The sequence below is a fragment of the Pseudomonas sp. PDM31 genome (genome assembly GCF_019218965.1).
Classification (GTDB): domain Bacteria; phylum Pseudomonadota; class Gammaproteobacteria; order Pseudomonadales; family Pseudomonadaceae; genus Aquipseudomonas.
Window position 1 is genome coordinate 115343 of the sequence record NZ_JAHUWS010000012.1, and the last position, 57671, is coordinate 173013.

The 57671-nt window shown below is 58.0% G+C and carries 51 protein-coding genes, 3 tRNA genes and 1 pseudogene (2 of these 55 running past the window's edge); 48 read left to right on the plus strand and 7 right to left on the minus strand.

Translation table 11 applies throughout. The features are described from left to right. Nucleotides 1–625 carry the 3' portion of an FCD domain-containing protein gene (locus KW839_RS22210; RefSeq protein WP_060541181.1) on the plus strand. Its footprint begins 143 nt before the window's first position, so the window shows 625 of its 768 coding nt (coding positions 144–768); its start codon lies beyond the left edge, outside the window; the stop codon is at nt 623–625. A 51-nt stretch (nt 626–676) separates the two neighbouring features. On the opposite strand, the gene smpB is transcribed toward KW839_RS22210, so the two are convergent. After that, on the minus strand, nt 677–1159 hold the full coding sequence (gene smpB / locus KW839_RS22215) for an SsrA-binding protein SmpB (protein ID WP_007915208.1): 483 nt from the start codon (nt 1157–1159) through the stop codon (nt 677–679). A 118-nt stretch (nt 1160–1277) separates the two neighbouring features. Between smpB and KW839_RS22220 the strand changes: the two genes are divergently transcribed. The 3 genes from KW839_RS22220 to KW839_RS22230 are packed head-to-tail and all read left to right on the plus strand — an operon-like array spanning nt 1278 to nt 3430. Next, complete coding sequence (locus tag KW839_RS22220; protein ID WP_218425526.1) at nt 1278–2681, plus strand: sodium-dependent transporter; 1404 nt, start codon at nt 1278–1280, stop codon at nt 2679–2681. A gap of 7 nt (nt 2682–2688) precedes the next feature. Beyond that, nucleotides 2689–3123 (plus strand): type II toxin-antitoxin system RatA family toxin, encoded by a 435-nt coding sequence (locus KW839_RS22225; RefSeq protein WP_060541183.1) that lies wholly within the window; start codon nt 2689–2691, stop codon nt 3121–3123. After that, entirely contained in the window at nt 3116–3430 is a 315-nt protein-coding gene (locus KW839_RS22230; protein WP_060541184.1) for an RnfH family protein, read from the plus strand. Before KW839_RS22225 ends, KW839_RS22230 begins: the two co-directional genes overlap by 8 nt. 61 nt (nt 3431–3491) lie before the next feature. Here the strand turns inward: KW839_RS22230 and KW839_RS22235 are convergent, their stop codons facing one another. Further along, on the minus strand, nt 3492–4019 hold the full coding sequence (locus KW839_RS22235) for an outer membrane protein assembly factor BamE (RefSeq protein WP_060541185.1): 528 nt from the start codon (nt 4017–4019) through the stop codon (nt 3492–3494). A gap of 97 nt (nt 4020–4116) precedes the next feature. Here KW839_RS22235 and fur point away from each other — a divergent pair, with 97 nt between their 5' ends. Next, nucleotides 4117–4521, plus strand: coding sequence for a ferric iron uptake transcriptional regulator (gene fur, locus KW839_RS22240; protein ID WP_060541186.1), 405 nt, complete (start codon nt 4117–4119; stop codon nt 4519–4521). A 75-nt stretch (nt 4522–4596) separates the two neighbouring features. Here fur and recN read toward each other — a convergent pair whose 3' ends face one another. Continuing rightward, the gene (recN, locus tag KW839_RS22245) at nt 4597–6270 is read right to left on the minus strand and encodes a DNA repair protein RecN (RefSeq protein WP_060541187.1); all 1674 of its coding nucleotides are present in this window, start codon (nt 6268–6270) and stop codon (nt 4597–4599) included. 241 nt (nt 6271–6511) lie between these two features. Between recN and grpE the strand changes: the two genes are divergently transcribed. From grpE to KW839_RS27750, 8 genes and pseudogenes are all read left to right on the plus strand, one after another. Next, nucleotides 6512–7078: a nucleotide exchange factor GrpE gene (gene grpE, locus KW839_RS22250; RefSeq protein ID WP_060541188.1), complete on the plus strand. Its 567-nt coding sequence runs from the start codon at nt 6512–6514 to the stop codon at nt 7076–7078. 102 nt (nt 7079–7180) lie between these two features. Further along, complete coding sequence (gene dnaK / locus KW839_RS22255; RefSeq protein ID WP_060541189.1) at nt 7181–9097, plus strand: molecular chaperone DnaK; 1917 nt, start codon at nt 7181–7183, stop codon at nt 9095–9097. A gap of 297 nt (nt 9098–9394) precedes the next feature. After that, nucleotides 9395–10519 carry a molecular chaperone DnaJ gene (gene dnaJ / locus KW839_RS22260; protein ID WP_218425528.1) on the plus strand — a complete coding sequence of 375 codons (1125 nt, stop codon included), beginning with the start codon at nt 9395–9397 and terminating at the stop codon, nt 10517–10519. A 10-nt stretch (nt 10520–10529) separates the two neighbouring features. After that, the gene (gene dapB, locus KW839_RS22265; RefSeq protein WP_060541191.1) at nt 10530–11333 is read left to right on the plus strand and encodes a 4-hydroxy-tetrahydrodipicolinate reductase; all 804 of its coding nucleotides are present in this window, start codon (nt 10530–10532) and stop codon (nt 11331–11333) included. Between the two features lie 259 nt (nt 11334–11592). Next, on the plus strand, nt 11593–12729 hold the full coding sequence (carA, locus tag KW839_RS22270; protein ID WP_060541192.1) for a glutamine-hydrolyzing carbamoyl-phosphate synthase small subunit: 1137 nt from the start codon (nt 11593–11595) through the stop codon (nt 12727–12729). Between the two features lie 118 nt (nt 12730–12847). Next, nucleotides 12848–16069 carry a carbamoyl-phosphate synthase large subunit gene (gene carB, locus KW839_RS22275; RefSeq protein ID WP_060541193.1) on the plus strand — a complete coding sequence of 1074 codons (3222 nt, stop codon included), beginning with the start codon at nt 12848–12850 and terminating at the stop codon, nt 16067–16069. A gap of 2 nt (nt 16070–16071) precedes the next feature. Next, entirely contained in the window at nt 16072–16548 is a 477-nt protein-coding gene (greA, locus tag KW839_RS22280) for a transcription elongation factor GreA (protein ID WP_046038757.1), read from the plus strand. 28 nt (nt 16549–16576) lie between these two features. Further along, nucleotides 16577–16791 (plus strand): annotated as a pseudogene (locus KW839_RS27750) (hypothetical protein). Nucleotides 16792–16800: 9 nt separating this feature from the next. Here the strand turns inward: KW839_RS27750 and KW839_RS22285 are convergent. Next, entirely contained in the window at nt 16801–17109 is a 309-nt protein-coding gene (locus tag KW839_RS22285) for a YhbY family RNA-binding protein (RefSeq protein ID WP_060541194.1), read from the minus strand. A 101-nt stretch (nt 17110–17210) separates the two neighbouring features. On the opposite strand from KW839_RS22285, the gene rlmE reads away from it, so the two are divergent. From rlmE to KW839_RS22430, 29 genes are all read left to right on the plus strand, one after another. Then, entirely contained in the window at nt 17211–17840 is a 630-nt protein-coding gene (rlmE, locus tag KW839_RS22290) for a 23S rRNA (uridine(2552)-2'-O)-methyltransferase RlmE (RefSeq protein WP_060541195.1), read from the plus strand. A gap of 202 nt (nt 17841–18042) precedes the next feature. Further along, nucleotides 18043–19953, plus strand: coding sequence for an ATP-dependent zinc metalloprotease FtsH (gene ftsH / locus KW839_RS22295; RefSeq protein ID WP_060541196.1), 1911 nt, complete (start codon nt 18043–18045; stop codon nt 19951–19953). 8 nt (nt 19954–19961) lie between these two features. Beyond that, nucleotides 19962–20813 carry a dihydropteroate synthase gene (gene folP / locus KW839_RS22300; protein WP_218425529.1) on the plus strand — a complete coding sequence of 284 codons (852 nt, stop codon included), beginning with the start codon at nt 19962–19964 and terminating at the stop codon, nt 20811–20813. A 16-nt stretch (nt 20814–20829) separates the two neighbouring features. Then, nucleotides 20830–22167: a phosphoglucosamine mutase gene (gene glmM / locus KW839_RS22305; RefSeq protein ID WP_218425530.1), complete on the plus strand. Its 1338-nt coding sequence runs from the start codon at nt 20830–20832 to the stop codon at nt 22165–22167. Nucleotides 22168–22233: 66 nt separating this feature from the next. Then, a complete protein-coding gene (gene tpiA / locus KW839_RS22310; protein WP_218425531.1) occupies nt 22234–22989 on the plus strand; it encodes a triose-phosphate isomerase in 756 nt (251 codons plus the stop codon). Between the two features lie 4 nt (nt 22990–22993). Then, complete coding sequence (gene secG, locus KW839_RS22315; RefSeq protein ID WP_060541200.1) at nt 22994–23377, plus strand: preprotein translocase subunit SecG; 384 nt, start codon at nt 22994–22996, stop codon at nt 23375–23377. Between the two features lie 22 nt (nt 23378–23399). Further along, nucleotides 23400–23485: transfer RNA gene (locus KW839_RS22320), tRNA-Leu, on the plus strand. A 97-nt stretch (nt 23486–23582) separates the two neighbouring features. Next, nucleotides 23583–23659 (plus strand) — tRNA-Met (locus KW839_RS22325). 138 nt (nt 23660–23797) lie between these two features. After that, entirely contained in the window at nt 23798–24256 is a 459-nt protein-coding gene (gene rimP, locus KW839_RS22330; RefSeq protein ID WP_038843818.1) for a ribosome maturation factor RimP, read from the plus strand. A gap of 59 nt (nt 24257–24315) precedes the next feature. Continuing rightward, complete coding sequence (gene nusA, locus KW839_RS22335) at nt 24316–25797, plus strand: transcription termination factor NusA (RefSeq protein WP_060541201.1); 1482 nt, start codon at nt 24316–24318, stop codon at nt 25795–25797. A 27-nt stretch (nt 25798–25824) separates the two neighbouring features. Then, a complete protein-coding gene (gene infB, locus KW839_RS22340) occupies nt 25825–28356 on the plus strand; it encodes a translation initiation factor IF-2 (protein WP_060541202.1) in 2532 nt (843 codons plus the stop codon). 159 nt (nt 28357–28515) lie between these two features. Further along, nucleotides 28516–28917, plus strand: a complete 402-nt coding sequence (gene rbfA, locus KW839_RS22345; protein WP_060541203.1) for a 30S ribosome-binding factor RbfA — start codon at nt 28516–28518, stop codon at nt 28915–28917. A 3-nt stretch (nt 28918–28920) separates the two neighbouring features. After that, nucleotides 28921–29838: a tRNA pseudouridine(55) synthase TruB gene (truB, locus tag KW839_RS22350; protein ID WP_060541204.1), complete on the plus strand. Its 918-nt coding sequence runs from the start codon at nt 28921–28923 to the stop codon at nt 29836–29838. Between the two features lie 142 nt (nt 29839–29980). Then, nucleotides 29981–30250 carry a 30S ribosomal protein S15 gene (rpsO, locus tag KW839_RS22355; RefSeq protein ID WP_011332409.1) on the plus strand — a complete coding sequence of 90 codons (270 nt, stop codon included), beginning with the start codon at nt 29981–29983 and terminating at the stop codon, nt 30248–30250. Nucleotides 30251–30443: 193 nt separating this feature from the next. Continuing rightward, a complete protein-coding gene (gene pnp / locus KW839_RS22360) occupies nt 30444–32549 on the plus strand; it encodes a polyribonucleotide nucleotidyltransferase (protein WP_007915263.1) in 2106 nt (701 codons plus the stop codon). Between the two features lie 138 nt (nt 32550–32687). Beyond that, nucleotides 32688–32763 (plus strand) — tRNA-Thr (locus KW839_RS22365). Nucleotides 32764–32923: 160 nt separating this feature from the next. Next, nucleotides 32924–34237, plus strand: a complete 1314-nt coding sequence (locus KW839_RS22370) for an integrase arm-type DNA-binding domain-containing protein (protein WP_218425532.1) — start codon at nt 32924–32926, stop codon at nt 34235–34237. A 71-nt stretch (nt 34238–34308) separates the two neighbouring features. Beyond that, nucleotides 34309–34734: a hypothetical protein gene (locus KW839_RS22375; RefSeq protein WP_218425533.1), complete on the plus strand. Its 426-nt coding sequence runs from the start codon at nt 34309–34311 to the stop codon at nt 34732–34734. A 79-nt stretch (nt 34735–34813) separates the two neighbouring features. Further along, the gene (locus KW839_RS22380) at nt 34814–35086 is read left to right on the plus strand and encodes an AlpA family transcriptional regulator (protein ID WP_218425534.1); all 273 of its coding nucleotides are present in this window, start codon (nt 34814–34816) and stop codon (nt 35084–35086) included. Nucleotides 35087–35154: 68 nt separating this feature from the next. Further along, nucleotides 35155–35535, plus strand: coding sequence for a hypothetical protein (locus KW839_RS22385; RefSeq protein WP_218425535.1), 381 nt, complete (start codon nt 35155–35157; stop codon nt 35533–35535). Nucleotides 35536–35545: 10 nt separating this feature from the next. Next, nucleotides 35546–36433 (plus strand): toprim domain-containing protein, encoded by an 888-nt coding sequence (locus KW839_RS22390; RefSeq protein ID WP_218425536.1) that lies wholly within the window; start codon nt 35546–35548, stop codon nt 36431–36433. Further along, nucleotides 36430–38277 (plus strand): DUF927 domain-containing protein, encoded by a 1848-nt coding sequence (locus KW839_RS22395; RefSeq protein ID WP_218425537.1) that lies wholly within the window; start codon nt 36430–36432, stop codon nt 38275–38277. Before KW839_RS22390 ends, KW839_RS22395 begins: the two co-directional genes overlap by 4 nt. Nucleotides 38278–38775: 498 nt before the next feature. Next, nucleotides 38776–39321, plus strand: a complete 546-nt coding sequence (locus tag KW839_RS22400) for a hypothetical protein (RefSeq protein WP_218425538.1) — start codon at nt 38776–38778, stop codon at nt 39319–39321. A gap of 351 nt (nt 39322–39672) precedes the next feature. Beyond that, nucleotides 39673–40011 carry a hypothetical protein gene (locus KW839_RS22405; RefSeq protein WP_218425539.1) on the plus strand — a complete coding sequence of 113 codons (339 nt, stop codon included), beginning with the start codon at nt 39673–39675 and terminating at the stop codon, nt 40009–40011. Between the two features lie 957 nt (nt 40012–40968). Beyond that, nucleotides 40969–41820, plus strand: a complete 852-nt coding sequence (locus KW839_RS22410; RefSeq protein WP_218425540.1) for a hypothetical protein — start codon at nt 40969–40971, stop codon at nt 41818–41820. Further along, entirely contained in the window at nt 41799–42434 is a 636-nt protein-coding gene (locus tag KW839_RS22415; RefSeq protein WP_218425541.1) for a hypothetical protein, read from the plus strand. The genes KW839_RS22410 and KW839_RS22415 overlap by 22 nt, the downstream gene beginning before the upstream one ends. Nucleotides 42435–42618: 184 nt before the next feature. Then, nucleotides 42619–43152, plus strand: coding sequence for a hypothetical protein (locus tag KW839_RS22420; RefSeq protein ID WP_218425542.1), 534 nt, complete (start codon nt 42619–42621; stop codon nt 43150–43152). 481 nt (nt 43153–43633) lie between these two features. Then, entirely contained in the window at nt 43634–46303 is a 2670-nt protein-coding gene (locus tag KW839_RS22425; protein ID WP_218425543.1) for an EAL domain-containing protein, read from the plus strand. A gap of 317 nt (nt 46304–46620) precedes the next feature. Beyond that, nucleotides 46621–46926, plus strand: a complete 306-nt coding sequence (locus KW839_RS22430) for a DUF6388 family protein (RefSeq protein WP_060541206.1) — start codon at nt 46621–46623, stop codon at nt 46924–46926. A gap of 122 nt (nt 46927–47048) precedes the next feature. Here the strand turns inward: KW839_RS22430 and nadC are convergent, their stop codons facing one another. Continuing rightward, a complete protein-coding gene (gene nadC / locus KW839_RS22435) occupies nt 47049–47897 on the minus strand; it encodes a carboxylating nicotinate-nucleotide diphosphorylase (RefSeq protein WP_060541207.1) in 849 nt (282 codons plus the stop codon). A gap of 237 nt (nt 47898–48134) precedes the next feature. On the opposite strand from nadC, the gene ampD reads away from it, so the two are divergent. The 3 genes from ampD to KW839_RS28175 all read left to right on the plus strand — a co-directional run bounded on the left by ampD (nt 48135) and on the right by KW839_RS28175 (nt 51732). Next, complete coding sequence (ampD, locus tag KW839_RS22440) at nt 48135–48695, plus strand: 1,6-anhydro-N-acetylmuramyl-L-alanine amidase AmpD (RefSeq protein ID WP_060541208.1); 561 nt, start codon at nt 48135–48137, stop codon at nt 48693–48695. Further along, entirely contained in the window at nt 48692–49528 is an 837-nt protein-coding gene (gene ampE / locus KW839_RS22445) for a regulatory signaling modulator protein AmpE (RefSeq protein WP_218425544.1), read from the plus strand. Before ampD ends, ampE begins: the two co-directional genes overlap by 4 nt. A 1499-nt stretch (nt 49529–51027) precedes the next feature. Next, nucleotides 51028–51732: a methyl-accepting chemotaxis protein gene (locus tag KW839_RS28175; protein WP_371318100.1), complete on the plus strand. Its 705-nt coding sequence runs from the start codon at nt 51028–51030 to the stop codon at nt 51730–51732. Between the two features lie 36 nt (nt 51733–51768). On the opposite strand, the gene KW839_RS22455 is transcribed toward KW839_RS28175, so the two are convergent. Then, nucleotides 51769–52545: a TatD family hydrolase gene (locus KW839_RS22455; protein WP_218425546.1), complete on the minus strand. Its 777-nt coding sequence runs from the start codon at nt 52543–52545 to the stop codon at nt 51769–51771. 3 nt (nt 52546–52548) lie between these two features. Then, on the minus strand, nt 52549–53544 hold the full coding sequence (cra, locus tag KW839_RS22460) for a catabolite repressor/activator (RefSeq protein WP_218425547.1): 996 nt from the start codon (nt 53542–53544) through the stop codon (nt 52549–52551). A 289-nt stretch (nt 53545–53833) separates the two neighbouring features. On the opposite strand from cra, the gene ptsP reads away from it, so the two are divergent. The 3 genes in view from ptsP to KW839_RS22475 are tightly spaced (at most 11 nt apart) and all read left to right on the plus strand, a layout consistent with a single transcriptional unit that may run on beyond the window. After that, a complete protein-coding gene (gene ptsP, locus KW839_RS22465) occupies nt 53834–56695 on the plus strand; it encodes a phosphoenolpyruvate--protein phosphotransferase (protein ID WP_218425548.1) in 2862 nt (953 codons plus the stop codon). Then, nucleotides 56695–57636 (plus strand): 1-phosphofructokinase, encoded by a 942-nt coding sequence (pfkB, locus tag KW839_RS22470; RefSeq protein WP_218425549.1) that lies wholly within the window; start codon nt 56695–56697, stop codon nt 57634–57636. Before ptsP ends, pfkB begins: the two co-directional genes overlap by 1 nt. 11 nt (nt 57637–57647) lie before the next feature. Beyond that, nucleotides 57648–57671, plus strand: the start of a protein-coding gene (locus KW839_RS22475; protein WP_218425550.1) for a PTS fructose-like transporter subunit IIB. Its footprint extends 1716 nt past the window's final position; only the first 24 of its 1740 coding nucleotides appear in the window; its start codon is at nt 57648–57650; its stop codon lies beyond the right edge, outside the window.

Sequence of the window (57671 nt, forward strand, 5' to 3'; positions counted from 1 at the left end):
CCCTTCGCTGCGCGAAGCCATCCAGAAACTGACGGCCAAGGGTTTGTTGGTCAGTCGTCAGGGCGGCGGCAATTATGTGGTGGAGTCCCTGGGTACGACCTTCAGTGATCCATTGCTGCAACTACTGGAAAGTAATCCCGAGGCTCAGCGCGATCTGCTGGAGTTTCGTCATACGCTGGAAGCGTCCTGTGCCTATTACGCGGCGTTGCGTGCCACCGACGTCGACCGCGAACGGCTCACCGCCGCATTCAATCAATTACAGGACTGCTACTCCCGCCACGATGAAGTGAGTCGTGCCGAAGAGGGCGCGGCGGATGCCAGTTTTCATCTGGCAATCGCCGAAGCCAGCCACAACGCAGTGCTGCTGCACACCATTCGCGGGTTGTTCGATCTGCTCAAGCGCAACGTGGTGACGAACATCGGCGGCATGTACAAGCAGCGTACTGAAACCCGCGACATGCTGATCACGCAGCATCGGGAGTTGTACCAGGCGATTATCGAAGGGCGGGCTGAGCAGGCGCGGGAAGTCTCCAGCCGACACATTCTGTATGTACAGGAAGTGCTGGAAGAAGTGCGTCAGGAAGTGCAGCGCATGGCTCGGGCGGAGCGACGCAAGGGGATGTGACCTTTAGTGATCGTTCCCACGCAGAGCGTGGGGACGATCAGGGCAGGAGGGTCAGTCTTCCTTGCCCTTGTTGCGCACAGCACGCTGCAACTCACGACCGGCGTCGCGTTCGCGTTCGGTATCGCGCTTGTCGTATTCCTTCTTGCCCTTGCCCAGAGCGATCTCGCACTTGACCATGTGCTTGCTCCAGTACCAGGACAGGCATACGCAGGCGTAACCCTTTTGCTGCACGGCGGCCGCCAGCTTTTCCAGCTCGCGCCGGTTGAGCAGCAATTTTCGCGTGCGCACCGGGTCAGCGATGACGTGGGTACTGGCCGTCATCAGAGGCGTAATGTGACTGCCAAGCAGCCAGGCTTCGCCATCCTTGAGCAGTACGTAACTGTCAACGAGCTGCAGCTTGCTTGCCCGCAAACTTTTTACTTCCCAGCCGGCCAGGACCAGACCAGCCTCGAACTTGTGTTCGATGAAGTAATCGTGTCGCGCTTTTTTATTTTGCGCGATGGTCCCTGTTGGGTGTTTCTTCTGTTTAGCCATAGGGGCGGCATTATAGGGAGTTACAACAGAGTCGGCTACGGTGTTGCTACGTGCTTGAGCAGGTTGATTGAATCCCGGACAATGCGCCCTCTTTTTTGAACGCTTGGGCGTGTTAACGATGTCGACAGACAAGGTTTCTGTCCACGGCAGTTGGGCTAGCCGCTGGGTCTTCATACTCGCCGCGACCGGTTCGGCCGTGGGCCTGGGCAGTATCTGGAAATTCCCCTACATGGTCGGCGTCTATGGCGGCGGCGCTTTTGTGCTGATGTTCCTGGCCTGTATCGCACTCATCGGTGTGCCCGTGATGCTGGCGGAAACCCTGATCGGCCGGCGTGCCCGGCAGAGTCCGGCCAACGCCTTGAAGATGCTGGCGGTCGAGGCGGGGCATTCGGGCAAATGGTCCTGGGGCGCATTTGCCGGGATGATCACGGCATTGTTGATCCTGTCTTTCTACAGCGTGGTGGGCGGCTGGTCGCTGGACTACATCATCGACATGGGGCGCGGCGATTTCCAGGGCGTGACGGCGGATCAGGTCGGTGCCTACTTTGGCAATGTCATCGCGGATCCGTGGCGCCTGACACTTTGGCACACGATTTTCATGCTGCTGTCCGCCGTGGTGATCGCCAGAGGCGTGGTTGCCGGCCTTGAGCGCAGCTTGCGGATCATGATGCCGTTGTTGTTCGTGATGATCCTGGTGCTGCTGGGCTATAGCATGACCACCGGGCATTTCATGGAAGGCGTGCACTTCATGTTCGACTTCCACCCGGAAAAGGTGCTCGACGGCCTGCTGCCGGCGATGGGGCACGCATTCTTCTCCCTGAGCGTGGGCGTCGGTTCGATCATGATCTATGGCGCCTATATGCCGAAGAATTCGTCGATTTCCGGCACTGTCGTCGGCGTGGCCTTGCTTGATACCTTCGTATCCCTGGTGGCCGGCCTGGCATTGTTTCCGATTGTGTTCGCTGCGGGCCTGAACCCGAGCGAAGGCCCGGGCCTGATGTTCGTCAGCCTGCCGTTCGCCTTCGGTAATGTAGCCTTCGGCCAATTGATGGGTGTCGTGTTCTTCCTGCTGGTGGCGGTGGCGGCCTGGAGTTCAGCCATTTCCTTGCTGGAGCCCATGGTGGCCTACCTGGTGGAGCGCACTAAAGTAAGCAGGGCGTGGGTCACTTTCTGGCTGGCATTCAGTTGTTGGTTTGTCGGTCTGGGTACCGTGTTTTCCTTCAATATCTGGAAGGAAGCGAAGTTCTTCGTGAACGAAGGCGGGATGTTCCATCTCTATCAGTGGGGAGCAACCGGTGGTCTGGACTTCTTTGGCGTGATCGATTTCTTCACCTCGCGACTCATGTTGCCCCTTGGCGGTTTGTGTTTCGTGGTGTTTGCAGGCTGGATAATGGGGCGCGAAGCGGTGCGCGACGAATTGTCGATCCGCAACCCGGCATTGTTCAGCTTGTCCTTGTTTTTGATGCGCTATGTGGCGCCAATCGGCATTCTCGTAGTGTTTGCCGCCCAGCTGTGGAAGTGACGCTGACATGACGACACACATTCAACGTTCGGCCCTGCTGCCTTATCCGGCGCAAGCGCTGTATGACCTGGTCAATGACGTAGCGCGATACCCGGAGTTTCTGCCGTGGTGCTCGTCGGCGGAAGTCCTGGAAAGCTCCCCCGAGCATATGCGGGCCAGCGTCGGCGTGGCCAAGGGCGGACTCAGCCAGCATTTCGTTACACGTAACACCCTGGTGCCCGGGCAATCGATCGAGATGCATCTTGAGGAAGGCCCATTTACCCAGTTGCATGGCATCTGGGTGTTCAAGGCGCTGACCGACAAAGCCTGCAAAATCAGCCTGGACCTCTCGTTCGATTACGCCGGGCCGATCGTTCGCGCTACGTTGGGGCCGTTGTTCAATCAGGCGGCGAACACGCTGATGGATGCGTTCTGTCAGCGTGCCAAGCAAATACATGGTTGAGGCTGTGATCGAGATCGAAGTGGTGTATGCCGCCGTGGAGCGCCAGGTGCTTGTGTCGGTAGCGGTGCCGGTGGGAACGACCGTGCGGGCTGCTGTACTCGGGTCCGGGGTTGGCAAGGAGTTCCCCGAGTTGAACCTGGCTGATTGCCCTGTGGGTATCTTCGGTAAAGTTATCGTCGATCCCGACAGTCGGCTGGTAGAGGCCGGGGATCGCATCGAAATTTATCGGCCCTTGCTGGCCGATCCGAAAGAAGTGCGACGGCTGCGCGCCGCGAAGGCTGCCGAGGCCAAAGCCCGAAATCAGTGATTTGCCGAAATGCAGGCAATAAAAAAACCCGGACATGCCGGGTTTTTTATTGCGTCGCAAATTATTGCGGCGAAGTGTCCAGCGGTTCTGGCGTCGGGACTGGAACGGTTTCTACGCCGTCGACGTCCTTCTGGATCTGATCCAGTAACGAGCCTGGCTTGACCGGTTTTTCCGGTTTCGGCTGCTCGACGTTTTCTACTGGCGCAGCGACTGGTGTGCCGCTGTCCTTGCCGAGAATGGCCTCGTCACGGCTCACCCCTGGCATGAAATCACCAGAAAGGCTGACAAGCTGGTCATTTGGGTTGAAAATAACGCTAATGCGTTCTTGTTGGCGTTCACCGCCACCCGGTTGCAGGCTATACAGATAATCCCAGCGATCGGCATGGAACGTGTCGGTCAGCAGAGGGTTACCCATGATAAACCGTACTTGCTTTCGGGTCATTCCCGGGCGTAACTGGTCTATCATGTCCTGCGTGACGACATTGCCCTGCTGGATGTCGATTTTGTAAACCCCGGGGAATGAACAACCGGCGAGTGCGAGCAGTCCCACAAAGGTGAAACTGGTTAGCAAGAGCTTGGTGTTTTGCATCGGTGGGCGACTTCCACTATCTTGGCTGGGACAACGTAAACGCCGATCATACCCGCATTAAGAGAAGCTGCGAAGCAGCATCGCGAGAAAGCTGACCATGGTTGAAAATAGCGAACTACGCAAAGCCGGCCTCAAAGTGACCCTGCCACGGGTCAAGATTCTGCAAATGCTCGACTCTACCGAGCAGCGCCACATGAGTGCCGAGGACGTCTACAAGGCGTTGATGGAAGCTGGAGAGGACGTAGGTCTGGCCACTGTGTACCGTGTACTGACCCAGTTCGAAGCGGCTGGCCTCGTGGTCCGTCACAACTTCGACGGTGGCCATGCGGTATTCGAATTGGCCGACGGTGGCCACCACGACCATATGGTCAACGTGGAAACCGGTGAGGTTGTGGAATTCATCAGCCCGGAAATCGAAAAGCTCCAGAAGGCAATTGCCGAAGAGCACGGTGTCGATCTGGTGGATCACAATCTGGTGCTGTACGTGCGCAAGAAAAAGTAAGCATGTCGCGCGAACCCAAGGTTCGCGAAACGAACGAAGGCGACCCCAGGGTCGCCTTCGTGCTTTCTGTGCATCTCAAATTTTTGCCGTTACGACCATTTTTTTCGCGTGCGCCAGGGATTCCTTGGTGAGGTCGATACCGCCCAGCATGCGCGCCACTTCTTCGACGCGGTCGTTTTTGCTCAGTTTGGAGACGGCTGTGCGCGTGGCATCCTCGCCCCGTACCTTGTGCACAAATAAATGTTGATGACCTTGCGCCGCCACTTGTGGCAAGTGCGTGACGGTCAGCACCTGGCCCCGTTCTCCGAGTCTACGCAGTAACTGGCCGACGATTTCGGCAGTCGGGCCGCCGATGCCGACGTCCACTTCATCGAATACCAGGGTCGGTACGCGGGATGTCTGCGCGGTGATCACCTGGATCGCCAGGCTGATCCGCGACAGTTCACCACCCGACGCCACCTTGGCCAGGGCTTTCAATGGTTGCCCGGGGTTGGCGCTGACCAGCAGTTCCACCTGTTCCAGGCCGTTGGGCAAAAGCTCATTGCTGCTGTTGGGGCGCAACTCGATGGTGAAGCGGCCACCGGGCATGCCCAGGCGCTGGATTTCCTGTTCCACGGCGCTGGCCAGGCTGCTTGAGGCCTGATGACGCAAGTCGCTCAGTTCCCGGGCCTTTTCCTGATAGTGACGCGCATAGGAGGACAGTTCATCGCTCAGACGCTCGATGGATTCGTCGTTGGCATTCAGGGTTTCGATTTCATCCAGCAGCTTTTGCTGCATCTCGGCGACTTCAGTCGGCTGGATGCGGTGCTTGCGTGCAAGGGTGTAGATCGCATCGAGGCGCTCTTCGAGGTATTGAAGGCGTGACGGATCGGCGTCGAAGTTGTCGAGGAAGCGGTTCAGTTCGCCGACGGCTTCTTCTACTTGGATCTGCGCGCTGGTCAGCAGGCTGCTGGCTTCACCCAGTGCGCCGATAGAGCTATTGATGCTCGACAGGCGGTTGAGGCTGGCGGTGAGGGCATTGAGGACGTTGCCGGAGTCGCTTTCGCTGCATTGTTCGACCACCTGTCGGCAGATCCCGAGCAGGGTTTCGGCATTGGTCAGGTTTTTGTGTTCCTGTTCCAGCTGTTCCAGTTCGTTATCACCCAGGCCAAGGTTTTCCAGCTCTTCGAGCTGGTAGCTGAGCAGTTGATGTCGTGCACGCTGCTCGTCACCGGAGTTGGAGAGGCGCTCCAGTTCCTGGCGGGTCTGGCGCCAGCGTTGGGCGGCCAGCTGTACCTGGCGGGCCAGGTCCGTGGCGCCGGCGTACTCGTCGAGCAGTCGGCGGTGGGTGTCCGTCTTGAGCAGTGATTGGTGTTCATGCTGGCTGTGGATGTCGATCAACAGCTCGCCCAGGGCCTTCAGGTCGCCAAGCGGGCAGGGCGTGCCATTGATGTAGCCCCGTGAGCGCCCTTCGGAGGTGATCACCCGGCGCAAAATGCACGGGCCGTCGTTTTCGAGGTCGCGCTCGGCCAGCCATGCGGCGGCTTCCGGGATGTCGGCCAGATCGAAAGTCGCCAGGATGTCGGCCTTGTCGGCGCCGGGGCGGACTACGCCATTATCGGCGCGATCACCCAGGGTCAGGCCCAGTGCATCGAGCATGATCGACTTGCCCGCGCCGGTTTCCCCGGTGATCACGCTCATCCCGCGATCGAGTTCGAGGTCGAGATGTTCAACGATGGCGTAGTTGTGTACGGACAGGTGCACCAGCATAAGGGCCGCTCCCAGGCATAAGGTCTGGTTATTTATACAGTGTTTTGTTTCGCGCTGACAATGCCCCTCTTTAGCTCGATTTGCTTGAGCCGACGAAACCGTTATCGCTGCCTGGCATGACAATGCAGTTGTTTTTTGTGGGGTTAATCTTTTGTCCCCCCTTGAAGCCGGATTTCGCGGCCCCATATAGCTGGGCAGAAGCGCGAGTTAAGCTCGCGGACGATATTGAAAGGAGAAATCTATGGCTGACGAACAGACAGTGGATACGCAAAACCCAGACGCCAACCAGGCGCCCGAGGCTTCGGGTGAGAACCTGGCGGCTCGTGTACAAGTGCTCGAAGAGCAACTGGCAGGCGCTCAGGATCAGGCTTTGCGTGTAGCCGCCGATCTGCAGAACGTCCGCCGTCGCGCCGAGCAGGATGTGGAGAAGGCTCACAAGTTCGCGCTGGAAAAATTCGCCGGTGACCTGCTGCCGATCGTCGACAGCCTGGAGCGCGGCCTGGAATTGTCCAGCCCGGACGACGAAAGCATCCGTCCGATGCGCGAAGGCATCGAGCTGACCCTGAAAATGTTCCACGACACCCTCAAGCGTTATCAGCTTGAAGCGATCGATCCGCATGGCGAACCGTTCAACGCCGTTCAGCATCAGGCTATGGCCATGCAGGAAAGCGCCGATGTGGAGCCGAACAGCGTGCTGAAGGTGTTCCAGAAGGGCTATCAGCTCAATGGCCGCCTGCTGCGCCCGGCGATGGTCGTGGTCAGCAAGGCGCCTGCGCCGGTTTCGCCTTCTATTGATGAGCAGGCTTGAAATCCGCCGCAAGGCCCCCATTTATAAGTCAAGCGTTTAAGTGCTACCGCAGTTAGCCACCACTGCTGCGGCAACCAAATCCAAAGTTTCGGGAGAGTGAACATGGGCAAAATTATCGGTATCGACCTGGGGACTACCAACTCCTGCGTCTCCGTGCTGGAAAACGGCAAGGCCAAAGTTATTGAAAACGCTGAAGGCGCGCGTACCACGCCGTCGATCATCGCTTACGCCAACGATGGCGAAATCCTGGTTGGCCAGTCGGCCAAGCGTCAGGCTGTGACCAATCCGCATAACACCCTGTACGCAGTAAAGCGTCTGATCGGTCGTCGTTTTGACGAAGAAGTTGTGCAGAAAGACATCCAGATGGTCCCTTATAAAATCGCCAAGGCTGATAACGGCGATGCTTGGGTTGAAGTGAACGGCCAGAAAATGGCGCCGCCACAAATCTCGGCTGAAATTCTGAAGAAGATGAAGAAGACCGCCGAAGATTATCTCGGCGAGGAAGTCACCGAAGCAGTGATCACTGTTCCGGCTTACTTCAACGACAGCCAGCGTCAGGCGACCAAAGACGCCGGCCGCATCGCGGGTCTGGACGTAAAACGTATTATCAACGAACCAACCGCAGCTGCTCTGGCTTACGGTATGGACAAGGCCAAGGGCGATCACACCGTGATCGTTTATGACCTGGGCGGCGGTACTTTCGACGTTTCCGTGATCGAGATCGCTGAAGTGGATGGCGAGCACCAGTTCGAAGTACTGGCTACCAACGGTGACACGTTCCTGGGCGGTGAAGACTTTGACATTCGTCTGATCGACTACCTCGTCGACGAATTCAAGAAAGAAAGCGGCATGAACCTCAAGGGCGACCCGCTGGCCATGCAGCGCCTGAAAGAAGCCGCTGAAAAAGCCAAGATCGAACTGTCCTCGAGCCAGTCGACCGACGTGAACCTGCCGTACATCACTGCAGACGCCACCGGTCCGAAGCACCTGAACGTGAAGATCTCCCGCGCCAAGCTCGAAGCGTTGGTGGAAGACCTGGTTCAGCGCACCATCGAACCTTGCCGCATCGCCATGAAAGATGCCGGTATCGACGTTGGCGCGATCAACGACGTGATCCTGGTGGGCGGTCAGACCCGTATGCCACTGGTTCAGAAGCTGGTAACCGAGTTCTTCGGTAAAGAAGCTCGTAAAGACGTCAACCCGGACGAAGCGGTTGCCATGGGTGCTGCCATCCAGGGTGCGGTGCTGGCCGGTGACGTGAAAGACGTTCTGCTGCTCGACGTCAGCCCGCTGACCCTGGGTATCGAAACCATGGGTGGCGTGATGACCGCGCTGATCGAGAAAAACACCACGATTCCTACCAAGAAATCGCAAGTGTTCTCGACTGCCGACGACAACCAGGGCGCCGTGACCATTCACGTACTGCAAGGCGAGCGTAAGCAAGCCGCACAGAACAAGTCTCTGGGCAAGTTCGACCTGGCGGACATTCCACCAGCTCCACGTGGCGTGCCGCAGATCGAAGTGACCTTCGACATCGACGCCAACGGCATCCTGCACGTTGGTGCGAAGGACAAGGCTACCGGCAAGACTCAGTCGATCGTGATCAAGGCCAACTCCGGTCTGTCCGACGAAGAAATCGAGCGCATGGTGCGTGATGCCGAGGCTAACGCCGAGGAAGACCGCAAGTTCGAAGAACTGGCTGCAGCCCGTAACCAGGGTGACGCGCTGGTTCACTCGACTCGCAAAATGGTCTCCGACGCTGGCGATAAAGTGACCGCTGAAGAGAAGACTGCAATCGAAGCTGCCGTAGTTGCCCTGGAAGCCGCCGTCAAAGGCGACGACAAGGCTGCAATCGACGCCAAGGTTGAAGAGCTGTCGAAAGTCTCCGCTCCAGTGGCGCAGAAGATGTACGCCGAACAGGCCCAGCCTGCTGAAGGCGCTGCACCGCAAGGCGAATCGGCTGAAAAGGCTGACGACGTTGTCGACGCCGAGTTCGAAGAAGTCAAAGACCACAAGTAAGTTGTTGGTCGGCCGGTTGACTGCCTTTGGGCAGTGACTGGTAGGATGTCGCCGCGCGGGAGCTTGCTCCCGCGTTGGCGTATCTGGAATACGCGAATTTTTACAGCATGCGACAACGTTCGAATGCTGCTGGCATGGCCGGGAATGCTCCTGCTTTCCGAGCCGAAAGTGCCATCTTGAAACAAAGACCAGGATCGTTGAATTGACGTGAGTTGGGTCCGGGCCTGTATTGGGGCTCAACGAGTTCGGCAAACTCAGGAGGGTTTTGTCGGACGTCCTCAAGAGTGCAGATGACTTATGGCAAAGCGTGACTATTACGAAGTGTTGGGTGTTGAGCGCGGCTCAAGCGAAGCGGACCTGAAAAAGGCCTACCGTCGCCTGGCAATGAAGCACCACCCGGACCGTAATCCCGATGACAAAGCGTCGGAAGAAATGTTCAAGGAGGCCAACGAGGCCTACGAAGTGCTGTCCGATTCGAGCAAGCGCGCGGCATACGACCAGTACGGTCATGCCGGTGTCGACCCGAGCATGGGTGGCGGCGGTGCCGGTTTCGGCGGTCAGAATTTCTCCGACATCTTTGGTGATGTCTTCAGCGATTTCTTCGGTGGTGGTCGCGGCGGCTCCCGTGGCGGTGCCCAGCGCGGCAGCGACGTGCGCTACACCCTGGAGCTCGACCTCGAAGAGGCGGTGCGCGGTACCACGGTGAATATCCGTGTTCCGACGCTGGTCAACTGCAAGCCGTGCGACGGTTCCGGTGCCAAGAAAGGTTCTGCGCCGGTGACTTGCCCGACTTGCGGCGGTATCGGCCAGGTGCGCATGCAGCAAGGCTTCTTCTCGGTGCAGCAGACCTGCCCGCGCTGCCATGGCCAGGGCAAGATCATTTCCGATCCGTGCAACTCCTGCCAGGGCGAAGGTCGTATCGAGGAGTACAAGACCCTGTCGGTGAAAGTGCCGGCCGGTGTCGATACCGGCGATCGCATTCGTCTGTCCGGCGAAGGCGAGGCGGGTGCTCAGGGTGGGCCGACCGGTGATCTGTATGTCGTGATCAATGTGCGCGAACACGCGATTTTCCAGCGTGACGGCAAGCATTTGTTCTGTGAAGTGCCGATCAGCTTCGTCGATGCGGCGCTGGGTGGCGAGCTGGAAATTCCGACCCTTGACGGTCGGGTCAAGCTGAAGATTCCCGAGGGAACCCAGACCGGCAAGCAGTTCCGTGTTCGCGGCAAGGGTGTTGCACCCGTGCGTGGTGGCGGTGCCGGTGACCTGATGTGCCGCGTGGCGGTCGAGACGCCGGTTAACCTGGGTCGTCGTCAGCGCGAACTGCTGGAAGAATTCCGCAGTTCGTTGGCCGACGACAACAGCCATTCGCCGAAAACCACTGGCTGGTTCGAAGGCGTGAAACGCTTCTTCGGCGATTTGTAAGGAGACAGGCATGCGACGTATTGCAGTGATGGGCGCCGCCGGGCGCATGGGCAAGACCCTGATTGAAGCGGTGCAGCAAGCGCCTGGCGCCGGTCTGACGGCGGCGGTGGATCGTCCTGACAGCACGCTGGTGGGTGCTGATGCTGGCGAGCTGGCGGCTATCGGTCGTATCGGCGTGCCGCTGTCCGGTGATCTGGATCGAGTCGTCGACGAGTTCGACGTGCTGATTGATTTCACGCACCCGACGGTGACCCTGAAGAACCTCGCCTTCTGCCGCAAACACGGCAAGTCGATGATCATCGGCACCACCGGTTTCAGTGTCGAAGAGAAGCAATTGCTGGCGCAAGCGGGCAAGGACATTCCGATTGTCTTCGCGGCCAACTTCAGCGTTGGTGTCAATCTGTGCCTGAAATTGCTCGACACCGCTGCTCGCGTGTTGGGCGACGATGTCGACATCGAAATCACCGAAGCCCACCATCGCCATAAAGTCGATGCGCCGTCCGGCACCGCCGTGCGCATGGGCGAGGTGATTGCCGATGCGCTGGGGCGTGATTTGAAGAAGGTGGCGGTGTATGGCCGTGAAGGCCAGACCGGCGCTCGTGAGCGCGAGACCATTGGTTTCGCCACCGTGCGTGCCGGCGACATCGTTGGTGATCACACGGTGCTGTTCGCCGCCGATGGCGAGCGTGTCGAGATCACCCACAAGGCTTCCAGTCGCATGACCTTCGCCAAGGGTGCGGTACGGGCCGCATTGTGGCTGGACGGGCGCGAGCCTGGTCTTTATGACATGCAAGACGTGCTCGATCTGCGTTAAGATGCAGCCGAAATCGGGCTCGCGCACAGCGTTTGAGCCCGGTTTTATTCCGCCAAGCGACGTCCTGTCGCATTCTCCAGCCTTTAAGGCTCATTGGCGGTAGACCAAAAAGGCCTTTTTCTGTAAGCTACAGCTTTAGTGTGTCCACTAAAAGCGCGCAGAATAATTCAGTGAAGAAGCGGGGTGACGTGTCCATACGTCACTCCGCTTTTTTACAACCTGCGATCGCCCTTTCAGGCTTTATTTACGGGAGGTCTTCTTGACTAAGCCAGCCATACTCGCCCTTGCTGATGGCAGCATTTTTCGCGGCGAAGCCATTGGAGCCGACGGTCAAACCGTTGGTGAGGTGGTGTTCAACACCGCAATGACCGGCTATCAGGAAATCCTTACCGATCCTTCCTACGCCCAACAGATCGTTACCCTGACCTACCCGCACATCGGCAACACCGGTACTACCCCGGAAGATGCCGAGTCGAACCGCGTCTGGTCGGCTGGCCTGGTCATTCGTGACCTGCCACTGGTTGCGAGCAACTGGCGTAACACGATGTCCCTGTCTGACTATCTGAAGGCCAACAACGTTGTGGCCATCGCCGGTATCGACACCCGCCGCCTGACACGTATCCTGCGTGAAAAAGGCGCGCAGAACGGCTGCATCATGGCCGGTGACAACATTTCCGAAGAAGCCGCCATCGCCGCTGCCCAGGGTTTTCCTGGCCTCAAAGGCATGGACCTGGCGAAAGTCGTCAGCACCAAGGAAAGCTACGAGTGGCGCTCGACCGTCTGGGATCTGAAAACCGACAGTCACGCGACCATCGAAGCCTCCGAGCTGCCATACCACGTCGTGGCATACGACTATGGCGTCAAGGTGAACATCCTGCGCATGCTGGTCGAGCGCGGTTGCCGCGTGACCGTCGTGCCTGCGCAAACGCCTGCTGCCGATGTGCTGGCTCTGCAGCCGGACGGCGTGTTCCTGTCCAACGGCCCGGGCGACCCTGAGCCATGCGACTACGCGATCAAGGCAATCAAGGAAGTACTGGAAACCGAGATCCCGGTGTTCGGCATCTGCCTCGGTCACCAACTGCTGGCTCTGGCCTCCGGCGCCAAGACCCTGAAAATGGGCCACGGCCACCACGGTGCCAACCACCCGGTCCAGGATCTGGACAGCGGTGTAGTGATGATCACCAGCCAGAATCACGGTTTTGCCGTAGACGAAGCGACCCTGCCAGCCAACGTCCGCGCGATCCACAAATCGCTGTTCGACGGCACTCTGCAAGGGATCGAGCGTACCGACAAGAGCGCCTTCAGCTTCCAGGGTCACCCTGAAGCCAGCCCTGGCCCGAACGACGTAGCGCCATTGTTCGATCGCTTCATCAACGAGATGGCCAAGCGACGCTGATCGCTCGCCCTGATGTAGCAAAGCTTGAGGGTGGTCCCGAAACCGGCGGCCCCCTCAAGGCTTCACAGATTGAACAAGACGGCTTGCCGACTGACCTGCGGATTTGAGTGACAAACCCATGCCAAAACGTACAGACATTAAAAGCATCCTGATTCTCGGCGCTGGCCCGATCGTAATCGGCCAGGCCTGCGAATTCGACTACTCCGGCGCCCAGGCCTGCAAAGCCCTGCGCGAGGAGGGTTACCGCGTCATCCTGGTGAACTCCAACCCGGCCACCATCATGACCGACCCGGCCATGGCCGATGCCACCTACATCGAGCCGATCAAGTGGCAGACCGTTGCCAAGATCATCGAGAAAGAGCGTCCGGACGCGCTGCTGCCGACCATGGGCGGCCAGACTGCTCTGAACTGCGCCCTGGACCTGGAGCGTGAAGGCGTTCTGGAGAAGTTCGGCGTAGAGATGATCGGTGCCAACGCCGACACCATCGACAAGGCTGAAGACCGCTCGCGTTTCGACAAGGCGATGAAATCCATCGGCCTGGCGTGCCCGCGCTCCGGTATCGCCCACAGCATGGAAGAGGCCAACGCGGTTCTCGAGAAGCTCGGCTTCCCGTGCATCATCCGTCCGTCCTTCACCATGGGCGGCACCGGTGGCGGTATCGCTTACAACCGTGAAGAGTTCGAAGAAATCTGTGCCCGTGGTCTCGACCTGTCGCCGACCAAGGAACTGCTGATCGACGAATCGCTGATCGGCTGGAAAGAATATGAAATGGAAGTTGTCCGCGATAAAAAGGACAACTGCATCATCGTCTGCTCGATCGAAAACTTCGACCCGATGGGCGTGCACACCGGTGACTCGATCACCGTGGCTCCTGCACAGACCCTGACCGACAAGGAATACCAGATCCTGCGTAACGCCTCCCTGGCGGTACTGCGCGAGATCGGCGTGGAAACCGGCGGTTCGAACGTTCAGTTCGGTATCTGCCCGAACACTGGCCGCATGGTCGTGATCGAGATGAACCCGCGGGTATCGCGTTCTTCGGCCCTGGCTTCGAAAGCTACCGGCTTCCCGATTGCCAAGGTCGCGGCCAAGCTGGCTGTGGGTTACACCCTGGACGAGCTGTCGAACGACATCACCGGCGGCAAGACCCCGGCGTCCTTCGAACCGTCCATCGACTACGTCGTCACCAAGCTGCCACGTTTCGCCTTCGAGAAATTCGCCAAGGCTGACGCCCGCCTGACCACTCAGATGAAGTCGGTGGGTGAAGTCATGGCCATCGGCCGTACCTTCCAGGAATCCCTGCAGAAAGCCCTGCGCGGGCTGGAAGTCGGTGTTTGCGGCCTGGACGAGAAGGTTGACCTGAGCAACCCGGAAAGCATGAGCGTGCTCAAGCGCGAGCTGACCGTGCCGGGCGCCGAGCGTATCTGGTACGTGGCGGACGCCATGCGCTCGGGCATGACTGTCGATGAAATCTTCAGCATGACCATGATCGATCCTTGGTTCCTGGTGCAGATGGAAGATCTGATCAAGGACGAAGAGAAGGTCAAGACCCTGGGTCTGACCAGCATCGACCGCGACCTGATGTTCCGCCTCAAGCGCAAAGGCTTCTCCGACATGCGCCTGGCCAAGTTGCTGGGTGTGACCGAGAAGGCCCTGCGTGCTCACCGTCACAAGCTGGAAATCTTCCCGGTCTACAAGCGCGTCGACACCTGTGCTGCCGAATTCGCCACTGACACCGCGTACCTCTACTCGACGTACGAAGAAGAGTGCGAAGCCGCGCCGTCGGGCCGCGACAAGATCATGATCCTGGGCGGCGGTCCGAACCGCATTGGCCAGGGCATCGAGTTCGACTACTGCTGCGTACACGCGGCGCTGGCGCTGCGCGAAGACGGTTACGAGACCATCATGGTCAACTGCAACCCGGAAACCGTTTCCACCGACTACGACACCTCTGATCGCCTGTACTTCGAGCCAGTGACCCTGGAAGACGTGCTGGAAATCGTACGCGTCGAGAAGCCAAAAGGCGTGATCGTCCAGTACGGCGGCCAAACCCCGTTGAAACTGGCTCGCGCCCTGGAAGCTGCTGGCGTACCGATCATCGGTACCAGCCCTGATGCCATCGACCGTGCCGAAGACCGTGAGCGCTTCCAGCAAATGGTCCAGCGCCTGAACCTGCGTCAGCCGCCAAACGCCACTGTGCGCAGCGAAGACGAAGCAATTCGTGCAGCCACCAAGATCGGTTACCCGCTGGTGGTGCGTCCGTCCTATGTTCTGGGCGGTCGTGCGATGGAAATCGTTTACGAAGAAGAAGAACTCAAGCGCTACCTGCGCGAAGCGGTTCAAGTGTCCAACGACAGCCCGGTGCTGCTGGACCACTTCCTCAACTGCGCCATCGAAATGGACGTGGATGCGGTTTGCGACGGCAAGGATGTAGTCATCGGCGCGATCATGCAGCACATCGAGCAGGCCGGCGTTCACTCCGGTGACTCCGCATGCTCGCTGCCGCCTTACTCGCTGCCGGCGCACATCCAGGACGAGATGCGCGAACAGGTCAAGAAAATGGCCCTGGAACTGGGCGTGGTCGGCCTGATGAACGTACAGTTGGCGCTGCAAGGCGACGACATCTACGTCATCGAAGTCAACCCGCGTGCTTCCCGTACCGTGCCGTTCGTATCCAAGTGCATCGGCGTTTCCCTGGCAATGATCGCGGCTCGCGTCATGGCCGGTAAAACCCTGAAGGAAATCGGTTTCACCAAGGAAATCATTCCGAACTTCTACAGCGTGAAAGAGGCGGTGTTCCCATTCGCCAAATTCCCTGGCGTGGACCCGATCCTGGGCCCAGAGATGAAGTCCACCGGTGAAGTTATGGGCGTGGGCGACACCTTCGGCGAAGCGTTCGCCAAGGCCCAGATGGGCGCCAGCGAAGTGCTGCCGACCGGCGGTACCGCGTTCATCAGCGTGCGTGACGACGACAAGCCGCTGGTTGCAGGCGTGGCCCGTGATCTGATCAACTTGGGCTTCGAAGTGGTTGCCACTGCCGGTACTGCCAAGCTGATCGAAGCTGCTGGCCTGAAAGTGCGCCGTGTGAACAAGGTGACCGAAGGTCGTCCGCACGTGGTCGACATGATCAAGAATGACGAAGTCACCCTGATCATCAACACCACCGAAGGTCGTCAGTCGATCGCTGATTCGTACTCCATTCGTCGCAATGCCCTGCAGCACAAGATTTACTGCACCACCACCATTGCTGCTGGCGAAGCCATCTGTGAAGCGCTGAAGTTCGGTCCCGAGAAGACCGTGCGTCGCTTGCAGGATCTACACGCAGGATTGAAGGCATGAGCATAACGAAGTACCCAATGACTGTTCAGGGCGCTCGCGCCCTGGAAGAAGAGCACACTCACCTGACCAAGGTCGTTCGTCCGAAGCTCAGCCAGGACATCGGTACGGCCCGCGAGTTGGGTGACTTGAAGGAAAACGCCGAATACCACGCTGCTCGCGAGCAGCAGGGTATGGTCGAGGCGCGTATTCGTGACATCGAAGGCCGGATTCAGAATCAGGTCATCATTGATGTCACGACTATTCCTCATACTGGCAAAGTGATTTTCGGCACCACCGTTGAAATCGCCAACGTCGAGACTGATGAGCGCGTGACTTACCACATCGTGGGTGAGGACGAGGCAGACTTCAAACTCGGCAAGATTTCGGTGGGTTCGCCACTGGCCCGTGCCTTGATTGCCAAGGAAGAGGGTGATGTGGTTGCCGTGAAAACGCCTGGCGGCGTAATCGAGTACGAGATCGTCGAAGTTCGCCACGTCTGAAGGTTGGCGCCCGCCTCGTGCGGGCGCCTTGCTTTGGTGGCTGGCTCAGATGTTTCGGGCTGGGAATCGAAGATATTGCAGGCATGCTGAAAGCGCTGATGGCGAGAATTGCCGCAGCGTGTGTGATTTTTCAGGCTTTGGTGCTGGTAAGGGCCGAGGGCCTTGTCGATCTATGGCGGGCTAATGCTGGTAGGGGCGCCTGCTCCTGAATGGAGTGGCAGGGTGCGCGAAGCACACCCTTGACCCTTGTCATCACTTGAAGCGATGGACGTTCGACAGCTGCTTGTTGACGCTGAAGTTCTTGCGGTAAACCAGTGCCATCTTGCCGATGACTTGAACCAGGTCCGCTTTGCCGACCTTGCACAGTTCTGCAATGGCTGCCAGGCGCGATTCGCGATCGAGGATGTTGAGCTTGATCTTGATCAGCTCGTGATCCGCCAAAGCGCGTTCAAATTCGGCTAACACACCTTCAGTCAAACCGTTATCAGCCACAATCAATACTGGTTTCAGGTGGTGGCCAATGGATTTGTACTGTTTCTTCTGCTCTTGAGTGAGCGGCATAATCTGACCCTTTCGTCTGGATTCTGTAAAATGGCGGCCATTTTACCCGAGGGTTCGTGGATCCGCCCAACTAATCACGACCCTTATCAACGAGGTGCCCAATGGCGCGTTCCAAGACAAGCCTTGAGTGGCTGAAAAGACATGTCAATGATCCCTATGTGAAACAGGCGCAGAAGGATGGGTACCGCTCGCGTGCGAGTTACAAGCTTCTGGAGATTCAGGAGAAGTACAGGCTGATCCGTCCGGGCATGAGCGTTGTCGACCTGGGTGCGGCGCCCGGTGGCTGGTCGCAGGTCACCAGCCGCCTGATCGGTGGTCAGGGGCGTCTGATCGCCTCGGACATCCTGGAAATGGACAGCATCCCGGACGTTAATTTCATCCAGGGCGACTTCACCCAGGACGAAGTGCTCGCGCGGATCCTTGAAGCTGTGGGTAATTCGCAGGTGGACCTTGTGATTTCCGATATGGCCCCCAATATGAGTGGTACGCCTGCCGTGGATATGCCAAAAGCCATGTTCCTTTGCGAACTGGCGCTTGATCTGGCCGAGCGGATACTCAAGCCCGGTGGTAATTTCGTGATCAAGGTTTTCCAGGGCGAAGGGTTCGATGCTTACGTGAAGGACACTCGTCTGAAGTTCGACAAGGTCCAAATGATGAAGCCGGACTCTTCCCGAGGCAGTTCCCGCGAGCAATACATGCTGGCCTGGGGCTACCGCGGCCGTAGTGAGTAAAACGAGGTTTTTTTTGCAGGGCGATAGGATTTTCGTATTTCGCCTTGTGGGAATTAGCGAATATTGTGTAGGAAGTGTTTCACAAAGGGTTACAGACGGCGCCTGCCAAGTCGTAGGTAATGTAGTAAGTTAGGCCGGTGAATATCATGCGAGGCGCGCGCCACCAGCGGCGCTTGCTTCAGAGGGTAGTTAATTGAACGATATGGCAAAGAATCTGATCCTGTGGTTGATCATCGCGGCTGTCCTGGTGACAGTGATGAACAACTTCTCCAGCCCTAACGAGCCGCAGACCCTCAACTATTCCGACTTCATCCAGCAGGTCAAGGATGGCAAAGTCGAGCGCGTAGCGGTTGATGGCTACGTGATTACCGGCAAGCGCACTGATGGCGACAGCTTCAAGACCATCCGTCCGGCTATCCAGGACAACGGCCTGATCGGCGACCTGGTGGACAACCACGTCGTGGTCGAAGGCAAGCAGCCTGAGCAGCAAAGCATCTGGACCCAGCTACTGGTCGCCAGCTTCCCGATCCTGGTGATCATCGCCGTGTTCATGTTCTTCATGCGGCAGATGCAGGGCGGAGCCGGTGGCAAGGGTGGGCCGATGAGTTTCGGCAAGAGCAAGGCACGCCTGCTCTCCGAGGATCAGGTGAAAACTACCCTGGCGGACGTCGCCGGTTGTGACGAAGCCAAGGAAGAAGTCGGCGAACTGGTCGAGTTCCTGCGTGATCCGGGCAAGTTCCAGCGCCTGGGCGGCCGCATTCCCCGTGGCGTGCTGATGGTCGGCCCTCCGGGTACCGGTAAGACTTTGCTGGCCAAGGCCATCGCCGGTGAAGCGAAAGTGCCGTTCTTCACCATTTCCGGTTCCGACTTCGTTGAAATGTTCGTAGGTGTTGGCGCCAGCCGCGTTCGAGACATGTTCGAACAGGCCAAGAAACACGCGCCATGCATCATCTTCATCGACGAAATCGATGCCGTCGGTCGCCACCGTGGTGCCGGCATGGGTGGTGGTCACGACGAGCGCGAACAGACTCTCAACCAGTTGCTGGTGGAGATGGATGGCTTTGAAATGAATGACGGCATCATCGTGATTGCCGCGACCAACCGTCCTGACGTACTGGACCCTGCACTGCTGCGTCCGGGCCGTTTCGACCGTCAGGTTGTGGTCGGTCTGCCGGATATCCGTGGTCGCGAGCAGATTCTCAAGGTGCACATGCGCAAAGTGCCGATGGGTGACGACGTCGCTCCGGCAGTGATCGCTCGCGGTACCCCGGGCTTCTCCGGTGCCGACCTGGCCAACCTGGTCAACGAGGCATCGCTGTTTGCTGCCCGTGCCGGCAAGCGCATCGTTGAAATGAAAGAGTTCGAACTGGCCAAAGACAAGATCATGATGGGTGCCGAGCGCAAATCCATGGTCATGTCCGAGAAAGAGAAGCAGAACACCGCTTATCACGAAGCAGGCCACGCTATCGTCGGTCGCGTCGTGCCAGAGCATGACCCGGTGTACAAGGTGTCGATCATCCCGCGCGGTCGTGCGCTGGGTGTCACCATGTTCCTGCCGGAAGAAGATCGTTACAGCCTGTCCAAGCGTGCGCTGATCAGTCAGATCTGCTCGCTGTACGGCGGTCGTATCGCTGAAGAGATGACCCTGGGCTTCGATGGGGTGACCACGGGCGCTTCCAACGACATCATGCGTGCCAGTCAGATTGCGCGGAACATGGTGACCAAGTGGGGTCTCTCGGAGAAACTCGGTCCGTTGATGTACGCCGAAGAAGAGGGTGAAGTGTTCCTCGGTCGCGGCGGTGGCGGTCAGGCTGCCAGCTTCTCCGGTGAAACAGCCAAGCTGATCGACTCCGAAGTGCGCAGCATCATTGATCAATGCTACGGCACAGCCAAGCAGATCCTCACGGACAACCGTGACAAGCTCGATGCCATGGCCGATGCCTTGATGAAGTACGAAACAATCGACGCCGAGCAGATCGACGACATCATGGCAGGTCGACCACCTCGCGAGCCTCGCGACTGGTCGGGAGGCACCGGTACCTCCGGAACGCCTCCTGTAGTGCAGGATGAACGTCCGGAAACACCAATCGGCGGCCCTGCTGCTGACGTTTAAGGTTCTAAATGACTTCTGTTCAGTCCTCGACCCGGTTGCCTTGCGGCAACCGGGTTCTTGATTTGGCCCAGACGCATGTCATGGGTATTCTCAATGTCACTCCTGACTCCTTTTCCGATGGTGGCCAATACAGCCAGCTCGATGCGGCCTTGCGCCATGCCGAGGCGATGGTGGCGGCCGGCGCAACGCTGATCGACGTTGGCGGCGAATCGACGCGGCCAGGTGCCAGGGCGGTATCACCGCTGGAGGAGCTTGAGCGTGTAGCGCCGATCGTCGAGCGCATTCATCGCGAGCTGGATGTGATTATCTCGGTCGATACCTCTACGCCTGCCGTCATGCGCGAGGCTGCCCGCCTGGGCGCCGGGTTGATCAATGATGTGCGCTCGCTGCGCCGTGAGGGGGCGCTGGATGCGGCGGCTGCTACCGGATTGCCCGTATGCCTGATGCATATGCTTGGTGAGCCGGGTGACATGCAGGATAATCCGCAGTATCAGGATGTTACGAGAGAAGTGGGTGAGTTTCTCGCCGAGCGCATGGCCCAGTGTTCATTGGCTGGCATTGCACCGGAGCGGATCATTCTTGATCCGGGTTTTGGCTTTGCCAAGACCCTGGAGCACAATCTGAGCTTGTTTAAACATATGGAAGCCCTGCATGCCTTGGGGCGGCCCCTGCTGGTAGGGGTGTCGCGAAAAAGCATGATCGGTCAGGCATTGAGTCGTCCGGTGGGAGAGCGTCTGTATGGCGGTCTTGCGCTTGCGGCGCTGGCTTCGGCGAAAGGAGCGCGTATATTGCGCGTCCACGATGTAGCTGAAACAGTAGACGTGGTGCGAATGATCGCCGCAGTCGAGTCAGCCGAATAAGAATGATGGAGCACTTATGAGCAAAAAATACTTTGGCACCGATGGTATTCGTGGTCGTGTCGGTCAATACCCGATCACTCCGGACTTCATGCTCAAGCTGGGCTGGGCTGCGGGCATGGCGTTCCGCAAGATGGGCGCCTGCAAGGTATTGGTAGGCAAGGACACCCGGATCTCCGGTTATATGTTCGAGTCGGCGCTTGAGGCAGGGCTGACCTCGGCAGGTGCGGATGTGATGCTCCTCGGTCCGATGCCGACACCGGCCATCGCCTATCTGACGCGCACTTTTCATGCTGAAGCCGGTATCGTGATCAGTGCCTCGCACAATCCGCATGATGACAACGGCATCAAGTTTTTCTCCGGCAAGGGCACCAAGCTGCCGGACGAAGTCGAACTGATGATCGAAGAACTGCTCGATACCCCGATGACTGTGGTTGAGTCGAGCAAGATCGGCAAGGTATCGCGGATCAACGACGCCTCGGGCCGTTATATCGAATTCTGCAAGAGCAGCGTGCCGACCGGCACCGCCTTCTCCGGCCTGAAAGTCGTGATCGACTGCGCTCACGGTGCGACCTACAAGGTGGCGCCGAGTGTATTCCGTGAACTGGGCGCCGAAGTTGTCGTGCTGTCTGCCCAGCCTAATGGCTTGAACATCAACGACAATTGCGGTTCGACCCATATGGGGCCGTTGCAGGCAGCTGTCGTGGCCGAGCATGCTGATCTGGGTATTGCCTTCGATGGTGATGGCGACCGCGTACAGATGGTCGATCACACCGGTGCGGTGGTGGATGGCGATGAACTGCTGTTCATCATTGCCCGCGACCTGCATGAGCGGGGCAAGCTGCAAGGCGGTGTAGTCGGAACCCTGATGAGTAACCTGGGGCTGGAACTGGCCTTGGCCGATCTGGGTATTCCGTTTGTGCGGGCCAATGTCGGCGACCGCTACGTGATTGCCGAATTGCTGGAGCGCAACTGGATCGTTGGGGGGGAGAACTCGGGGCATGTGGTGTGCTTCAGTCATACCACCACGGGTGACGCTATCATCGCGGCGCTGCAAGTGTTGATGGCGCTCAGAAACCGTGACGAAAGCCTGGCGCAGTCCCGGCAGGCGCTGCGCAAGTGCCCTCAGGTGCTGATCAATGTGCGTTTCGGTGGCGGTGCGAACCCTCTCGAACATGCGTCGGTCAAGGAGGCCAGCGAGCGCGTAACCCGTGCGATGGCGGGGCGCGGACGCGTGCTGCTGCGCAAATCCGGGACCGAGCCGCTGGTGCGTGTCATGGTCGAAGGCGAAGACGAAAACGTGGTTCGCGGCTACGCCGAAGAGCTGGCAAAACTGGTTACTGAAGTTTCTGCCTGAATTCGGCTTGCCAGCCTTGTTTGTGTTGGGTAACATCTGCGCCCACTTTGACCGACGAGGTACAGCATGCGTCGCCCTATGGTAGCTGGTAACTGGAAGATGCACGGTACCCGCGCCAGCGTCGCTGAGCTGATCAACGGCCTTCGTGACTTGGCCTTGCCGAGCGGTGTTGATGTAGCGGTATTCCCGCCTTTGTTGCATATCAGCCAAGTGGTTGATGGCGTTAAAGGAAAGTCGATCTCGGTCGGCGCGCAGAACTCTGCGGTGGAATCCGGACAAGGTGCACTGACCGGTGAGGTTTCGCCAAGTCAGTTAGTGGATGCAGGTTGTTCCCTGGTGCTTGTCGGGCACTCTGAACGCCGCCAGATTATGGGCGAGCAGGACGCAACGCTGATCCGCAAGTTTGCAGCGGCACAGGCAAGTGGCTTGATTCCGGTGTTGTGTGTAGGGGAGACCCTCGAGCAGCGCGAAGCGGGGAAGACTGTTGAAGTCGTCTCGCATCAGCTGAGCAGCATCATCGACGAGCTGGGTGTCGGTGTCTTTGCTAATGCAGTAATTGCTTACGAGCCGGTCTGGGCCATTGGCACCGGGCTGACTGCTTCGCCGCAACAGGCGCAGGATGTGCACGCAGCCATCCGCGCTCAGTTGGCGGCAGAGAATTCTGAAGTCGCACAAGGTGTGCGACTTCTATACGGCGGCAGCGTGAAGGCGGCCAATGCGGTCGAACTGTTCGGCATGCCGGATATCGATGGAGGTCTCATTGGTGGGGCTTCCCTGAATGCAGATGAGTTCGGTGCGATTTGTCGCGCCGCGGGAAACTGAAAAAATGCTGGAAACAGTCGTAGTCGTTTTTCATCTGCTGGGTGCATTGGGCGTAGTAGCTCTGGTTTTGCTGCAGCAGGGTAAAGGTGCGGATGCTGGTGCGTCTTTCGGAGCAGGTGCTTCAAATACTGTGTTCGGAAGCCAAGGTTCCTCTACCTTTCTTAGTAAGTTTACTGCTATACTTGCCGCAGGTTTCTTCATAACCAGCTTAGGGTTAGGTTACTTTGCTAAAGAGAAGGCTCAAGAGCTGACTCAGGTAGGTTTGCCAAATCCAGCGGTGTTGGAAGTTCCAAAGCAACAACCGGCTTCTGATGATGTCCCGGTGCTTCAAGAGCAAAAGTCGGCTACTCCAGCGACTGACGTGCCTCCAGCTCAAGAGCAGAAGTAAGAAGGGTTTCAAACGTAGTATTGCCGAGGTGGTGGAATTGGTAGACACGCAACCTTGAGGTGGTTGTGCCCATAGGGTGTAGGGGTTCGAGTCCCCTTCTCGGTACCAATTAGTCAGGAGAGCCCGCTGTTGCGGGCTTTCTTGCAGGTGGAAGGTTACATTGACCCTGTAGGGGATCGGTCGTATACTTCCGCCCCAGCTTTGTCGCGGGGTGGAGCAGTCTGGTAGCTCGTCGGGCTCATAACCCGAAGGTCGTCGGTTCAAATCCGGCCCCCGCAACCAGTTTAAGGAGCCCCTTTTCAGGGGCTTTTTGTTAGCTGGACACTTTCAACGCCGCTGTTCGACGGCGTTTCAAGGATGGGCGTTTCGCCCATTTTTTTATTTTGCAAAGCATGCACATACATGCACTAGGGGGTTCAGGTGTCGAGCAAGCTAGAAGAGTTGCAGGCCTTGCTGGCCCCGGTGGTCGTGGCCCTAGGCTATGAATGCTGGGGTATTGAGTTCTCGGCCCAGGGTCGCCACTCAATGTTGCGCGTTTATATCGATAAAGAGGGCGGTGTGCTGGTGGACGATTGCGCCATTGTCAGCCGTCAGATCAGCGGTGTACTGGATGTTGAAGATCCAATCTCCGTTGAATACACCCTTGAAGTTTCCTCGCCTGGCATGGAACGCCCTCTGTTCACTATTGAGCAGTTTGCAAAATTTGCCGGTGAACAAGTGAAGATCAAGCTGCGCTCGCCTTTTGAAGGACGACGCAACTTTCAGGGCCTTCTGCGCGGCGTAGAAGAGCAGGATGTCGTGGTGCAGGTTGAAGACCATGAGTTCCTGTTGCCGATCGATATGATCGACAAGGCCAACATTATTCCCAGTTTTGACTGAGGCGTGCCAGATACTGCGGATCCCGCGGATCCAATGGCTTGCGAAAGGCGAGGCGTACGATGAGCAAAGAAGTACTGCTGGTTGTTGAGTCGGTATCCAACGAAAAGGGTGTACCGGCAAACGTTATTTTTGAAGCGCTGGAGCTGGCCCTGGCCACTGCTACCAAGAAGCGGTTCGAGGACGAAGTCGATCTGCGTGTGGAAATCAATCGCCACACCGGTGCCTACGAGACATTCCGTCGCTGGACGGTCGTCGAGGAAGCAGACCTGGACGACCCGGCTATCGAAACCTGGCCAAGCAAGGTTGCCCAAACGCATCCTGGCGCCAAGGTCGGTGACGTTGTCGAAGAGAAGATCGAGTCCATCGAGTTCGGACGTATCGCTGCACAGACTGCCAAGCAGGTCATCGTGCAGAAGGTTCGCGAAGCCGAGCGCGCCCAGGTTGTTGACGCTTACCGCGAGCGCCTGGGTGAAATCATCTCCGGCACCGTGAAAAAAGTGACCCGCGACAACGTGATCGTCGATCTGGGCAACAACGCCGAAGCGTTGCTGGCTCGTGAAGACATCATTTCTCGCGAAACCTTCCGGGTTGGCGTGCGTCTGCGTGCGCTGCTCAAGGAAATCCGCACCGAGAACCGCGGCCCTCAGCTGATCCTGTCGCGTACCGCGCCGGAAATGCTGATCGAGCTGTTCCGCATCGAAGTGCCGGAAATTGCTGAAGGCCTGATCGAAGTAATGGCTGCGTCCCGTGACCCGGGTTCGCGCGCCAAGATCGCCGTTCGCTCCAAGGATAAACGCATCGACCCGCAGGGCGCTTGCATCGGTATGCGCGGTTCGCGCGTCCAGGCAGTGTCGGGTGAGTTGGGCGGTGAGCGTGTTGATATCGTTCTTTGGGACGACAACCCGGCTCAGTTCGTGATCAACGCCATGTCCCCGGCTGAGGTTGCGGCAATTATCGTTGACGAAGATGCCCATGCAATGGACATCGCCGTCGGCGCAGACAATCTGGCTCAGGCCATCGGTCGCGGTGGTCAGAACGTGCGTCTGGCGAGCCAATTGACTGGCTGGACCCTGAACGTGATGACCGAATCGGACATCCAGGCTAAGCAGCAAGCAGAAACCGGCGACATCCTGCGCAACTTCATCGACGAGCTGGAAGTCGACGAAGATCTGGCACAGGTGCTGGTAGATGAAGGCTTCACCAGCCTGGAAGAGATTGCCTACGTACCGTTGGAAGAAATGCTCAACATCGACGGCTTTGACGAAGATACCGTCAACGAGCTTCGCGCTCGTGCCAAGGATCGTTTGTTGACCAAAGCCATCGCTACTGAGGAAAAGCTGGCAGACGCCCATCCGGCCGAAGACCTGCTCTCGCTTGAGGGTATGGACAAGGATTTGGCGATGGAACTGGCGGTGCGCGGCGTAATTACCCGCGAAGACCTGGCCGAGCAGTCTATTGACGACCTGCTCGACATCGACGGCATTGACGATGATCGTGCCGGCAAGTTGATCATGGCCGCCCGAGCCCACTGGTTCGAGTAATTAGGCGCGGCCTGAGGAGAGAAGTGCATGACGCAAGTCACGGTGAAACAACTGGCCGATGAGGTCAAAACACCGGTAGAGCGCCTGTTGCAGCAGATGCGTGAGGCAGGTCTGCCGCACACCGCCGCCGAAGAAAATGTGACTGACAGTGAGAAGCAATCGTTGCTGACTCACTTGAAAAGCAGCCACAAGGCGAAAGTGGAAGAACCACGCAAGATTACGCTGCAGCGTAAAACCACCAGCACCCTGCGTGTTGCTGGCAGCAAAAGCATCAGCGTTGAAGTACGCAAGAAGAAAGTCTTCGTACAACGCAGTCCGGAAGAAATCGAAGCCGAGCGCAAGCGCGAACTGGATGAACGTCGCGCAGTAGAAAATGCTGCACGCCAGAAGGCTGAAGAAGAAGCCAAGCGCCGCGCCGAAGAAGAAGCGCGTCGCCAGCCTGCTGCTGCGCAAAACGCTACTAACGACGCCGTTGCAGCTCCTGCTGCAGTTGCCGAACCAGTACGTGAAAGCGCACCGGTAGTCGCCGCTGCTCCAGCACCGTCTGCTGACGTTCGTAACAAGCAGAACGAACAGCGCCGTCCGGACAAGCCTCGTGCAGACGACAGCAATCGTCGCAGTGGCGGTGGTGATGGCGAGCGTAAAAACGCTCCGCATCGCGCATCGGTCAAAGAGAAGGCGCCAGCACCACGTGTTGCCCCACGTACTACCGACGAAGAAAGCGATGGCTTCCGTCGTGGTGGTCGCGGCAAGGCCAAGCTGAAGAAGCGCAACGCCCACGGTTTCCAGAGCCCAACCGGCCCTGTCGTGCGTGAAGTGAAGATCGGCGAGACCATCACTGTTGGCGATCTCGCTCAGCAGATGTCGGTCAAGGCTGCTGAAATCATCAAGTTCATGTTCAAACTGGGTACCCCAGCGACCATCAACCAGGTACTGGACCAGGAAACTGCCCAGCTGGTTGCCGAAGAGCTGGGCCACAAAGTGACCCTGGTCAGCGACACCGCCCTGGAAGATTCCCTGGCCGAGTCCCTGAAGTTTGAAGGCGAGGCAGTTTCCCGTGCGCCGGTCGTGACCGTAATGGGCCACGTTGACCACGGTAAGACTTCCCTGCTCGACTACATCCGTCGTGCCAAGGTTGCTGCTGGCGAAGCCGGTGGTATCACCCAGCACATCGGTGCCTACCACGTTGAAACCGACCGTGGCATGGTGACGTTCCTCGACACCCCTGGTCACGCCGCGTTTACCGCAATGCGTGCCCGTGGTGCCAAGGCGACCGACATCGTGATCCTGGTGGTTGCGGCGGACGACGGCGTGATGCCTCAGACCATCGAAGCCGTTCAGCACGCCAAGGCTGCTGGCGTTCCGCTGGTTGTCGCAGTGAACAAGATCGACAAGCCGGGCGCTGACCTCGACCGCATCCGCAGTGAACTGTCGGTTCACGGCGTGACGTCGGAAGAGTGGGGTGGTGACACTCCATTCGTACCGGTTTCGGCGAAGATGGGTACTGGTGTCGACGAACTGCTCGAAGCCGTTCTGTTGCAAGCCGAGGTTCTGGAACTGACCGCTACTCCATCGGCTCCTGGCCGTGGTGTCGTGGTTGAGTCCCGCCTCGACAAGGGCCGTGGCCCGGTGGCTACCGTTCTGGTTCAAGACGGTACCCTGCGCCAGGGCGACATGGTCCTGGTCGGTTCGAACTACGGCCGTGTACGTGCCATGCTCGACGAGAACGGCAAGCCAATCAAGGAAGCCGGTCCGGCCATCCCTGTCGAGATTCTCGGCCTGGACGGTACTCCAGACGCTGGCGACGAGATGAGCGTGGTTGCCGACGAGAAGAAAGCCCGTGAAGTGGCTCTGTTCCGTCAAGGCAAGTTCCGCGAAGTCAAGCTGGCCCGTGCTCACGCCGGCAAGCTGGAAAACATCTTCGAAAACATGGGTCAGGAAGAGAAGAAGACGCTCAACATCGTCCTCAAATCCGACGTCCGTGGTTCGCTGGAAGCGTTGAACGGTGCCCTGAACGGCCTGGGCAACGACGAAGTGCAAGTACGAGTGGTCGGTGGCGGTGTCGGTGGTATCACCGAGTCCGACGCCAACCTGGCACTGGCTTCCAACGCTGTACTGTTTGGCTTCAACGTGCGTGCCGATGCCGGTGCCCGCAAGATCGTCGAGCAGGAAGGTCTGGATATGCGTTACTACAACGTGATCTACGACATCATCGAAGACGTCAAGAAAGCCCTGACCGGCATGCTCGGCAGCGACGTTCGCGAGAACATCCTGGGCATCGCCGAAGTGCGTGACGTGTTCCGTTCGCCGAAGTTTGGTGCGATCGCCGGTTGCATGGTGGTTGAAGGTACTGTTCACCGTAACCGTCCGATCCGTGTACTGCGTGAAGACATCGTTATCTTCGAAGGCGAGCTGGAATCCCTGCGCCGCTTCAAGGATGACGCTTCCGAAGTACGTGCCGGCATGGAATGCGGTATCGGTGTGAAGAGCTACAACGACGTCAAGGTCGGTGACAAGATCGAAGTCTTCGAGAAGGTTCAGGTTGCTCGCAGCCTCTAACTCGCGCACTTCAAGAGCCGTGATGGGCAGCCGCATGCAAATGCACGGCGCATCAGTCGGACTCTAAACGCAACGCCCGGTCTGGCTTTTGTCAGGCCGGGCGTTTGCCGCTTTCAGACCACACGGGTTTCACCGTGGGGCAGTAACAGGTAACAAGACATGGCAAAAGAATACAGCCGTACCCAACGAATCGGCGATCAGATGCAGCGCGAGCTGGCACAGTTGATCCGTCGTGAAGTCAAAGACCCGCGCGTTGGCCTGGTCACCATTACCGCAGTGGAAGTCAGCCGTGACGTTGGTCACGCGAAGATTTTCATCACCGTGATGGGCCAGGACAGCAGCGAAGAAATCGCTCAAAGCATCAAGGTGCTGAACTCTGCCGCCGGTTTCCTGCGCATGCAGTTGGCCCGAGAAATGAAGCTGCGCAGCGTTCCGCAGTTGCACTTCCACTACGACGAAAGCGTCGTGCGTGGTGCGCACCTGTCGGCCTTGATCGAGCGTGCAGTGGCTGAAGACAATCAGCATCCGGTTGCGGCAGAAGCCGAAGACACCAAGGAGTAACCGGTGGCTCAGGTCAAACGTATCCGTCGTAACGTCAGCGGCATCATCCTGCTCGACAAGCCGTTGGGGTTCACCTCCAACGCGGCCCTGCAGAAGGTCCGCTGGTTGCTCAACGCCGAGAAGGCCGGCCACACCGGCAGTCTCGACCCCTTGGCCACCGGCGTGTTGCCGCTGTGCTTCGGCGAGGCCACCAAGTTCTCGCAGTACCTGCTCGATTCCGACAAGGGTTACGAAACCCTGGCGCAATTGGGCAAGACCACCACCACGGCGGATGCCGAGGGGGAGGTTTTGCAGGAACGGCCGGTGACCGTTGGTCGCCCCGATATCGAGGCTGTGCTGCCGAAATTTCGTGGGCAAATCAGTCAGATACCGCCGATGTACTCTGCCCTCAAGCGTGACGGTCAGCCGCTGTACAAGCTGGCTCGTGCAGGTGAAGTAGTGGAGCGCGAACCGCGTTCTGTTACTATTACGCGCTTGGAATTACTGGCCTTCGAAGGTGATACTGCGCGGCTGGCAGTGGATTGCACCAAAGGTACCTATATCCGCACCCTGGTGGAGGATATCGGTGAGCAACTCGGTTGTGGCGCTTACGTTGCAGAACTGCGACGTACCCAGGCCGGGCCTTTCACCCTGGCGCAAACGGTTACCCTCGAAGAGCTCGAAGCGGTACATGCCGAAGGCGGCAACGAAGCGGTCGATCGCTTTCTGATGCCATCGGACAGCGGCCTGCTCGACTGGCCACTGTTGCAGTTCTCGGAAGCGAGCGCGTTCTACTGGCTCAACGGCCAGCCGGTACGTGCCCCGGAAGCACCGAAGTTCGGCATGGTACGGGTACAGGATCACAATGGTCGCTTCATCGGGATCGGTGAAGTGAGCGAAGACGGGCGCATCGCGCCGCGTCGTTTGATTCGGTCAGAGTGACCGAAACCAGTCTGTGTCAAAGCAGGCTGGCGAGGGTGGCTGTCAACAGGCACGGTCACTACTCTTTTTTAGATACAGGGATTTGTCCCTGGCCTGTTGAAACTGTTTTTCTGAAACAGTTTCCTGATAAAAGGATTGCCTCATGGCTCTCGACGTTCAAGAAAAAGCTCAAATCGTTGCTGACTATCAGCAAGCTGTTGGTGACACTGGTTCGCCAGAAGTGCAAGTTGCACTGCTGACCGCCAACATCAACAAACTGCAAGGTCACTTCAAGGCCAACGGTAAAGACCACCACTCCCGTCGTGGTCTGATCCGCATGGTAAACCAGCGTCGTAAGCTGCTGGACTACCTGAAAGGCAAGGACGTGAGCCGTTACAGCGCTCTGATCGCTCGCCTGGGTCTGCGTCGCTAATAAGCGATTGCGCTAGAGGTTGGTTGTCTGTCGTGCGTCAGCGGGTTTCCCGCTGGCGCATGGCAGGCTCCCAGCCTCAAGTTTTATCTGGATATACGTTTTACCCTGGACAGGCGTTGGGCCGACTCCCGACATTGCCCAAGAATTCGCAAGAAACCAGTTCCCCCAAGAGCCACAAAGAAGGTAGGACACCGTGAACCCGGTAATCAAAAAATTCCAGTTCGGTCAGTCGACCGTTACCCTCGAGACCGGCCGTATCGCCCGTCAGGCATCCGGCGCAGTATTGGTCACCGTTGACGACGACGTCAGCGTATTGGTGACCGTAGTCGGTGCAAAACAAGCCGATCCAGGCAAGGGCTTCTTCCCTCTGTCTGTTCACTACCAGGAAAAGACTTACGCTGCCGGTAAGATCCCTGGCGGTTTCTTCAAGCGTGAAGGCCGTCCTTCCGAAAAAGAAACCCTGACTTCCCGACTGATCGACCGCCCGATCCGTCCGCTGTTCCCTGAAGGCTTCATGAACGAAGTGCAGGTTGTCTGCACCGTCGTTTCCACCAGCAAGAAGACCGATCCGGACATCGCTGCGATGATCGGTACCTCGGCTGCCCTGGCGATCTCCGGCATTCCTTTCGATGGCCCGATCGGCGCCGCTCGCGTTGCTTTCCACGAAAGCACCGGCTACCTGCTGAACCCGACTTACGAGCAGCAAGCTGCTTCGAGCCTGGACATGGTTGTTGCCGGTACCTCCGACGCCGTGTTGATGGTTGAATCGGAAGCCAAAGAGCTGACCGAAGACCAGATGCTGGGCGCAGTACTGTTTGCTCACGACGAGTTCCAGGTTGTGATCAACGCTGTCAAAGAACTGGCTGCCGAAGCTGCCAAGCCAACCTGGACCTGGGCTCCTGCGCCAGAAGCCACCGAACTGCTGGGCGCTATCCGTGCCGAGTTCGGCGAAGCGATCTCCCAGGCTTACACCATCACCGTCAAGGCCGACCGTTACGCTCGCCTGGGCGAGTTGAAGGATCAGGTCGTTGCCAAGCTGTCCGGTGAAGAAGGCCAGCCTTCGTCCAGCGAAGTCAAAGCTGCTTTCGGCGAAATCGAATACCGCACCGTTCGCGAAAACATCGTAAACGGCAAGCCACGTATCGACGGCCGCGACACCAAGACCGTACGTCCACTGAACATCGAAGTTGGTGTTCTGCCCAAGACCCACGGTTCGGCTCTGTTCACCCGTGGCGAAACCCAGGCTCTGGTAGTCGCGACTCTGGGCACCGCCCGTGACGCACAACTGCTGGACACCCTGGAAGGCGAGAAAAAAGACCCGTTCATGCTGCACTACAACTTCCCTCCGTTCTCGGTAGGCGAGTGTGGTCGCATGGGTGGTGCTGGTCGTCGTGAAATCGGTCACGGCCGTCTGGCCCGTCGTTCGGTTTCGGCCATGCTGCCTGCCGCTGACGTGTTCCCGTACACCATCCGCGTGGTTTCGGAAATCACCGAATCCAACGGTTCGAGCTCGATGGCTTCCGTTTGTGGCGCTTCCCTGGCCCTGATGGACGCTGGTGTACCGATGAAGGCACCGGTTGCCGGTATCGCCATGGGTCTGGTTAAAGAAGGCGAGAAATTCGCTGTCCTGACCGACATCCTGGGTGACGAAGACCACCTGGGCGACATGGACTTCAAGGTAGCCGGTACCGCCAAAGGTGTTACCGCGCTGCAGATGGACATCAAGATCAAGGGCATCACCGAAGAGATCATGGAAATCGCTCTGGGCCAAGCCCTGGAAGCGCGCCTGAACATCCTCGGCCAGATGAACCAGATCATTGGCCAGTCGCGTACCGAACTGTCGGCCAACGCTCCGACCATGATCGCGATGAAGATCGACACCGACAAAATCCGTGATGTCATCGGTAAAGGCGGCGCGACCATTCGTGCGATCTGTGAAGAAACCAAGGCTTCGATCGACATCGAAGACGACGGTTCGATCAAGATCTTCGGCGAAACCAAGGAAGCGGCTGAAGCTGCACGTCAGCGCGTTCTGGGTATCACCGCTGAAGCCGAGATCGGCAAGATCTACGTTGGTAAAGTTGAGCGCATCGTCGACTTCGGCGCATTCGTCAACATCCTGCCGGGCAAGGACGGTCTGGTACACATCTCCATGCTGAGCGACGCTCGCGTAGAGAAAGTGACCGACATCCTCAAAGAAGGTCAGGAAGTGGAAGTACTGGTACTGGACGTGGACAACCGCGGCCGTATCAAGCTGTCCATCAAGGACGTAGCAGCAGCCAAGGCTTCGGGCGTTTAATCAGCCCTGCTTGATTGCTTCAACGTTATAAAAAAGGCCCCGCAGTGAAAACTGCGGGGTCTTTTTTTGCCTGTCATAAAAGCAAAGATCTGTCTCAAAGTTGCCGGCGCCCGGGACCGGTGCTAGGTTTAGCCCACCGCCCGTGTAGCTCAGCCGGTAGAGCAGCGCACTCGTAACGCGAAGGTCGCAGGTTCGATTCCTGTCTCGGGCACCAAAAACATGCTTTTATATGCTTTCGTATGATGTGGGGCTCCCACGCAAGCCCCGTACAGTGCGGGTTTTTCGTTTGTGGGTGTATATTGATCCATCTGAACGCCGTGCCGTTTTAGGTATACAGCACGGTATACGCTGGTTCGATATGGAGGCATATACCCATGGCCCGCACCGTCACCCCTCTTTCTGACTCCAAATGCGAGGCCGCCAAGCCCGACGCTAAGGATTACCCCCTGTTTGATGGCCGGGGGCTTTACCTGTTAGTGAAGAGCAACGGCACCAAGGTTTGGCGTTTCAAATTCATCCGTCCGGATGGCAGGGCAGGGCTGGCCACTTTCGGTAGATACCCCGCGCTTGCCCTGAAGGCCGCCCGTGACCGTCGTGGAGAGGCCCTTGAACTGCTGGCACACGGGAAAGATCCCATCGAGCACGCCAAGAAAGTCAAGCTAGATGTGGTCAACTCGCGGGCAAACACCTTCAAGGCGGTGGCCTTGGAGTGGCACGCCGCTTGTTCGCGCAAATGGTCTATCGGCCATGCCGCTACCGTACTACGCCGCCTCGAAAGCCACCTATTTCCCACCCTCGGAGCTACGCCGATAGCTGAATTGAAAGCTCGTGACCTGCTTGTACCACTCAAAGCCGCCGAGAAACGCGACACACTGGAAACCGCTAACCGCCTACGGCAATACCAAGATGGAATCCTGCGTTACGCCGTCCAACACGGGCACATGGAAAGCAACCCAGCCCGCGACTTGGTGGGAGCCACGGCCACCGGAAAAACTCGCCAACGACCGGCGCTACCGTTCGATTGCTTGCCCGAACTGCTGCAACGGATTAACAGTTATAGCGGCCGTCCGGTGACTTGCTTGGCGATGAAAATATTGCAGCTGTTGTTCGTTCGCTCCAGTGAGCTGCGTTTTTCCCGCTGGTCTGAGTTTGACCTGAAACGTGGGCTGTGGATGATTCCCGGCGAGCGTGAGCCCATCGAAGGCGTGAAGTATGCTCATCGAGGCGCCAAGATGGGTACGCCCCACTTGGTGCCGTTGAGTCGTCAAGCCATGGTTGCACTGACGCAGCTGCACCAACTTACCGGGCATCTGGAGCTTTTGTTCCCCGGTGATCACTACCACTGGAAACCCATGAGCGAGAATACCGTTAACAAGGCACTGAGCCTGATGGGTTACGACACAAAAACTGAGATATGCGCCCATGGATTCAGAGCCATGGCGTGTTCCGCCTTGACCGAGTCGGGTTTGTGGGAAGAGGGCGCGGTGGAACGGCAGATGAGCCACCAAGAGCGCAACAAGGTGCGCGGCGCCTACACCCACTTAGCCGAGCATCTGCAACAGCGCCGGTTGATGATGCAATGGTGGGCCGACTACCTCGACGCCAATCGGCAACAGCACATTACTCCATATGACTTCGCCCACCCGGGGGCTCCCGGCGACAATGTGGTGTCGATCATGCGCGGCTAGTTCACTCTCGAAGGTATGCCCCAACTGGTGAGCTACTCTACATGGAGGTTCATATGGGGGCATGCCAACTCATGAAAGTAGATAACAAACAGCAGGCACTCAACGAGTTATGCCTGCTCTTCGCTCCGCTGAGTCAACATATTACTCAGCCGTTTCAACCCCTCGCCAAGTCAATTGAGAATGTAGGCAACAGCCTCTATGTCCTTCAACAAGACGCTTTTGAGGTAGAACGGACACTTGACGACTTACCGCTTGATGATTACCTGAAGCTCCCTGAGCTCGTGAAGCAGCAACGCGAACTGAGACAAGCAGGCGGACGCGCGAGAGGGGCGCAACGAAAACAAGAAGCCAAGGAGCAGCGCGAGAAAATTATAGCTAAGTGGCATAGCCTGGAAACAACGCCTGAGCGCTATCGCGTTGGAATTATTGCCGGTACGGAAGGGTATCCTTCAGAGAACACTATAAGGCGAACCTTGCGGGATGTAGGACTCATATAAAAAAGCCGCCACAAGCTTAAGCATGTGACTGTTGTGCCTCCTAACTTTTGGGTGTTCCCACCCACTAGGAGATACACAAATGCACCCGCACTCGCTTCTTGATAATCGTCTGATTCCGCAACCTGCATTCTATGCCGCGCTGGGGACGTCTCGCTCTGGCGGGGATAAACTCAAGCAAAATGACCCAAACTTCCCGAAACCGATCAAATTCGGCAAGAGCCGGCAGGCCGCCGTTTATTACGTAGTGGCGGAGGTTGAAGCGTACCTCGCGGCCAAGATTGCAGAGCGCGACGCTCGATACAAAAAAAGTGCGGAATCCCACCCCTGCTCGCCTCCTCAACAACCGCTGTAATCGCCCATTACGACCCAACCTGCAATCCAGCGTTTGCCGGGGGAGCGCGCCCCCATGGGAGTTTCGACATGCATTCCATTCAAGCCTCAACCCTCAAGCTTGTATATTTCTCACTCATTGAATCCTTCGGCCCCCCAAAGCCCCTGCCACTCTTTATGGTTCTCAACACCCTTGAATCTCACGGCAACGACTTTGACCGAAAGCACGAGGGCTTGAAGCTGCTCTACCAAGCCCTTTGCCGAACTGCCGAGATACAGGTGCAGAACGCAAACGATGAGCGGCTGTGTCATGCGTTCGTCGATAGCCTCAACGCGGAGTACGCGCCAAGCGACCCTTACCACAAAGCCACCAAAGCCCAGCCCCTGCTCGGCGCGCCCCTAAAAGCTGCCCTGGATCTGATTGAGCGGATAAGAGGCGGCCACATCGTTCTTGACCCTGTGCGGGCGTAGGAGCTGAGCCATGGAACCTAACCAAGCGTTTGCTGATGTTCTCCAAGCTGCCTACGGATCATTGGATTTTATCCCCATCGCTGATGGCGGCCTGCACCGCTTCCATGTTCCCGGCGACCGACAGGGAAGCAAAAATGGCGCCTATCAGCTTTTCCCTGACGGCATCCCCTCGGGTTGGTACGGCACCTGGAAAGATGGCGGCAATTGGCACAACTGGAACAGCTGTCAGCCGGCCAACCCACTGGAAGCAGAGCAGTGGCGCCAGCGCACTGAGCGGGCCAGGCTCCAGCGTGAAATAGAGCTTAAAAAAAGCCATCAAGAGGCCACCGAAACTGCCCTGCGACTTTGGCGTAATGCTTGTCCCTCTGATCCCAATCACCCCTACCTAGTCGCCAAGGGATGCCAGCCGCATGGCCTGCGCCAACTCGGGCACATGTTGCTAGTGCCGCTGTACCACCAAGGGCAATTGGTCAATCTGCAGTGCATCTTCCCGGGCGGTCGTAAGCGATTCCTTGAGGGCGGCATGACCAAGGGTTGCTATTCGCCCCTCGGCATTATTGAACCAGGGCAACCAGTATACGTCTGCGAAGGCTGGGCGACCGGCGCCACTATCCACGAGGAAACTGGCGCCGCTGTGGCCTGTGCCATGACTGCCGGCAACCTGCTGGCCGTGGGCGAGTACCTGCGCCGTCGCTACCCCGAGGCCGTGCTGATTTTTGGCGCTGACGATGACCGACAAAACCCCAATAACCCTGGACGCACCTACGCCATCAAGGCAGCCGCCGCGCTGGGTTGCGGGCTAGTGTTGCCGCCCTGGTCGGGGACGGAACCCCTGAGTTGTTCAGATTTCAACGACCTGCGGCAGTATCTGGCGCAGCAAAGGAAGCCGCAGTCATGACACTTAACCATTCACCCAATGAAAAACATGAGGGAACCGAGGGAACCACCAGTAAACACGGGGCTTTCAGCGGTTCCCTCGCCGAAAAACACGAGGGAACCGAGAGAACCGCGCTGGTGCCGGAAGCCCAACTCCCGGAGATAAGACGCCCCTGCTTTGGGGTGTATGCCCGGAAAACCAGAATCAGCGATGAAAAAGAGTTGCACCCCGGCGTGTACTTTCACGGCCTGCGCCAGAGTAAAAGCTCAGCAGAGGCAACGCCGTTCGATCAATGGATCTGTTCGCCCCTCTACGTGGAGGGCATCACCTCAAGTGGCGGAGCCGACTTTGGGCGCCTACTGCACTTTATCAATACCTTGGGACGTTGGTGTCGATGGGCGATGCCCATGCACTTGCTCAAGGGTAGTGGCGAGGACATGCGCGGCGAGTTACTGAACATGGGGGTGGAGATCGACCCTGGCGCCTTCAAGTTGTTGAACCACTACCTTCAGAGCCAACACCCCAAGCGTGAGGTTATCGCCGCCACCGCCACCGGCTGGCATTCGCCTGATCTGTTCATCATGCCCCAACGGAATATTGGTAAAGGAGATGCGATCTATCAGAACGAGTCGGCGAGACTGGATGATTTTCGCCAGGCTGGAACCCTGGAGGGTTGGAAAACCGGGATTGGCGCACGTTGTACCGGCAACCCCCTGTTGATGTTGGGCGTCTGTGCCGCCTTTGCCGGGCCTTTGTTGTATCACCTGCAACGCCAGGGCGGCGGTTTTCATATAGTGGGTGATAGTTCCATTGGTAAAACCGCCATTGTTAAGGCCGGGGCGTCAGTCTGGGGGCATGGTGAGCAGTTCATGCGCACTTGGCGTGCCACCAGTAATGGCCTGGAGGGGGTTGCCGCACTGCATAACGACACACTGCTGGCGCTGGACGAGATCGGCGAGGCCGACCCCCGTGAGATCGGGGCGGTTGTTTACGGGCTGGCTAATGGCGCCGGAAAGTCCAGGGCCAATCGCAGCGGAGCCGCACGATCCACCCGTCGCTGGCGAGAAATTTTGCTTTCATCGGGCGAGTTGGGACTCTCCGATTACATGACCGAAGGCGGTAAGCGCAGCCGGGCCGGGCAGGAAATCCGCCTCATGGATATTCCGGCTCACCGCACCTTCGGCGCCTGGGATTATCTGCATGGACTGCCAAGCGGCCAGCAATTCACCGACGCCATCCTGCGCACCAGCACGACCCACTATGGCCATGCCGGGCCAGCCTTTATCGAGTATCTGCTAAAGAGTGGCGAAGCCGACAATCTACCCGCTGCACTGGAGATGCTGTGCAAGCAATACTCCACTGACACCGGGCAGGAGAATCGAGCGGCTGAGCGCTTCGCTCTCCTTGCCCTTGCGGGTGAATTGGCGATCAAGTGGGGATTGCTGCCAGCTACCGAGGGCGCTGCTCGTGACGCCATGCTGGAACTATTCGATGTCTGGCGCAGCAATCGAGGGCAAGGCCAGGGTGAGGACGCGAGAATTCTTGCCAACCTAAGCAATTTCATCTCCCGGCACGGCGAATCGATGTTTTCATCCGTAGTGGAGAACCCCGAAAATTTCAGCGTCAAAGACCGCGCCGGCTGGTGGAAGAATGAATCGGTCGGCCACGAGCAGCGACGGGTTTGGCTGTTCACCTCGGAAGGCCTGAGCCGGGCGTCACCGGGCTACAAGCTTGACCGCATATTGGACGCCGTCGAGGCGGCAGGCTGGATCACTGAGTGCAACCCTAGAAAACGCTCGAAGAAGGTGAGAGTGGACGGGAGGACCCCAGGGCTGTACCACCTGTCACCGCCTGATGAGGCCTGAAATGGGATGGCTACTAGACCTGGTCGAACGCCTGACCGTTGAATTGGTTCCCCCGGTTCCCTCATCGAAAAGCAAGAGGGAACCGCCGCAACCCGCGCAGGCGGTGGCGATTCCCCCGGTTCTCCCGGTTCCCCCGGAAAAATACAAAGCTAAGAACACAGATCGGCCTGCCGTCACCAATCCACCGGCAGCGGGGCAAGTCTGGCTGGCCGCCGTCGCTGCCCTGCTGGAGTGCGAGCCGGCGTATCTGCTGGAACAAGACTTCATAGATCACCACGACCTGGTCGAACAGTGCGGAATGCCTCCGCGCTACGCTGCCCGACTGATCCTAAGTCATCCGGAATGGCCGCATCACCAATTAGGCGGTTTGGCAGTTGCGGGAAACTTGTGGAATGAATCATCTTGTGGACCTCATGTTGATTCACATCAAGTCCCCCCGACATCTGCACGGATATAATTGTGGCCCCTTAAATCAAGGACTTTCCTGGGAGATATTCCATGGGCATCTTTAGACTTCTGGCTACATGCCTGGCCCTGCTGCCTCTCCTTTCCTTCGGCGACACAAGCTCAGTGGAAGCACCTGCCGACCAGGTGCAGTTCACTACCGTCATCGTTAAATATGTCGATATCTACCGAGAAGCACCCAATGAGCTGAAAAAATCCACGGCGGCGCGCAAACGCTTGGATGAGCTCGGGACGATCAAGGCAGATCCCCGCAACCTGAAAGGCTGGATCGGTTACATTAAAAATCTCGGCACTACCAGTGATGGCGATGCATATTTAGAAATCGTCGGCCTCATCGATAGCATGACCTTCGGAACTTGGAATAACTCCTTTTCCGACTTGCAGGATAAAACTCTCATCAAAAACGGTACGCCGCTCTACGATGCGCTTTCGGAGATGCAAGAAGGTGACGTGGTCAAGTTCTCTGGCTCTCTCTTGAAACCGAAGAACATGACTGAGGAGGGCAAGATGACCAGCCCAGAGTTCCTTTTTCACTTCAAGACAGTAGAGAAACTAGGCTCCAAGCTCCCGAAGAAATAGTGGAATTTCACCTCAACGACCTGGCTTTGGCTAGCGTTACCTATTCCCATTTTACAAAGGGTTTCCACTACGCTAGCAGCGGCACGCAAGGGAATTTTTTTGCGGCTGTTGCGGGGCTATCACATGGCCGGTTTACGACTGAAGTGATTGAGGAGTTCGACGCCTAACGCGACTGACTGGCTGACGATCGGCCTTGTCTGATGGCATTTGAGGGCAGCAGCGATGCCCGGGAAGTAGCTCAGGACGACTTTAATTGGCAGCGCCACGAAGGCACAGAAGTGCGGGAAACACTATACGAAAAACTCAGAACGTATTTCGGCAGCGTCGTGAAAAATCGAGAGGAAAAAGATAATGACCCCTAACGAGACTAAGCCGCTCGAATTTTATTGGTGGGAGGTTTTCGGCCTTTTTTGCCTAGGGTTCGATACGTTTGCCTTCTGCTTTAAGTTCGATCCCGATTTATGGTTGGCGCTGGGTTCCGATTCGTTTGCCTTCTACTTAAAGTCCTATCCCTATTTTTTGCTGTGGGCGCTGGGGATCAATGGTCTGCTGTGCTGGGGCGTATTTCGCTTCAACAAATGGGCGTTTTTGATTCTGACCGTATGTCACCCGTTTTTCTGGATAGTCAATATTCCTTACCTCAAAAACCGCTGGCGCCATCCGCAAGTCAACGGCGAACGCCAATATTGAGTGAGTGACCTCCGGACAACCGCAAGAAAAGCGCTCGATTCGATTTCTCTCTGCCCAAATCGCGATCTAGGCCGATCCCGCCCCATGCTAGTAGTAGCACGTCAACGACGTAAAACAACGGCACCCATCCCCCCCGGGTAAAGGTTCTGTAATGGCAAAAGTCCATCGCGGGTAATTCGAGGCCCGGTGATCTCGAACTTCATTGCTGGCAAAATGTTAGCGCGCAAGTATTGTACGTCTCCCGGTATCCAATACGTGAATAGAAACCTAGGGCAATCCACCCGTTTACCGTATTGATTCTTGGTCGAGTTCGGTGCGAGAGTGGCGTCGATGATGGTGCCTTGGCGCAGCGGTGACTGGGGCACTACTATCTAAACCCAATCAGGGCGTCTTCTTGAGGCAATCTTTAGGTGCTCAAATAGATATGTCTAAGCTCAACGACTTCAAGCAGCAAATTTACTCCTGTGAATGCAATTGCTGCAGGGCTGTTGTGTGGCTTGTAGAGGATTGTCGAGCGAAGCTTCAGTTTGCACCTTCCCGAGCAGGTCGACTTTGCGAGCTTGCGGTTGTGGCCGCATCCGGCGCGGAAGGCATTGCGGAAAGCGAGGTAGTCCGCAAAAGAAGGGCATATGCTGGGCATCTAGGCATTGAGCTTTCTGGCAAAACCAGTAATGCCGAAACGCCTGCTCACATCCACTGGGCACTTGAAAATTCCAACCACGATTCAGGCGCTTCAAATCCTGTCAACATTGGTCAGGCTCGGGCCACATATTCGGCGGGCCGCTACTTTCTTAGGTAAGGCATGCTTTTCCTAACAGGTGAGCACTGTCTGTCCACGCATTGCTTATGCCCCGTTGAACGGCTTGAGAAGGACTACACTCAAGGCCTTCGAGGCTCAGCATCGACGATCACGTCGAGACACAATTTCAAGCAGCACCTCACCACTGGCAGCGGCTTATGAAACTCATACTCTCGCGCAAAGGTTTCGACTCCTCCGCCGGAGGTGTCCCCAGCCCGCTCGTGCAGGGGCGACCAATCTCGCTCCCCATTCCCACACACATGCCGACGCCCATCACCTTCGGCGACCTGACCGAACCGACCCCGACCCTCATCGAGCAACTCACTCGAGGCAACCACACCAGAGCAACGCCATGCCACCTCGATCCAGATCTTGACTCCAGCGTGCGCCCTCGCGCGCCCGGATGGCGCGGCGCGCTCGGTCAGCTTGCCGCCGCTCAGAGTCATCTCGCCGGGCAAGGTGTCGGCGTCGGTGATTTGTTCCTCTTCTGGGGGCTGTTCCGGCCGGTGACGCAAATCCAGGGTCGCTGGTCATACGCGGGGCAACGCGAGCATCGCGTATTTGGGTGGCTGCAAATCGGCGAGGTCTTCCCTTTGGGTTTCGATGGAACACACGCGGCTGAGCGCTACCCCTGGCTCGAAGAACACCCGCACACCCGGGCCGGCTGGAAGGAAAACAACACGCTTTACATTGCTGCCGACCATCTGATGCTTGACGGTCGTATAACCGATCGCCCGGGTTTCGGCCTATTCGAGACGGGCTTTCGACTGACCGAGAGTCGTGCGCTGCGTCCGTCCATTTGGTCGTTACCTGACTGGTTGAACCCAACACGCGGCGGAGTCGGCCTGACCTATCACCCCTCGCAGCGCTGGTCGTCGTCCGGGACTCTGGAGGCCGCCGCACGTGGTCAGGAATTCGTCGCAGACATCTCGAATCGTGCCGATGCGCTCGCGTGGCTCGATAAACTCTTTGCGCAGGAGGCAAGTCGATGCGAGTCCACACGTATGTGATCGCCACGGACGCAGGTTCCGCACCAAACTACGATCCGCCAGCCGTGACGCTGGCTGTCTGTAAGCCGCGCATCCGCAAGAAAGCGAAGGTCGGCGACCTCGTGTTCGCATTTGCAGGTTCGGAAGTGAATCCCATCTCCCGCCACAGCGTCGTCTGGGCTGGCATCGTCTCTGAGGTATTGACCTTCCCCGAATACTGGAACGACCGCCGTTTCGCCTCTAAGAAACCTGACCGTACCGACGTCCCGGACAACTTCTATAAGCCTACCGGCAACGGTAACTTCGCTTGGCAGCCCAATCCCGTTCACGGACCTGAGGCCCAGGTTCGCGACACCAGCGGACTGAACGTCCTGGTGTTCGATCATGCTTGGCGCTTCGGCGCTTTTGGTCCACTTCTACCAGAGGACTTTGGTCTGCGCATGATTAACAGCCGGCGCGGGGAGAGGGTTGCCGAGCTCATCGACTCCGTGTGGCAGCGCCTCGAAACCTGGCTGAATGCCCAGCCGCAAGTCTCCGTTGAGGCTGCCAGTAACAGCAAGCCAAGCCGCAGTTATACGACCTGCACGTTGCCGGTTTCATCGAAATCAGCCTCCTCAACACGACGGCGATGCTGACAGTTGGAAAAATCTACAGGGAACTAGGGGGGCGTTATTTCAAGATCATAATATTCCCGTAATCGTTTGAGGCGCGTCAGTTCGAAGCCCTTGAACTGCCCATACAATAATCAGTGAATCGGACGTTAGAGCCCCTAACCTCTTCGGCCTCATCGAGTTAACCATCTGATTTATTGGAGTTTGTATGAAAGCCCCCGCCGTTGTCTCCGTGCTCGCGCTCACTCTTTTTCTGACCGGCTGCGATTCGCCGAAGGAGCTCAAGCAAAGGTTCACATCGACTGTCAGTGAACTGTTTGGCATCAAGCGGCCAGAAAGGCTGGATAACTGGATTTACTTGAGCGACGACGGCATTGTCTCTGTTATGAACCTGAAGGCGGACGGCAAGACGGAAATCGAGTTTGGCTTCTTCTTGAACAAAGTTGATGATTTCACCATGGTGGCCCTCCAATTGAGATCGGCCGAGAAGGCGAGCTGCGGCAAGGGCAATGTTGCATTTGTGAAGCTATCAAATGGACGTCGGTCGCTAGAGCTCAAGGCCATAAACAATGATGGAAGCTGCACCATGTACCTGGAGCAGGAGAGTGAGATTCTGAAGCTGATGGCAGAGAGTAATTTCATCCACATTGAGACCAAAGTGGGCCCTTATGACTTCAACTACATTTTGGCGAACACTGATACAGCCGTAAGCCGCTTCCGGGAATTGGCTGGCAAGAAGTGAGACCACAACCCGCCTTAATACTTCTCTGTTTCAGAAGGGTGTGAGGCAACCCATCCCGCAGGGCAGTGGCCTCAGGATCAAGAGTGCGCTGCGGATGCCTCGTCCCCTCTGACCTGTCGAGTAGGATTGGTACTTTCGTATTTAGGTATACGTTAAGGTATACGTTGGTTGCTATTTAAGTTTGAACCCTCATTTTATTTGGGTTGTAGGTGGGAGCCTCGATTCCTGTCTCGGGCACCATTTTCGATGTCATGGGTTACCCAAACCACAATAAGCGCCAACCCACATTGCCTCCGCGAATCTGCGGCAGAGGCAGGCTAACCACTTGATCTGGTAAATGACCTGCGCTTTTACCGGGAAACTCAGCTCTGGCCTCCAACTCCTGCTAGCCTCAGGCTTTCAGTATATAAAAAGCGAGTGTCTGCTCTGCTCAAGGGCTTGAAGCAGCTCAGCCAACGGTAAAAATGACTGGTAGCAAGTTATGAGCATAAATCGTACCAGTGCGTTGCTTTTGCCAGGTTTGTTGTTGCTCAATCTCATCGTTTGGGCGGGGGCATGGGAGTGGTTGAGTACGACACGTGAGCAATACGAGACGAAAGTCTCCATCCAGGCTGACAACCTGTCGCTACTTCTCTTTTCGGATTTTAACAGCCAGTTCGAGAATATCGATCGCACTTTGACTGCGGTGGCGAGTGAAATCGAGCGTCAATATACGATCGGAGAGCTACGCCCGGAGTTCGTTGAACCGGTGCTCAGGCAGCATCTGTTTGTGCTCTCTTCCATGGTAGGGATGCGGGTGGTGAACGCAGATGGCCAAGTTGTTTTCGGGGCAGAAGGGCGATCACAGAATTTTGCTAGCGATCGTGATTATTTCCAGCGTTTGCGTGATGATCCCGAAGCGGGCATGGTAATAAGCGACCCTATGGTTGGTCGTATAACCCAAACTTGGGATATTATTTTTGCCAGGGCAATTCGTACGCAGCAAGGGGCGTTTGCCGGTATTGTTACCCTCGTGCTGCCGATCAGTACGCTTAATGACCGCTTTGCCAAAATTTCCAGCGGTGCGTCTGACTCGTTCTCCATATTTAATGACAACAGCTGGCGTTTCGTAATCCGCTACCCTTCAGGTGTGGTTACGCCTGGAGAGCCGCTAATTATTCGCAAAGATGCGCCAATGATCGTCGCGCGGCGCACTTCTCGACTTTCAGGAAAATTTGTAAACGTTGCACCGCAAGATGGAGTTCTGCGTTCATACGGATACCGCTGTATGGACAAGTATCCGATTTGCGTTCTCGTAGGCGTAGGGTTGGAGGCTTATCTCGCACCTTGGGTTACTGAGCGGAACCTGATTATTGGCTTCGTTATTCTGTTTGCATTGATTACGGTACTGCTCTGGTGTCTGACTTATCGCGCGTGGGTGAAACAGCTCAATGCCATAAGTGCTGAACAAGAGGCCTATAAAGCCAGGGACGCTGAATATCGATTCAGTCAGACCATTATCGAAGAGTCGCCTATTGCTGTAATGACGCGAGATACTGTTGGCGTTATAACCCTGGCGAATGAAGCCGCAGAAAAACTTCTAGGGTGGCCAGCCAGCGAACTGGTCGGGCAAAGGCTTGAGCGTGTACTTCCTGACATGGCTAAAGAGATGGAATACGTTCGTCAGGAAGTATTCGCAGGCGAAACCATTGTAGATCGCGAGGTCGTTCGCTCTTATCGGGACAGGCAGTGCGATCATTTCAGCGTTACCCAGGCACCGTTGCGTGATGAGCATGGTGTCATCACCGGCTATCTGACGATGGCGATGGATATAACCAAGCGCAAAGAGGCTGAGGCAAAAGCCGAGTTTTTTGCTACGCGGGATGCATTGACCGGTTTACCGAACCGGTCGCTGCTACAGGACCGTTTCGAGCAAGCGATGAATGACAGGGAGGGGCAGCGTCTCAGGCTGGTATTCGTTGCGCTTAAATTGAACAACTTCACAACCATCAACGAATCGCTTGGGCATGCAGCGGGAGATGCAGTGCTGCGTATTGTCGCTAAACGCCTGAGCGGTTGTGTGCATGAATCAGACACTGTAAGTCATCAGGATAGCGATGAGTTTTTCCTGCTTCTCAATGGAGTGGGTGGATTAGCGAAAATACAGAGGCTCTTGCACGATGTTAAACTCCGCTTGGCTGAGGTCATGGACGTTAACCAAGAAGACATATATACCTCGGCGACGATGGGCGTGGCCCGGTTTCCCGAGGATGGTGAAACTTTCGACAAGGTTTTGCGCAATGCCACTGCTGCGATGACTCGTGCTAAAGGCGGTGGCAAAAACTCGATTTGTTTTTTTGATGAGCGACTTGATCACGAAGCGGCCGACTTTATCCGTATGGAGGTCGGATTACGCAAAGCGCTGGAAGTAGGAGAGTTTGAACTGCATTATCAACCCCAGGTTGACCTTCAAAGCGGTCTTGTTTCAGGGGTGGAGGCTTTATTGCGCTGGCGGCATCCTGAAAAAGGCATAATTCTCCCTGAGATGTTTGTTCCGATTGCAGAGCAAAGTGGTCTTATTGTGCCGATCGGCGATTGGGTCGTGCGCGAATGTTGCCGTCAGGGGCAGGAGTGGCGTAGGGCAGGGGTTCCTCCTATACGCATTGCAGTAAACCTTTCGACTGTACAATTCAGTCACGGTGATATCGAAGATACAATTCGCCGCGCCTTGAACGAATATGAGTTCAACCCCTATTACCTTGAACTTGAGCTTACGGAGTCGGTGCTTATTCGTAATACCGAACATGTACTTTCCACGGTGCGACGACTCCAACAGCTTGGCGTGGTGGTATCTGTGGATGATTTTGGCACAGGGTACTCAAGCTTGGCCTATTTAAAGCGCTTCGACATAGATAAGCTGAAGATCGACAAGGTGTTCGTGAAAGACTTATGTCAAAACGTCAATGATCAATCAATCGTACGCGCGATCATTCAGATGGCGCATGCACTTAACCTCCACACAATAGCCGAGGGCGTCGAGGATCAAGCAACGCTGGACTACTTGCAGCAGTTGGGCTGCGACGAGATACAGGGTTACCTGATTGCCAGACCGATGCCGGCAGAACAAGTCGCAGCGTTTATTTGCCAATACCGAGAGGGTTGGAGCCTATGAAAACGGCTCCACGCTCAGTACCGTTCGATTGGAAGCCTGATGGGCAGTGGCCATCAGGCGGTTGAGTGGTCATCGCGCTTCCCCGTGCCTGTCGAACCTCCTGCATACATATTTTTTGCAGATTTGATGTGAAGATGCATATAAATCCTCTGCCAAACGTCCTATATTCGGAGCCTGCCTGAGCTCCGCCCAGCAGTTTTCCAATGATCCAGAATGGTTCTGAAGGCCAGATAAACCGGGCCTAAGCCGGTTTTTGCGTCAAGAGAGATCCTTGAAGATCCAGATCCATCTTCCATTCCCAGATCAGCGAGAACGCCATGACCGTTAAACAGATGACCCAAGAAGCCAGACACGAAGAAGCCCTCAAGAAGTACGTGCTGGATGTGCCCGAATTGAAGGAAGAGATCAAGGACTTGAGTCCGGATGATCAGAAAGACCAGATTCAGTGGGCGTTCGAGGATGAAGCCGAAGCCCAGGGTTTGCAGCCGTGGGAGTTGAGCCTCAAGTACACCTCGAGTCCGGAGGAGTTCGAGGCTGCCCGTCTGGCGCTGCACAAAGAGGCGGCCGAAGTCTTGGGTGTCGACTGGGAAGAGTACTGCGAGATGAACAATCTGGTGGTTTGAGCATCGTTGAACTGTAGGAGCGAGCATGCTCGCGATGGACCCGAGAGCGCCACGTTTAACCAGTAAACCCGCGTAATCGTTAACGACCATCGCGAGCACGCTCGCTCCTGCAGCACGAGTGATCAGATACTCAATCGCATCGACAGATCGACCGCCTTCACATCCTTGGTCATCGCGCCGATCGAAATGTAGTCCACCCCGGTCTGTGCAATGGGCAGCAACGTGCTTTCGTTGATCCCGCCACTGGCTTCCAGCTTGGCCTTGCCGGCGTTCAGGCGTACGGCTTCGCGCATGTCATCCAGACTCAACTCGTCGAGCATGATGATGTCGGCGCCAGCCGCCAGTGCTTCTTTGAGCTCACCCAGACTTTCGACTTCAATCTCCACCGGCTTGCCCGGGGCGATCTTGTGCGCGGCAGCAATGGCCTGAGGGATCCCTCCGCAGGCGGCGATATGGTTTTCCTTGATCAGGAAGGCGTCATACAGGCCGATGCGGTGGTTGTGGCAACCACCGCAGGTCACCGCGTACTTTTGCGCCAGACGCAGCCCAGGCAAGGTTTTGCGCGTGTCGAGCAGCTTGACCTGGGTCTGGGCCACGAAGTCCGCCAGGTACTGCGCGCGGGTGGCCACGCCGGAGAGCATTTGCAGGAAGTTGAGCGCGCTGCGCTCACCGGTCAGCAGTGAGCGCGCAGGGCCTTCCAGGTGGAAGAGCACCTGATTGGGGATGACCCGTTCGCCATCGGCTACCTGCCAATGCACCGCCACTCGTGGGTCCAGTTGCCGAAACACCGTATCAACCCAGGCTGTACCGCAGATGACGGCAGCGTCGCGGGTAATGATGGTGGCTTTGGCCAGGCGTTCGGCCGGGATCAACTGTGCGGTGATGTCGCCGCTGCCGATATCCTCGAGCAACGCACGGCGCACGTTGGCTTCGATTTCGACGGTCAGATCGGCGAGACGTAGATTCGGCATAACGGACTCCACAAACAAAGTGGCTCGATTATAGGGCCATGCGATGGGCCAACCCAAGGCGTCGCAGGTATTCCTCTCGATCTGGCAACTGTATTGGCTCCAATCCCGATGATCGACCCTGACCCGGTGGCGTCGGCGATCGATAATCTCCAGCGCTTCAATCGTGGCAAGTGATCGCGCCCGGAGGGTCTATCGCGGCATACTGGGGCCTACACAGTCGACATTGCAGGAACCGGTATGCAGTTGGACCCCGTGAGCGGTTGGTGTCAGGGCGCGCATATATGCCCGTCACCCAACTTCAATGAGCGCCCCTCGGGTGAAATTTCCCTGCTGGTGATCCACAACATCAGCTTGCCGCCAGCGCAGTTTGCCACTGGCAAGGTGCAGGAATTTTTCCAGAATCGTCTGGACGTCACCGAGCACCCCTATTTTGAGGGAATTGCCGACCTGCGGGTGTCGGCGCATTTTCTGATCGAGCGTGACGGCGGCGTCACACAATTTGTTTCCTGCCTGGAGCGTGCGTGGCATGCGGGAATTTCCAGTTTCGAAGGGCGGGAAACCTGTAACGATTTTTCCGTAGGCATCGAGCTTGAAGGCACTGATGATCTGCCGTACACCGACGCGCAGTACGGGGCGTTGACTGCCTTGACCCGGCAACTGCAACACGTCTTCAAGGCAATCACCGCTCAGCGCATCTGCGGGCACAGCGATATTGCACCTGGGCGCAAGACCGATCCAGGGCCGGCGTTTGATTGGGCACGCTACCGTGCCGCCCTGGCACAAGAGGAAGGACAATGAGTTTTCTGGTTTTGCTGTTGGCCGTGTGGATCGAAAAGTTTTCGGCTATGCGCCATCAGGTACAGCGCGACGGCGGTTGGATACGCGAACTGAACAAGCTTGAATCAAACCCGCGCCTTGCACAGCGGCCCTGGCTGGTACTGGCGGTGCTGGTATTGGCGCCCGTGGCGCTGCTGGCTTTGTTGCTGGTGGTGCTGGAGCCGGTGGCCTACGGCTTGCTGGTGCTGCCGATCCACTTGCTGGTGGTGATTTACAGTTTGGGGCGTGGTGATCTTCTGGCGGGACTGGGGCCGTTCCGGGATGCCTGGCGCCGTGAAGATCTGCAGGCGGCAGCCCATGTGGCAGACCGCGACCTGGGTATCTGTGCCGACGATGGCGAGCAACTGCTGGAGCAGGTCCAGGGGCATTTGCTGTGGGAGGCTTACCAGAGCTTTTTCGCAGTGATTTTCTGGTATTTCCTGCTGGGGCCGGTCGCGGCATTGAGCTATCGGCTGCTGGCTCTGGCTGAGGAGCACGGGACGAATCCGGCGGTGGTCGAGCGCGCAGCTCAACTGCGTCATGCGTTTGATTGGGTGCCGGTGCGCCTGCTGGCGGCGAGCCTTGCCCTGGTGGGCAATTTTGTCGCGGTCAGCCGGGTAATGCTCAGTGAGCTGCTGAACTGGAACATCAGCGCCGCGCAGTTGATCGAAAAAGTCGGGCTGGTGGCGGGGGAAATCCCGGCGCCGATAGTCGGGCCAGAGGGCATCCACAACCTCGACCGGATCTGGGAGTTGCTGCTGCGTGCCGCAGTGCTCTGGTATGCGGGGTTTGCGTTGTGGACTGTCCTGCACTGATAACGTGAAAGATCGTCCCTTGGCAGCCCCGGCCATCGGACGATCTTGCCGTTAACCTTAAGTTACAAAACTTCCTGCCGATTTAATATATACAGAGACAGCGCTCAATAGTGGCGATCTGCTGGCGATCTGCGCCTGCCAATAAAAATAATAAATTGAAACGGAGACATCCAGTGAAGAGCTTGCTCTATCCCGCTGTCGCGCTGATGAACCGCCTGAGCTTCGGCATGAAGTTCAGCCTGATCAGCGTGCTGTTCCTGGTGCCGATGCTGGTGACCAACTTTTATCTGGTGCGCGACTCTTATCGCGAATTCCAGGGCACGCGGGTCGAACTGCAGAGCCTCGATCTGTTGGGCAGCAGCCTGACGCTACGCCGCGATCTGGAAACCCTGAACAATCTGGTGCAAATCAATGTCATCCTTGGCCAGTCCGGCAAAGGCGGCAATGTCGAATCGAAAATCAGCCCCCTGGAACAAAAAATTCTGGCCCGTCTGCAAGGTCTGGCGGCGACGACCACCGACCCGGAGCAGATCGCGGCGTTCGATGGCAAGCGCGATGAAATGATCGCCGCATTCAAGGCCCAGCAAACAGAAAGCTCCCTGCAAAGCAAAAGTGCGCTCATCGGCAAACTGGTAGGCAGCGCGCAGATTTTCAGCCAGGTCATCACCAGCCAGGCCGGCCTGAGTCGCGACAACCAGAGCGATATGCGCCAGATGAGCGAACTGGTTACCCTGGTCACCCCTCGTGTCACCCAGATGATCGGCGAAGGCCGGGCGATGGGGTCTTATTCGATGGGACAGGGTTTCCTCAACTCGGCATCGAGTACCCGATTCGATGAATTGCTGGCGCAAATAGAAAAGCTTCAGGCTGAGTACGGCCTGAAGTTGCAGGACTCCCTTGGCTCCAGCGCCGCCGCGCGCGATGCGTTGGCCGCTCAGGCCGAAAGCAGCCGGGCGTCCTTGAAAAAGGCCAGCGAGCTGTTCGAGGAGCAGGTGGTGATGGCTGACACCCTGGATGCGCCTTGGCAGGGGTTTTATGATCAGGCCAGTGCCCTGATGGACCAGACCTACCAACTCAATGAAGCAGTGCTGAAGTTTCTCGGTCCTCAGCTGCAACAACGGCTGGATCAGAACCGTACGCACATGATTCTGCAAGCCGTGGCGCTGTCCGTCGTCTTCGTGCTGATCTTTTATCTCTACGGTGGCTTCTATGCTTCGACCCGGACCACGCTCAAGCGTCTGGGGGCAGTGATGGACAAGGTGGCTGCGGGCGACATGACCGCAACCTTCAGCGCCGACAGCCGGGACGAGCTGGGTGAGTTGGGCGAGGTGTTCAACGGCACCGTGAAGAAAATCCATGACCTGATCGAACGGGTAGGGCAGACCGTCACAGAAGTCGAGCGCCAGGCCGGACAAGTAGAAAATGTCTCGGCCCAGAGCAACCAGGCCGTCGCCGGCCAGCGCACGCAGATCGAGCAAGTGGCGACTGCCATGAACCAGATGTCGGCCACTTCCCTGGAGGTGGCGCGCAGTGCCGCCGCTGCGGTGAGCAGTGCCCACAGCGTCAACGACGAAACCATCAGTGGCCGTGGCCTGGTGCAATCCCAGCAGGGCAGCATTGCCGCCCTGGCCAGCGAAATCGATCAATCGGTGCAGGTGATCAATCAACTGGCCAGTGACAGCCAGTCGATCAGCCGCGTGCTGGAAGTGATCAAGAGCATCGCCGAGCAGACCAACCTGCTGGCGCTCAACGCCGCGATTGAAGCCGCCAGGGCCGGTGAGCAGGGCCGTGGTTTCGCGGTGGTGGCGGACGAGGTCCGGACCCTGGCCAAGCGCACTCAGCAGTCGACCGAAGAAATCGAGCAGATGATCGTCAAGCTCCACAGCGGTGTCGGCGCGGCAGTGAAGGCCATGGGCATCAGTCATGAGATGGCCAGTGGTACGGTCGGGCAGTCGGAAAAGGTCCAGCGAGCGCTGGAAAACATTCTCGGTGCGGTCGGCATGATCGTTGACCAGAACCAGCAAATCGCCGCTGCGGTGGAGCAGCAGACTGCCGTGGCTCACGACATCGACCAGAACATTGTCGAAATCAACCGGGCCGGCGAGCGAACCGCCGAAGGTGCACACCACACCGAGGACGCCAGCCGTGCATTGTCGGCTCAAGTGGTGGAGTTGAAGCAATTGATCAGTGCGTTCCGGGTCTGAAGCACACCCTTGTTCACAAGGTTTTTTTGTCAGTGCTTACCAGTTGAACAGCTCGCGTGCATTGGCGGTACTGGCCGCCGCGAGCTGCTCTGGTGTGATCGCCATGATTTGAGCCAGCGCCTCGCAAATCGCCGGCAAATGCGCCGGGCTGTTGCGTTGCCCGGGGAACATGGCGGGCGCCATGTCCGGTGAATCGGTTTCCAGCACCACCGACTCCAGCGGCAGCTCGGCCAGCACGCGATGCATGCGCAGCGCCTGGGGCCAGGTCGCGGCACCGCCAAGGCCGAGCTTGAAGCCAAGCTTGATGTACTCGCGGGCTTCTTCCTTGCTGCCGGCAAACGCATGGATGATCCCGGCGCGTTTCAGGCGAAAGCGTTTGAGCGTGGCAATCACCGCCGCATGGCTGCGCCGCACGTGGATCAAGGCCGGAAGGTTGAAGTCATTCGCCAGTTGCAGTTGCGCATCGAACAGCCCTTGCTGGCGTTCGCGGTCCAGGGTTTCGATGAAGTAGTCCAGGCCGATCTCGCCGACCGCACACAATTGCCGATGGCCGGCCAGGCGCGTCAGCCAGGCGCCGAGTTCGCTCAAGTCCTCAGGGCGATGCTCGTTCAGGTACACCGGGTGCAGACCGAAGGCAGCGTGCAGGTCGGGATCGCTCTGCACCAGCTCCCAGACCCGCTGCCAATTGCCCTGATAAACCCCCAGAACCACGATTCGCCGCACCCCGAGGGCGCGACTGGCGCTCAGCAACGCCTGACGATCAGCGTCGAAGTCCGGGAAATCCAGATGGGTGTGGGTGTCGATCAGCTCCACGATTCATTCCTGGCGAATACGCTGTTTGAAGGTTCGCGCGATGGCTTGTACACCGGGTTGGTAATCGGACTGTTCGATCGCCGCCAGGGCCAGGGCCAGCGCCTTGTCAGCGATCAGTTGGTGTTGCTGGGCCATGGCGTTGACCGGCAGGGGCAGGAAGTCCAGCAACTGAGTGTCGCCGAAAGTGCCGAGACGCAGCGGGCGGTTTTTCAGCGGGAAGTCATGCAGGGCATCGAACACGCCCTGGAGCAATACGTAGGATGTAGTGATCAACGCCTCGGGCAAATGACCCAGGCGCAGCAACAAGTCTTCCATCAATTGCTTGCCGCACTCACGGCTGAAGGACTCGCCTTCTTCGATCAGCACGTCCCCTTTGAAGCCATTGAGAGCTTGCTTGAAACCGGCGGCGCGTTCCTGGCTGATGCTCAGGTCGGGACGGGCACCAATGAGCACGATCTGCTTGGGTAATGGCTCCAGCAGGCTGCGAGTCAGTTGCAGGCTGGCTTCGCGGTCGTCGCTGATCACCGAGCAGAAATGCTCGGGCTCCATGACCCGGTCGATGGCAATGATCGGCATGCCCTTGGCTTGCAATTGGCGATAACTGTCGTCGCTTGCCGGCAGGCAACTGGCGACGATCAGCGCATCGCAGCGGCGTGCGCGGAACAGTTTGAGCAACTGCAGTTCGCTGTCCGGCGCGTCGTCGGAGCTGGCGATCAACAGCTGATAACCCCGGGCTCGCGCACCTTGCTCAAGCAATTTGGCGATACGTGCGTAACTGGGGTTTTCCAGATCCGGCAGAATGAAACCCAATGTACGCGTATGCCGGCTACGTAAGCCGGCGGCCTGGGGATTAGGTGTGAAGCCATGTTGCTCGACGACCGCGCGAACACGTTCGACGGTGGCGCTGCTGATGCGCTGCTGTTCGGCTTTGCCATTGATGACATAGCTGGCGGTGGTAACGGACACACCGGCCAACTGGGCAATATCACTGAGTTTCAACCCGCTGTTTCCTTGTTTTTTCGAGCTTGCCTCGACATTTTCGTCAATCCTACCCGATTCAGGCAGACGACCCTTGTCGTAACGCAGCCGACAAGTAGGACTTCAAGGATGGATCATTATCGAGTAACGTGCCATTCATTATAGATTAAACGTTTCAGCAAGCGTATTTTAGGGGTTTATCCCTTTTGTCGGTTCTGCCCGTGCAACCGCCAGAAGAGTTGGCAAAAACGCGAAGGCTGATTCACTCAAAACAATACCTGGCGCCCCAAGGGGCCAAAAAGGAGAAAGCATGCTCGAGCTCACTATTGAGCAGATATCCATGGGCCAGTCGGCTGTGGATAAGTCCGCTGCATTGCAACTGCTGGCCAGTCACCTGGTCGCTGACGGCCTGGTGGACGATGGGTATCTCGCCGGGCTGCATGCGCGGGAAGACCAGGGCTCGACCTTTCTCGGTCAAGGTATTGCCATCCCCCACGGTACCCCGCAAACCCGAGATCAGGTGTTCACCACCGGCGTGCGCTTGATGCAGTTTCCCGAAGGTGTGGACTGGGGCGACGGCCACATCGTCTATCTGGCAATCGGCATTGCCGCCAAATCCGACGAGCATCTGCGCCTGCTGCAATTGCTCACTCGCGCCCTTGGCGAGACCGACCTCGGCCAGGCTCTGCGCCGTGCCGGTTCTGCGCAAGCGCTGCTGAAACTGCTGCAAGGCGCGCCGCAGGAATTGGCGCTGGATGCACAAATGATCGGCCTGGGTGTGCCGGCCGAAGATTTCGAAGAGCTGGTCTGGCGTGGCGCGCGCCTGTTGCGTCAAGCCGATTGCGTGAGCAACGGTTTCTCTGCCGTGTTGCAGCAGGTCGAAGCGCTGCCTCTGGGTGATGGCTTGTGGTGGTTGCACAGCGAACAAACGGTGAAACGCCCCGGCCTGGCCTTCGTTACGCCGGATAAACCATTGCGTTACCTCGGGCAGCCGCTGAACGGGTTGTTCTGCCTGGCCAGCCTCGGCGAAGCCCATCAGGCATTGCTTGAACGCCTGTGCGCGCTGTTGATTGAAGGGCGCGGCAACGAATTGGGGCGCGCCACCACCCGCCGCCAGGTGCTGGAAGTCCTCGGTGGCGAGCTGCCCGCAGACTGGCCGAGTGCGCGCATTGCGCTGGCCAACGCCCATGGTCTGCACGCCCGCCCGGCGAAAATTCTCGCGCAACTGGCGAAAGGTTTTGCCGGCGAAATTCGCGTGCGCATCGTCGATGGCCAGGACAGTGCGGTGTCGGTGAAGAGTTTGAGCAAACTGCTCAGCCTCGGCGCCCGTCGCGGCCAGGTGCTGGAGTTGATCGCTGAGCCGAGTATCGCTGTCGATGCCTTGCCCGCCTTGATGGCAGCTATCGAAAATGGCCTCGGTGAAGAAGTCGAACCGTTGCCGCCGGTGAGCCAGCAGCGCGAAACCGTCGCCGACTTCGCCGAAGTGCTGCTGGCCCCGGCGTCGGGTAGCCAGATCCAGGCCATCGCCGCAGCACCGGGGATCGCCATCGGTCCGGCGCATATTCAGGTGCTGCAAGCCATCGACTATCCGCTGCGCGGAGAGTCAGCCGCGATTGAGCGCGAGCGACTCAAGCAAGCTTTGGAGCAGGTGCGCCAGGATATTCAGGGTTTGATCGAGCGCAGCAAGGCCAAGGCCATTCGCGAGATCTTCGTCACTCACCAGGAAATGCTCGACGACCCGGAGCTGACCGATGAGGTCGACACCCGTCTCAAACAGGGCGAAAGCGCGCAAGCGGCGTGGATGTCGGTCATCGAATTGGCGGCCAGGCAACAGGAAGCCTTGCAGGATGCCTTGCTTGCCGAGCGCGCCGCGGATCTGCGCGACATAGGGCGGCGTGTACTGACGCAACTTAGTGGCATCGAAACCCCGAGTGAACCGGATCAGCCGTATATTCTGGTGATGGACGAAGTCGGCCCGTCTGACGTTGCACGGCTTGACCCGGCTCGCGTGGCCGGGATTCTCACTGCCCGGGGTGGCGCCACGGCGCACAGCGCGATCGTCGCCCGAGCGCTGGGCATTCCGGCATTGGTCGGTGCCGGCGACGCCGTGCTGTTGCTGGCGCCAGGCACACCGTTGCTGCTCGATGGCCAGCGCGGTCGTCTGCACGTCGATGCCGATGCGGCGACCTTGCAGCGCGCAATCGCCGAGCGCGACAGTCGCGATCAACGCCTGCAGGAGGCCGCCGCACAACGTCATCAACCAGCGCTGACGAGCGACGGCCATGGTGTCGAAGTGTTCGCCAACCTCGGTGAAAGCGCCGGGGTTATCGGCGCCGTCGAGCAGGGCGCCGAAGGCATCGGCCTGCTGCGTACAGAACTGATTTTCATGGCCCACCCGCAAGCGCCGGACGAAGCGACCCAGGAAGCCGAGTACCGGCGTGTCCTCGATGGCCTGGCCGGGCGGCCGCTGGTGGTGCGTACACTTGACGTCGGTGGCGACAAGCCGCTGCCGTACTGGCCGATCGCCAAGGAGGAAAACCCGTTCCTCGGCGTACGAGGCATTCGCCTGACCCTGCAGCGTCCGCAGATCATGGAGGTGCAACTGCGCGCGCTGCTGCGGGCCGCCGACAACCGGGCCCTGCGCATTATGTTCCCCATGGTCGGCAGCATGGACGAGTGGCGCCAGGCCCGGGACATGACCGAACGCTTGCGCAAGGAAATCCCGGTCGCCGACCTGCAGTTGGGGATTATGATTGAAGTGCCGTCGGCAGCGCTGCTGGCGCCAGTCCTGGCCAGGGAAGTCGACTTTTTCAGTATCGGCACCAATGACCTGACGCAATACACCTTGGCCATCGATCGTGGTCATCCGACGCTCTCGGCCCAGGCCGACGGGCTTCATCCGGCGGTGTTGCAACTGATCGACATCACCGTGCGCGCAGCCCATGCCAACGGCAAGTGGGTCGGTGTGTGCGGTGAGCTGGCGGCCGACCCGCTGGCAGTGCCGGTACTGGTCGGGCTGGGAGTGGACGAACTCAGTGTGTCCGCGCGCAGCATCGCCGAGGTCAAGGCGCGGATTCGCGAACTCAGCCTTGCCCGTACACAAGTGCTTGCCCAGCAGGCTCTGGCCGTGGGCAGCGCCAACGAAGTGCGCGCATTAGTGGAGGCTCTGTAATGGCCCGGATTCTCACCCTGACCCTCAACCCGGCACTCGACCTCACGGTTCAGTTACCGCGCCTGGAGCCCGGTCAGGTCAACCGCAGCGACGCCATGCACACTCACGCCGCCGGCAAAGGGGTGAACGTGGCCCAGGTGCTTGCCGACCTTGGGCATCAGGTGACCGTCAGCGGTTTCCTCGGCGTGGACAACCTGCAAGCGTTCGAAACCCTGTTTGCCAGACGCGGTTTTATCGATGCCTTCATCCGGGTTCCCGGTGAAACCCGTACCAACATCAAGCTGGCGGAAAGCGATGGACGCATCACCGATATAAACGGTCTGGGGCCGCGGGTCAGTGAAGTCGCGCAACAGGCGTTGCTTGATCGACTTGAGCAGATTGCGCCCGGGCATGATGCGGTTGTCGTCGCCGGCAGCCTGCCGCAAGGCGTCAGCGCCCAGTGGCTGCAGGCGTTGATTGGGCGCTTGAAGGAACTGGGTTTGAAGGTCGCCCTCGACACCAGCGGCGAAGCGTTGCGTGCTGGAATCAAGGCGGGTCCGTGGCTGGTCAAACCCAATAGCGAAGAGCTGGCCCAGGTCCTGGGGTACGGGGTGGTTTCGGTCGCCGCCCAGGCCGATGCGGCTGAGCGTTTGCACGCCCAAGGCATCAGGCATGTGGTGATCTCCCACGGTGCCGACGGCGTGAACTGGTTCAGTGTGGGCGCGGCCTTGCATGCCACTCCTCCCAAGGTCGGCGTCGCCAGTACGGTGGGCGCCGGCGACTCTTTGCTGGCGGGGATGCTTCACGGTTTGCTCAGTGCCGATACGCCTGAGCAAACCCTGCGCACGGCCACGGCGATTGCCGCGCTGGCCGTCACCCAGATCGGTTTCGGCATTGGCGATGCCGCGCAGCTGGCGCGGCTCGAACAGGGTGTACGCGTGCGTGCCCTGACAGAACAATAAGAGGGTTTGTCATGAAGTTAGCCATCGTTACGGCC

Excerpts from the sequence above, each read along its gene's own strand:
- smpB (WP_007915208.1), bottom strand. The coding sequence starts at position 1,159 with ATGGCTAAACAGAAGAAACACCCAACAGGGACCATCGCGCAAAATAAA.
- KW839_RS22220 (WP_218425526.1), top strand. The coding sequence starts at position 1,278 with ATGTCGACAGACAAGGTTTCTGTCCACGGCAGTTGGGCTAGCCGCTGG.
- KW839_RS22225 (WP_060541183.1), top strand. The coding sequence starts at position 2,689 with ATGACGACACACATTCAACGTTCGGCCCTGCTGCCTTATCCGGCGCAA.
- KW839_RS22230 (WP_060541184.1), top strand. The coding sequence starts at position 3,116 with ATGGTTGAGGCTGTGATCGAGATCGAAGTGGTGTATGCCGCCGTGGAG.
- KW839_RS22235 (WP_060541185.1), bottom strand. The coding sequence starts at position 4,019 with ATGCAAAACACCAAGCTCTTGCTAACCAGTTTCACCTTTGTGGGACTG.
- fur (WP_060541186.1), top strand. The coding sequence starts at position 4,117 with ATGGTTGAAAATAGCGAACTACGCAAAGCCGGCCTCAAAGTGACCCTG.
- recN (WP_060541187.1), bottom strand. The coding sequence starts at position 6,270 with ATGCTGGTGCACCTGTCCGTACACAACTACGCCATCGTTGAACATCTC.
- grpE (WP_060541188.1), top strand. The coding sequence starts at position 6,512 with ATGGCTGACGAACAGACAGTGGATACGCAAAACCCAGACGCCAACCAG.
- dnaK (WP_060541189.1), top strand. The coding sequence starts at position 7,181 with ATGGGCAAAATTATCGGTATCGACCTGGGGACTACCAACTCCTGCGTC.
- dnaJ (WP_218425528.1), top strand. The coding sequence starts at position 9,395 with ATGGCAAAGCGTGACTATTACGAAGTGTTGGGTGTTGAGCGCGGCTCA.
- dapB (WP_060541191.1), top strand. The coding sequence starts at position 10,530 with ATGCGACGTATTGCAGTGATGGGCGCCGCCGGGCGCATGGGCAAGACC.
- carB (WP_060541193.1), top strand. The coding sequence starts at position 12,848 with ATGCCAAAACGTACAGACATTAAAAGCATCCTGATTCTCGGCGCTGGC.
- KW839_RS22285 (WP_060541194.1), bottom strand. The coding sequence starts at position 17,109 with ATGCCGCTCACTCAAGAGCAGAAGAAACAGTACAAATCCATTGGCCAC.
- rlmE (WP_060541195.1), top strand. The coding sequence starts at position 17,211 with ATGGCGCGTTCCAAGACAAGCCTTGAGTGGCTGAAAAGACATGTCAAT.
- ftsH (WP_060541196.1), top strand. The coding sequence starts at position 18,043 with ATGGCAAAGAATCTGATCCTGTGGTTGATCATCGCGGCTGTCCTGGTG.
- folP (WP_218425529.1), top strand. The coding sequence starts at position 19,962 with ATGACTTCTGTTCAGTCCTCGACCCGGTTGCCTTGCGGCAACCGGGTT.
- glmM (WP_218425530.1), top strand. The coding sequence starts at position 20,830 with ATGAGCAAAAAATACTTTGGCACCGATGGTATTCGTGGTCGTGTCGGT.
- tpiA (WP_218425531.1), top strand. The coding sequence starts at position 22,234 with ATGCGTCGCCCTATGGTAGCTGGTAACTGGAAGATGCACGGTACCCGC.
- secG (WP_060541200.1), top strand. The coding sequence starts at position 22,994 with ATGCTGGAAACAGTCGTAGTCGTTTTTCATCTGCTGGGTGCATTGGGC.
- nusA (WP_060541201.1), top strand. The coding sequence starts at position 24,316 with ATGAGCAAAGAAGTACTGCTGGTTGTTGAGTCGGTATCCAACGAAAAG.
- infB (WP_060541202.1), top strand. The coding sequence starts at position 25,825 with ATGACGCAAGTCACGGTGAAACAACTGGCCGATGAGGTCAAAACACCG.
- rbfA (WP_060541203.1), top strand. The coding sequence starts at position 28,516 with ATGGCAAAAGAATACAGCCGTACCCAACGAATCGGCGATCAGATGCAG.
- rpsO (WP_011332409.1), top strand. The coding sequence starts at position 29,981 with ATGGCTCTCGACGTTCAAGAAAAAGCTCAAATCGTTGCTGACTATCAG.
- KW839_RS22370 (WP_218425532.1), top strand. The coding sequence starts at position 32,924 with ATGGCCCGCACCGTCACCCCTCTTTCTGACTCCAAATGCGAGGCCGCC.
- KW839_RS22375 (WP_218425533.1), top strand. The coding sequence starts at position 34,309 with ATGAAAGTAGATAACAAACAGCAGGCACTCAACGAGTTATGCCTGCTC.
- KW839_RS22380 (WP_218425534.1), top strand. The coding sequence starts at position 34,814 with ATGCACCCGCACTCGCTTCTTGATAATCGTCTGATTCCGCAACCTGCA.
- KW839_RS22385 (WP_218425535.1), top strand. The coding sequence starts at position 35,155 with ATGCATTCCATTCAAGCCTCAACCCTCAAGCTTGTATATTTCTCACTC.
- KW839_RS22390 (WP_218425536.1), top strand. The coding sequence starts at position 35,546 with ATGGAACCTAACCAAGCGTTTGCTGATGTTCTCCAAGCTGCCTACGGA.
- KW839_RS22395 (WP_218425537.1), top strand. The coding sequence starts at position 36,430 with ATGACACTTAACCATTCACCCAATGAAAAACATGAGGGAACCGAGGGA.
- KW839_RS22400 (WP_218425538.1), top strand. The coding sequence starts at position 38,776 with ATGGGCATCTTTAGACTTCTGGCTACATGCCTGGCCCTGCTGCCTCTC.
- KW839_RS22405 (WP_218425539.1), top strand. The coding sequence starts at position 39,673 with ATGACCCCTAACGAGACTAAGCCGCTCGAATTTTATTGGTGGGAGGTT.
- KW839_RS22410 (WP_218425540.1), top strand. The coding sequence starts at position 40,969 with ATGAAACTCATACTCTCGCGCAAAGGTTTCGACTCCTCCGCCGGAGGT.
- KW839_RS22415 (WP_218425541.1), top strand. The coding sequence starts at position 41,799 with ATGCGAGTCCACACGTATGTGATCGCCACGGACGCAGGTTCCGCACCA.
- KW839_RS22420 (WP_218425542.1), top strand. The coding sequence starts at position 42,619 with ATGAAAGCCCCCGCCGTTGTCTCCGTGCTCGCGCTCACTCTTTTTCTG.
- KW839_RS22425 (WP_218425543.1), top strand. The coding sequence starts at position 43,634 with ATGAGCATAAATCGTACCAGTGCGTTGCTTTTGCCAGGTTTGTTGTTG.
- KW839_RS22430 (WP_060541206.1), top strand. The coding sequence starts at position 46,621 with ATGACCGTTAAACAGATGACCCAAGAAGCCAGACACGAAGAAGCCCTC.
- nadC (WP_060541207.1), bottom strand. The coding sequence starts at position 47,897 with ATGCCGAATCTACGTCTCGCCGATCTGACCGTCGAAATCGAAGCCAAC.
- ampD (WP_060541208.1), top strand. The coding sequence starts at position 48,135 with ATGCAGTTGGACCCCGTGAGCGGTTGGTGTCAGGGCGCGCATATATGC.
- ampE (WP_218425544.1), top strand. The coding sequence starts at position 48,692 with ATGAGTTTTCTGGTTTTGCTGTTGGCCGTGTGGATCGAAAAGTTTTCG.
- KW839_RS28175 (WP_371318100.1), top strand. The coding sequence starts at position 51,028 with ATGTCGGCCACTTCCCTGGAGGTGGCGCGCAGTGCCGCCGCTGCGGTG.
- ptsP (WP_218425548.1), top strand. The coding sequence starts at position 53,834 with ATGCTCGAGCTCACTATTGAGCAGATATCCATGGGCCAGTCGGCTGTG.
- pfkB (WP_218425549.1), top strand. The coding sequence starts at position 56,695 with ATGGCCCGGATTCTCACCCTGACCCTCAACCCGGCACTCGACCTCACG.